Below are 55,328 nucleotides of genomic sequence, written 5' to 3' on the forward strand. Positions count from 1 at the left end.
TCGCCGCGCACCGCTGCGCCCACTCTTCGGGAGACCCCGCTGCGCCGGCCTTCATCGGCCGCTCCACATACAGGTCAGGGTTGGACGCGGCGAACTCGAGGATGTCGGCCAGCTGCTCCGCACGCCGGGCCGCCGCCCGATTCGTCTCGTACTGGTCAGCCTCCGCCGACGCGAACATCGTGCGCAGCACAAAGAGGTCATCGACCCGCTCAGCGGGCTCCTCGCCCGGGGTGCTGGTCGGTTCGTCCATACCCACCATACTACCGAACAAGTCTTCGAACCACAACCACGATTATCCCAATGACCAGGGATATTCGCGGGGGAGAACCCTACCCTCAACCTCCGACATCGACTCCCGAGAGCCACCTCGATCCAGCGCTCGCACGATCGCGTCGGCCAACGCGGACGGCTCCGACAGCTGCGGCCAGTGCCCGGTGTCGAGGTGGACGACCTCCACGTTGCGGATCCTCGCCAGCTCGTCCTCCCAGGGCCCCCAGCGCGCGAGTTCGGTGCGCAGCGACACCTCGTCCTGTCGCCCCGACAGGAGGGTCACCGGGATGTCGCGCCGGGCCGGGTTGCTCAGCTCGACCGCATCGGTGGGCACCCGCATCGGCACGGAGCCCAGGTTCACGGCATCCCGCGTCTCATCGTCGAGATCGGCGATGTCGGCGCCGTCGAAGTACTCCCAGCCGGGGAAGGGAACGACGCCGTCGCGCGCGGGGAAGTCGGAGACGCCGAATCCGGATGCCGGGGGCACGCTGTCCACGAAGAACACATGCGCGACGTGATCGGCGCGCGCGTCGGCCGCGGCCCACGCGGCGTTGGCGCCCGCGGCGTGCCCGATCACCGCCGCGGGCGCGTCGCATCGGTCGATCTCGGCGACCACGGTCGCGACCCAGTCGTCGAAGCCGATGTGCGCGGCCACGGAGGCGGGTTCGCCCACGCCCGGCATCGTCAGCGCGTGCGGCGTGTGACCGGCGCGCTCGAGTGCGGGGACCACACCGTCCCACGATGATGCGTCCAGCCAGAGTCCGGGGACCAGGATGACGTCCATGCCCGCACCGTAGCGCGCCGGCCTGGATGTGCGGGGGAGTGCGCCCGGCGTTCCGTCGTGACCCTACGGCAGCAGCGGCACGACCTGCGACAGATCCACCGGCCCGACGACGAGGTCGGCCTGCGCGCGCACGGCGGGCTTGGCGTTGAACGCGAGACCGAGCGCGGCGGCCGCCATCATCTGCAGATCGTTCGCCCCGTCCCCGATGGCCAGCGTGCGCGACAGGGGCACGCCGTGAGCCGTTGCCCACTCGCGGAGCGCGGCGGCCTTGCCCGCGGCATCCACGATCGTCCCGTCCACCCGGCCGGTCAGCACGCCGTCCGCGACCTCGAGGCGGTTGGCGCGCCAGACGTCCACGCCCAGGCGCGGCGCAAGTGTGTCGAGGATCTCGTGGAACCCGCCCGACACGACGCCCACGACCCCGCCGCGCTCGTGCACGGCATCGATCAGCGCGGTCACGCCCGGCGTCGGCTCGATGCGCGCGAGCACCCGCTCGAACGCCGCCACCGGAACACCCGCGAGCGCCTCGACCCGCGAGCGCAGGCTGGTGGCGAAATCGACCTCGCCGCGCATCGCGGCCTCGGTCGCTGCGGCGACCTCCGCGCCGCGGCCGACCTCATCGGCGATGAGCTCGATCACCTCGTTGCGGATGAGGGTGGAGTCGGCATCGAGGACGACGAGAAGACGCGCGGGCACCCGACCACAGTACCGGCCCGCGCAGCGCGGTCACGCTTCGATGCGCACGCCCTTGCCGACGACGGTGATGCCCGAATCGGTCACCGTGAAGCCGCGCGCGAGGTCGCGCTCGCGGTCCACGCCCACCGTCGCGCGGTCGGCGAGCACGACGTTCTTGTCGAGGATCGCCCGGTGCACCCGGGCGCCCTGACCGACCTGCACGTGGTCGAAGAGGACCGAATCGGTGATCGTCGACCCGCCGGCGGCGAGGTTCCACGGTCCCACGACGCTGCGTTCGAGGTGCGTGCCCGACAGCACCGAGCCCAGCGACACGATCGAGTCGATCGCGTTGCCGATGCGCCCGACCGAGTCCCGCACGAACTTCGCGGGCGGCGAGTTCACGGTCTGCGAGTGGATCGGCCAGGCCATGTTGTACAGGTTGAAGACCGGCAGTGTGGAGATGAGGTCCATGTGGGCGTCGAAGAACGAGTCGATCGTCCCCACGTCGCGCCAGTACGCGCGGTCGCGGTCGTTCGACCCCGGCACGTCGTTGCTCTTCATGTCGTAGACGCCCGCCTCGCCCTTCTCGACGAAGTACGGCACGATGTCGCCGCCCATGTCGTGGTTGCTCGTGGCGTCCTCGCCGTCGCCGGTGACCGCCTCGATGAGCGCATCGGCGTCGAAGATGTAGTTGCCCATCGACGCGAGCACCTCGTGCGGCGCGTCAGGAAGGCCCTCGGGGCTCTGCGGCTTCTCGAGGAACTGCCGGATGCGCCCGTTCTCGTCGGCGTCGATGACGCCGAACTGGTTCGCGAGCGAGATCGGCTGTCGGATGCCGGCTACGGTGGCCCTCGCACCCGAGGAGATGTGCGCGTCGAGCATCTGCCGGAAGTCCATCCGGTACACGTGATCCGCACCGATGACGATGACGATGTCGGGCTGCTCGTCGTTGATGAGATTCAGGCTCTGCAGGATCGCGTCCGCCGAGCCTGAGAACCACCGCTTGCCGAGGCGCTGCTGCGCCGGGACCGAAGCCACATACGAGTCGAGGAGCGCCGACATGCGCCACGTCTGCGACACGTGCCGGTCGAGGCTGTGCGACTTGTACTGCGTCAGGACGACGATCTGCCGCAGCCCCGAATTGATGAGGTTCGAGATCGCGAAGTCGATGAGCCGGTACTGCCCGCCGAACGGGACCGCCGGTTTCGCGCGGTCCGCCGTCAGGGGCATCAGTCGCTTGCCCTCACCGCCGGCGAGGATGATTCCGAAGACCTTTGGTGCGGCTGGCATGGCACCACACTAGGCCCAACCACCGCCCTGTACTAGCGTTCTGACATGCGCGTCGACATCGTGACGAAGGAATACCCGCCGGAGATCTATGGAGGCGCGGGAGTCCACGTCGCCGAGCTCGTGAAAGCGATGAGACAGGATGCCGCGGCAGCCCTCGACGTGAGGGTGCGCGCGTTCGGCGCAGAGCGCGACGAGCAGGGCACGAGCTCCTATGCGGTTCCCGCAGAGCTGGCCGGCGCGAACCCGGCGATCCAGACCCTCGGCACGGACCTGGCCATCGTGTCGGACGTGGCCGGAGCCGACGTGGTGCACTCGCACACCTGGTACGCGAACTTCGCCGGGCACGTGGCATCCCTCCTGCACGGCATCCCGCATGTCATCACCGCGCACAGCCTCGAACCGCTGCGCCCGTGGAAGGCCGAGCAGCTGGGCGGCGGCTACGCCGTCTCGAGCTTCATCGAGCGCACCGCATACGCATCCGCCGCCGCGATCGTGGCCGTGTCGGACGGCATGCGCTCCGACATCCTGCGCAGCTATCCCGAGCTGGACCCGCGCAAGGTGAGGGTCATCTACAACGGCATCGACGTGGACGAGTGGCATCCCGTCGACGATCCCGCCGTCCTCGCGAAGTACGGCATCGATCCTTCGCGCCCCTCGGTCGTGTTCGTCGGACGGATCACCCGCCAGAAGGGCCTGCCCTACTTCCTGCGCGCCGCCGAGCGGTTGCCCGCCGAGGTGCAGCTCGTGCTGTGCGCGGGCGCACCCGACACGCCGCAGATCATGGAAGAGGTCCAGGGGCTCGTCCGCGGGCTGCAGGCCGCCCGCGAAGGCGTCGTCTGGATCGAGGAGTTCCTGCCCCGCCACGAGCTGTGCGCGATCCTCGGGCAGGCGACGACGTTCGTGTGCCCGTCGATCTACGAGCCGCTGGGAATCGTCAACCTCGAGGCCATGGCGTGCGGCGCGGCGGTCGTCGCGACGGCGACCGGCGGCATCCCCGAGGTGGTCGTGGACGGCGTCACCGGGCGCCTCGTGCCCATCGACCAGGCCGATGACGGCACCGGCACTCCGCACGACCCGGAGCGCTACGTCGCCGACCTCGCCGCGGCGCTCACCGAGGTGGCCACCGATCCGGAGACCGCCGCCCGATACGGCCAGGCGGGGCGCGAGCGCGCCGCACGCGACTTCAGCTGGGCGACGATCGGTCAGCAGACCGCGGCACTGTACGCGGAGCTGGCGGCCGGTGACAAGTAGGCTTGACGGCATGCCTCAGGTCCTCGAGTTCTCCGACGTCGTCGTCCGCCGAAACACCCGGGACATCGTCGATCATGTCGACTGGACGGTCACCGACGACCAGCGCTGGGTCGTCCTCGGCGCGAACGGCGCGGGCAAGACGACGCTGCTGCAGCTGGCGTCCACCCTGCTGCATCCCACGAGCGGGTCGGTGACGATCCTCGACGAGCGGCTCGGTCAGACCGATGTGTTCGAGCTGCGGCCCCGTATCGGCTTCGCGTCGTCGGCGATGGCGCGTCGGGTGCCGCCGGAGGAGACGGTGCTCGACGTGGTCATGACCGCCGCGTACTCGGTGGTCGGACGCTGGAACGAGACGTACGAGGACATCGACGAGCGCCGTGCACTGCGGGTGCTCGCGGAGTGGAAGCTCGACCACCTCGCCGATCGGACCTTCGGCACCCTCTCCGAGGGGGAGCAGAAGCGCGTGCAGATCGCGCGCGCGGTCATGACCGACCCCGAGCTGCTCCTGCTCGACGAGCCGAGCGCGAGCCTCGACCTGGGCGCGCGTGAAGAGCTGCTGCAGCTGCTCGGCGGCTATGCGCAGGCGCCGACCACGCCGGCGATGGTCATGGTCACGCACCACGTCGAGGAGATCCCCGTCGGCTTCACCCATGTGCTCCTCCTGCGCGACGGTGCCGTCGTGGCGGCGGGAGCGCTGGAGGACACGCTGACCGCCGAGAACCTCAGCGCCACCTTCGGCATGCCGATCACCCTCACCTCCGTCGACGGGCGGCACGCCGCACGGGCCGCGTCGGCAGAGGCCGCCGACAACTGATAGAATCCATCCTTGGTGCTTCTGCGCCGTAGATTTCCCTTCCGTACTCGCAAGGAAACCCAATGAAGACTGACATCCACCCCGACTACCACGCCGTCGTTTTCCGCGACCTCGGCTCGGGCGAGACCTTCCTGACCCGCTCCACCGCCACCAGCGACAAGACCATCGAGCTGGACGGCGCGGAGTACCCCGTCATCGACGTCGAGATCTCGTCGGCGTCGCACCCGTTCTACACGGGCAAGCAGCGCATCCTCGACTCGGCCGGTCGCGTCGAGAAGTTCAACCAGCGCTTCAAGGGCTTCGGCGGCGCCAAGTAGGTCGCAGCCACGACGAAAGGCCCCGCCTCGGCGGGGCCTTTCGCATGCCCGCACGGGCGCGGGCTCAGCGGATCGGCCAGCTGCCGTCGAGCTTCTCGGCGGGATCGATCCGCCCGATGCGCACGAAGTACTCGGTGAGGCTCTCTGCCTGATCGCGCGCCCAGCCGATCTGCTGCGTGTGCAGTTCGGCGGCGGTCGCCGGCAGCGCATCGGGATACCGCTGCGCGAGCGCCAGGGCGACCCGGCCCGCAGCCACGGCGTCGGCGCAGGCCTCGTGCGCGTCATCGCCGAGCGACACCGCATAGTGCTCTGCCACGGCGGTCAGCGTGCGCTTGCCGCGACGGTAGCGGTCGCAGGCCTTGTCAATGACGAGCGGGTCGATGACCGGCGACGGCGTCGCGATCGGCTCGACACCGTAGCGGGTGGCCTCGTACGCGAGGAGTGAGAAGTCGAACGGGGCGTTGTAGGCGACGACCGGGATGCCGGCCTCGAACAGCGCGCGCAGCGCGGCAGTGACCTCGGCCACCACCTCGGCGGCCGGGCGGCCCTCGGCACGGGCGCGCGCCGTCGTGACGCCGTGGACGGCGGCCGCGGCATCCGGAATCTCCACGCCCGGATCGGCGATCCAGTCGTGCGCGTCGCACACGGATCCCGCGCCGTCGAGCAGGCCGACATGGGCCGTGACGATGCGATCACGGGTGACGTCGACGCCCGTGGTCTCGAGGTCGAACACCCCCACTCGTGTCGACCATTCCGGTGCGGTGAAGAGGGGCAGCTCGTCCATGCCGCCCACGGTATGCCAGACCTCCGACATCCGGTTCGAGGCATGCCGGGTCCGTAGACTTCCAGGGTGAGTGCATTCAGCCCGTACGCCCAGCAGCTCGCCGCGATCCCCGTCCGGCGCCGTGAGGCGGATGTGCTCGGCGGCACGACGGCGTACTGGGAGTACGGGCCCGAGGACGCGCCGGCAACGATCCTCGCGGTCCACGGCTTCCGCGGCGAGCACCACGGGCTCGAGCCGATCGTCGCGCAGCTGCCCGGCATCCGGTTCATCTCGCCCGATCTGCCCGGCTTCGGCGAGACCGCGCCGCTGCCCGGACGTTCGCACGACCTCGACGCCTATGTCGATTGGCTGACCGCGTTCGCGGCGGCGGCCGCACCCGGCGCCGTCGTGCTCGGCCACAGTTTCGGCTCGATCGTCGCTTCGGCCGCAGTCGCCCGTGGCCTGCCGGCGCCCCGCCTGATCCTGGTGAACCCGATCGGGGCGCCGGCGCTGTCGGGGCCGCGCGGAGTGTTCACCCGGCTCGCCGTCTTCTATTACTGGGCGGGCGCGAAGCTCCCGTCACGGCTGGGCGAGGCGCTGCTGCGCAATCGCGTGATCGTGCGGGTGATGAGCCTGGCGATGGTGAAGACGAAGGATGCCGCGCTGCGGCGCTTCGTGCACGATCAGCACGACACCTACTTCTCGCGGTTCGCCGACCGCGACGTGCTGCACGACGCGTTCGTGACGAGCGTGTCGCACGATGTGCGCGAGTCGGCGGCGCGGATCACCCAGCCCACGCTGCTGATCGCGGCGCAGCGCGACGACATCACGCCGATCGAGAAGGAGCGCGAACTCGCGACGCTGTTCCCGGACGCCGAGCTCGTCGAGATCCCCGAGGTCGGGCACCTCATCCACTACGAGACGCCGCAGGCCGCGGCAGAGGCGATCAGGCGGTTTCTCGCGCCAGCTCCATGAGCGGGCGCACGCGGTAGTCGATGACCTCGCCCATCACGAGCGAGGTCTCCGTGCGCTCGACGCCCTCGATCGCGAGGATGCGGGCGTCGGTGTCGAAGAGGTGCTGGGTGTCGCGGCAGGCGACGCGCACGAGCAGGTCGACCTCGCCCGACAGCCCGTGCGCCTGCAGCACCTCGGGCACCCGGTGCAGCTCGGCGGTGATCTGCGGCAGCTCGGCCTGACGCACGGTCACGGAGATGAACGCCTCGATGGGGAAGCCCATGGCGCTCGGTGACAGCGAACGCTCGAACGAGAGGAAGACACCGGAGCGCTCGAGACGTGCCATGCGCGCCTGGACGGTGTTGCGGCTCAGGGCCAGCGCGTCGGCCAGCGCGACGACGGTGGCGCGCGGTTCGCGCGAGAGAGTCGCCAGAAGCTCCAGGTCGACGCTGTCCAGTTGGGCCATAGTGCGAAAGACTAGCACGGTAGCCAGGGGTGTTTCTGTGCAACATGCTCAGCGGCTGCGCGGATGCTTGAGCTAGGTGCGAGATCGACGTAGCCTCACGGTATCCGGCGAAGACGCCGGCTCATCACGCGGTGCGCCTCACGAGGGACCCGCGAGAAGGAGGGATGACGATGGTGCACACCCTGACCCCGACAGCCGACCTCAAGACCGATGTCGACGACGTCGCCCGGCTGCTGACCGCCGAGGGCGAACGGATCGCCGATCGCGATCTGGATCCGTGGATCGCCGACCTCGACGCACAAGCCCTGCGCGGCCTCTACCGCGATATGGCGCTCCTGCGGCGCATCGACGCCGAGGGCATGGCCCTGCAGCGTCAAGGACAGGTGGGACTGTGGGCCCCCTGCAACGGCCAGGAGGCCACCCAGATCGGCACGGCGCGCGTCCTGCGGGCCGACGACTTCGCCTTCCCCAGCTACCGCGAGACCGGCGTCGTCTACGCCCGCGGTGCGCGCCCCGAGGGCTTCTTGCGCGCCTGGCGCGGCGAGGCGCACTCCAGCTACGACCCGAACGAGCTCGGCACCGCCGTGCAGCAGATCATCATCGGCGCGCAGACGCTGCATGCGGTCGGCTATGCGATGGGCATCCAGCGCGACGGCGTCGACCAGGTCGTCGCCACCTGGTTCGGCGACGGCGCGACCAGCCAGGGCGACGTCAACGAGGCCATGGTGTTCGCGGCCTCGTACGAGGCGCCCGTGGTGTTCGTCTGCACGAACAACCAGTACGCGATCAGCGAGCCGGTCGGCGTGCAGGCGAAGGCGCCGATCGCCGGGCGGGCGCCGGGCTTCGGCATCCCGAGCATGCGGGTCGACGGCAACGACATCCTCGCGGTGACCGCCGCGATGCGCTGGGCCACCGACCATGCGCGCAGCGGCAAGGGACCGGCGTTCATCGAGGCGGTGACCTATCGGATGGGCCCGCACACCACCAGCGACGACCCGACGCGCTACCGCGACAAGGACGAGCTCGAGGCCTGGAAGCGGCGCGACCCGCTCACCCGCGTCGAGGCCTACCTCCGCTCGATCGAGGAGTTCGACGACGCGTTCGCCGCACAGGTGCAGCAGGACGCCGATGAACTGGGCGCCGCGGTGCGCAGCACATGCCTGGCCATGACGACGGCCCCGGCCCTCAGCATCCTGGACAACGTCTACGCCGAACCGCACACGGGTCTCGACGAGGAGAAGACGTGGTTCGCCGCCTACCTCGACGGCTTCGCCGAGGAGGCGCAGCGATGACCCAGCTGACGATGGCGAAGGCCCTCAACGAGGGTCTGCGCCGTGCCATGGCCGACGACGACAAGGTGCTGGTCATGGGCGAGGACATCGGCCGCCTCGGCGGCGTGTTCCGCATCACCGACGGGCTGCAGGCCGAGTTCGGCGCGCAGCGCATCGTCGACACGCCCCTGGCGGAGTCGGGCATCATGGGCACGGCCGTCGGGCTCGCGTACCGCGGGTACCGGCCCGTCGTCGAGATCCAATTCGACGGCTTCGTGTATCCCGCGTTCGACCAGATCGTCTCGAACGTCGCCAAGCTGCACTATCGCTCACAGGGCGCGGTGAAGATGCCCATCACGATCCGCATCCCGTGGGCCGGCGGCGTGGGCGCGGCCGAGCACCACTCCGAGTCGCCCGAGGCGTATTTCGTGCACACCTCCGGGCTGCGGGTGGTGGCGGTGTCGAACCCGCAGGACGCCTACACGGTCCTGCGCCAGGCGATCGCCTGCGACGACCCGGTGGTGTTCTTCGAGCCCAAGCGGCTCTACCACACTAAGGGCGAGGTCGACCTCGACACCGATCTGGCCGATGCGGCGCCGATGGGCCTGGCGCGCGTGGCGCGTCCGGGCAAGGACGTGACGCTCATCACCTACGGCGCGCAGGTGTCGACGGCGATGGATGCCGCGACCGCCGCCGAGGACGAGGGCATCGACATCGAGGTCGTCGACCTGCGCTCGCTGTCGCCCATCGACTACAAGGCGGTCACCGCCTCGGTGCGCAAGACCGGCCGTGTCGTGGTGACCCACGAGGCCGCGCGCGAGGCGGGGCTGGGCGCAGAGATCATCGCGAGCGTCACCGAGCGCTGCTTCTACCACCTGGAGACGCCGCCGGTGCGGGTGACCGGGTGGGACATCCCGTATCCGCCCGCGAAGCTCGAGAAGCACCACGTGCCCGACCTGGACCGCATCCTCGATGCGGTCGACCGGGTGCTCGACCGGCCCAACAGCATGTCGGAGGTGGAACTGTAATGCAGGACTTCCGACTTCCCGACCTCGGCGAGGGTCTTCCCGAGGCCGAGCTCGTGCAGTGGCTCGTCGCCGAGGGCGACACCGTCAACCTGAACCAGAACATCGCCGAGGTCGAGACGGCCAAGGCCGTCGTCGAGCTGCCCTCGCCCTACGCCGGCACGGTGCAGAAGCTGCACCACGCCGCCGGCGACACCATCGACGTCGGCGATGTGATCGTGACCTTCGCGCTGGAGGGGGAGGCGGTGGATGCCGCACCCGCGGTCCCCGCGGCGGCCGCCGAACCCGAGGAAGAGGAGAAGGCCACGCCGAACCTCGTGGGGTACGGCGCAGCCCCGCGCAAGAATGCCCGTCCGCAGCGGCGCGCACGCGCGGCCCGGGCCGGCTCTCCCGTCTCGGCCGACACGGCCGTGCTCGAGGCCGCGCCGCACGACGCCATCGTCGAGCAGCCCATGGAGCGCCCGGTGGAGCGTCCCCGCTCCACGCCGCCTGTGCGCAAGTTCGCGCGCGATCTCGGGGTGGATCTGGCCCTGGTCGAACCCACCGGCGAGAACGGCCTGATCACCCGCGGCGACGTCGAAGCCTATGCGGGTCGGACGGGGATGGCCGATGCGCAGGCGCAGGCCGCGGCATCCGCCCCCTCCGTCACGACGACGGACGAGCGGGTCACCCGCCGGCCGATCCGCGGGGTACGCAAGGCGACCGCCGAGGCCATGGTGCGCAGCGCCTTCAGCGCTCCGCACGTCACGACCTTCCAGACGATCGACGTCACGGCGACCATGGAGCTCGTGGCGTCGCTGAAGGGCGACCGATCGCTGGAGGGCCACCGCATCGGCGTGATGGCGGTCGCGGCCAAGGCCGTCTGCCTGGCGCTGGGCCGCAATCCGAGCCTGAACGCGAAGTGGGACGAGCAGGCCGGCGAGATCGTCGAGCACCACTACGTCAATCTCGGTGTCGCCGCGGCGACCGAGCGTGGGCTGATCGTGCCGGTGATCCCGGACGCCGACGCCATGACGCTCGTCGAACTGGCGGACGCGATCGGCGAGCTCGCCGCCACCGCACGCTCGGGCAAGACGCCGCCGGCAGCGATGACCGGCGGCACGTTCTCGATCACGAACTTCGGCGTCTTCGGGGTCGAGGCGGGAACGCCGATCCTCAACCCGGGCGAGGCAGGGATCCTGGGCCTGGGCACCGTGGCCAAGCGGCCGTGGGAACACGAGGGCCAGATCGCGCTGCGCGACGTCATGACGCTGAGCCTGTCGTTCGACCACCGGCTCGTCGACGGTGCTGAGGGATCGCGGTTCCTCGTCGACGTCGCGGGCGTGCTGGAGCAGCCGGGGAGGGCGATGCTGCTGCGGTGAGGGCGTCGGGTGCCGCGCGATGCGACGTGGGCGCGCGACCGCCGGACGCTTCGCGCGTACCCTGGGAGCCCGCTCGATTGTGATGTAGTAGAATTACATCATGCCTCTGACGCGCACCCAGATCTCCCTGAGCGAGGATGACCGGAGAATCCTCGACGTGGCCGCCCGGCGGACCGGGTTGTCGATGAGCGCGCTCATCCGTGATGCGATCCATTCGACCTACGGCGCGTCGAGCCCCGCCGACGCCGTGCGCACCGCGATCGACATGTCATTCGGCGTCGTGGCAGTCGAGTATGACGGAGAACGCGCAGTGGAGCGGCTGCGCAGCGGGCGGAGACTGGCAGATCTCGCATGACTGCGTGGTTCATCGACACGTCGGTGCTGATCGATCACACCCGAGGGATGGCCGCGGCCCGCGATACGCTCCTTCGTGCGGCGGAGAGCGGGGAGCTGCATTCGAGTGAAGTGGTGCGAGCGGAGTTGCTGGTGCTGATCCGGCCTGCCGAACGCGAAGCCGTCGCTCCGCTTCTGAAGGTCATCACCTGGCATCCTGTCGACGAGCCGGTAGCTGAGCGCGCCGGTGAGCTCGGGCGGCGCTGGCTTCCGTCGCACAACGGTATCGATGTGGCGGACTTCCTCATCGCTGCGACCGCGAAGCTGATCGGAGCGGAGCTTCTGACGAAGAACGTGAAGCACTTCCCGATGTTCGCAGGGCTCGTGGCGCCATACTAGGGACCTCTACGCTGGGCGGGTGGCACTTCTCGCACTCTGCGAACGGTTCGTGGCTTCGCACTTTCCCGGCGCCGCGATCGCCGTCGTCGGCGGCAGTTCCGCGCGGGGTACCCGCACGGCCACCAGCGACGTCGACCTGCTGGTCCTCGGCGATGACCTGTTCGACGGTGACTCCACGAGCATCGCGGCGAGCTACGCGTTCGAGGGGGAGGTATTCGAAGTCTTCGGATATACCCCGCAGGCGTTCGCGGCATGGGCGCAGCGCGGCATCGAGCAGCGCCGGCCGGTCATTGTCCAGCTGCTCGTCGAAGGTCTGGAGGTGCGCGGCGGGCAGGAGCTGAGTGCGCTGCGCGACGAATGGGCGCCGGTGCTCACCGCGGGACCCGTGGCGGACCCTCACGAACTCGATCTGCGACGCTACGCGATCACCGATCTGCTCGACGACCTGCGCGATTCGACCGACGACCTCGAACAGTATGTGCTGGCATGGGGCCTTTTCGAGCGGACGGCGGAGCTGATGCTGCTCGACGAGCGTCGTTGGCTCGGTGCCGGCAAGTACCTTCCCCGTCGGCTGCGAGAGCTCAGCCGGGAACGCGCCGACGAGCTCACCCGTCCGCTGCTGCGCGGTGATCTTGCGGCATTCGCCGACCGGGCCGAGATCGAGCTGGACAGAGCGGGCGGGCGGGTCCAGGCGGGGTTCGTGCGCTGAGGGGCGCGGACTGCTCTCACAGACTCCGGATGATCGCACGTACCTCGGATGATTCTGCGGGAATCGTCCGACGTATGTCGTCTTCTCCGAAGTCTGTGTGGCCCGTCTGTGTGGCCGTAGCGCGCCGCAGCCGGCCTCACGCCCGCAGGGCGGCGCCGGCCAGCTGCTCGAGCGTCGCACGTACCTCGTCTTCGCCGGGGGCGGCGCGCAGGCCCCGCACGCTGTGCGGGGTCGAGTTGATGAGCCCGAAGACGGCATGCGCGCGCACGCGCAGATCGGCATCGGAGCGGGAGGGGTGGATGCCGCGCAGCACGCCCACCCACGCTTCGACGTACTCGCGCTGCAGCCGTCGCACGCGATGCCGGTCGGCCTCGGCGAGCGCGGCGAGGTCACGGTCCTGCACGCGGATGACGTCGGCGTCATCGAGGGCGAAGGCCACATGGAACCGGATGAGGTCGTCCAGCGCGCTCGCCGCGTCGGGCGCGGCATCCACCACTCCCACGCCGCCGTCGCGCAGCCGCACACTCACCTCGACGAGGATCGCGCCCAGCAGGGCCTGCTTGCTCGCGAAGTGCCGGTAGACGGCCGGTCCGCTCACGCCGCACGCCGCGCCGATGTCTTCGAGCGTCACCGAGGCGAACCCGCGCTCGGCGAACAGCCGCGACGCCTCGCGCAGCAGCGTCGACCGCCGGTCCGACTTCGCTCGCTCCCGCTGCGTCGTTGCCATCTGAGTTAATCCTCGCTAACATCGGATTCAGTTAATGAAGACTAACACCGTCGGAGCGGACATGACCGAACCCGTCACCCAGCGTGACCTCGCAGGCGAGCTGCGCGAGCGCGTCGCCGTCGCCGCCGAAGGCGGGTCCGCGGCATCCCGCGACCGCCACGTCAAGCGCGGCAAGCTGCTGCCGCGCGACCGGGTGCGGCGGCTGCTCGACGAGGGCAGCCCGTTCCTCGAGGTCGCACCGCTCGCCGCCGACGGCCTGTACGACGGGCAGGCGCCGGCGGCCGGTGTCATCGCCGGCATCGGCCTCGTGCACGGCCGGCACGTCATGGTCGTGTGCAACGATGCCACCGTCAAGGGCGGCACCTACTATCCGATGACGGTCAAGAAGCACCTGCGCGCGCAGGAGATCGCCCTCGAGAACCGGCTGCCCTGCGTGTACCTCGTCGACTCGGGCGGGGCGTTCCTGCCGATGCAGGACGAGGTCTTCCCCGACCGCGACCACTTCGGGCGCATCTTCTTCAACCAGGCGCGGCTGTCGGCCGAGGGCATCCCGCAGATCGCCGCCGTGCTCGGGTCGTGCACCGCCGGCGGCGCGTACGTGCCGGCCATGAGCGACGAGACCGTGATCGTGCGGAATCAGGGCACGATCTTCCTCGGCGGACCGCCGCTCGTGAAGGCGGCGATCGGCGAGGTCGTCACCGCCGAGGAGCTCGGTGGGGGAGAACTGCACGCCCGCCGCTCGGGCGTCGTCGACCACCTCGCCGACGACGACGAGCATGCGCTCGAGATCGTGCGCGACATCGTCGCGACGCTGCCGCCGCCCGCCGAGCCTGCCTGGGAGGTCGTCGAGACACGCCCCGCGAAGGGCGAGACAGAAGAGCTCTACGACGTGGTGCCGGTCGACGTGAACCAGCCGTACGACGTGCGTGAGGTCATCGCCCGCCTGGTCGACGGCGGCGCGCTGCACGAGTTCAAGAAGGAGTACGGCACGACCCTCGTCACCGGCTTCGCGCGCCTCCACGGACACCCCGTCGGCATCGTCGCCAACAACGGCGTGCTGTTCAGCGAGTCGGCGCTGAAGGGCGCCCACTTCATCGAGCTGTGCGATCAGCGCGGCATCCCGCTGCTGTTCCTGCAGAACATCTCGGGATTCATGGTGGGGCGGGATGCCGAAGCCGGCGGCATCGCGAAGGACGGCGCCAAGATGGTCACGGCCGTCGCGACGACCCGCGTGCCCAAGCTCACGGTCGTGATCGGCGGCTCGTTCGGCGCCGGCAACTACTCGATGTGCGGGCGGGCGTACTCGCCGCGCTTCCTGTGGACCTGGCCCGCGAGCCGCATCTCGGTGATGGGCGGCGCGCAGGCCGCATCGGTGCTCTCCACCGTCAAGCGGGATCAGCTCGAGGCGCGCGGCGAGCAGTGGCCGGCCGACGAACAGACCGCGTTCGAGGCGCCCATCCGTGCGCAGTATGAGGAACAGGGCAGCCCCTACTACGCGACCGCGCGGCTGTGGGACGACGGCATCGTCGACCCCGCCGACACCCGCGACCTGCTCGGCCTCGCGCTCGACGTCGTCGCCCGTACGCCCCTGCCCGAACCGCGCTTCGGCGTCTTCCGGATGTGAGAGACATGTACTTCGACACCGTCCTGGTCGCCAACCGCGGCGAGATCGCCCGGCGCGTCATCCGGACCCTGCGGCGGCTGGGCATCCGCTCCGTCGCGGTCTACAGCGACGCGGACGCCACCGCGCCCCATGTCGCCGAGGCCGACGAGGCCGTGCGGATCGGCGAGGCCGCGGCATCCCGTTCCTACCTCGACATCGACGCGATCATCGGCGCCGCGCAGACGACCGGTGCCCAGGCGATCCACCCAGGGTACGGCTTCCTCTCCGAGAACCCGGCGCTCGGCCGCGCCTGTGCCGACGCCGGCATCGTGTTCATCGGGCCCGGCGCCCAGGCGCTCGACGTCATGGCCGACAAGATCCGCGCGCGTGACCATGTCGCCGCCTCCGGCGTGCCCATCGTGCCCGGGTTCAGCGCCGCCGGCATGGGCGACGACGAGATCGTCGCGGCGGCCGACCGTGCCGGCTACCCGCTGCTGATCAAGCCCTCCGCCGGCGGCGGAGGCAAGGGCATGCAGGAGGTGTACGGGCCGGAGGAGATCCGGGATGCCGTGGCCACCGCCCGCCGGGTGGCGACAGCGGCGTTCGGCGATGACACCCTGCTGTTCGAGCGGCTCATCCAGCGGCCCCGGCACATCGAGGTGCAGGTGCTCGGCGACACGCACGGGCGCGTGATGCAGCTGGGGGAGCGCGAGTGCACGCTGCAGCGCCGGCACCAGAAGGTCATCGAAGAGGCGCCCTCACCGCTCATCGACGCCGACACGCGGGCGCGGCTGGGTGAGGCCGCGTGTGCCGCCGCGGCATCCGTCGCCTACACGGGTGCCGGGACGGTGGAGTTCATCGTCTCGGCCGACCGGCCCGACGAGTTCTTCTTCATGGAGATGAACACGCGCCTGCAGGTCGAGCACCCGGTCACCGAGCTCGTCACCGGCGTCGACCTCGTCGAGCAGCAGCTGCGCATCGCGGCGGGCGAACCGCTAGAGCTCGGCGAGATCGCGTTCGACGGACACGCGATCGAGGCGCGCGTGTACGCGGAGAGCCCGGCGCGCGGATTCCTGCCGGCGACCGGCGACGTGCTGCTCTGGCGGCCGGCGGAGGGCGTGCGGACGGATGCCGCGGTCGAGACCGGCAGCGCCGTCACCGCCGACTACGACCCCATGATCGCGAAGGTGATAGCGCACGGCACCGCCCGCGCACAGGCAGTGGAGCGGCTGGATGCCGCGCTCGCCGACACCGTGCTGTTCGGGGTCGAGAGCAACATCGACTTCCTCCGGACGCTGCTCGCCGATCCCGTCGTGCAGGCGGGCGACATGGACACCGGGCTGATCGACCGGATGCCGGCGTTCGAGGACCCCGCGCCGGGCGAGGCGGCGCTGGCCGCGGCGGCGGCCGCCGCGCCCGCGGAGGACGAGCGCGGGCATGCATCTTCGCTGTGGCTCGCGGGATCGGGGTGGCGCGCGGGAGCGGCGCCGGTGCCAGGGCGGGTGTGGTTCGAGACGGCGAGCGGTGGGATCGTGGACGGCGAGCGGGGATCTGCCCTTGGTCTCGCTGCCGTCGCTCAGGGAGCCGATGAGGTCTGGGTCCACGCGGACGGCGTGACCAGTGCGCTCACGCCACTGACGCGCCGCCAGGCGATGGAACGACGACTCGCGCAGCGCGAACGCGCGGAAGGGGCCGCCGCCCCCGAGCTGCGCGCGCCCATGCCCGGTGCGGTGGTCGCGGTGCACGCCGAAGGCGGCGCGCGCGTGGCAGCGGGACAGAAGATCGTCTCGATCGAGGCGATGAAGATGGAGCACCCGGTGACGGCGCCGCATGACGGCATCCTCACCCTCCTGGTCGCCCTCGGCGACCAGGTGCGTCGCGATCAGATCATCGCGCGCGTCGACCCCGGCGAATGAAGGACAGGCATGGACACCTACAGCACCTATGACGTCAGCGACGACGAGCGCGAGCTCGCCGGCCTCGTCCGCGGCTTCGCCGACGAGGTCATCGCGCCGATCGCCTACGAGGCCGACCGCACGCACACGTTGCCGCTGGACGTCGTCGCACAGATGGGGGAGATGGGTCTGTTCGGCCTGCCCTTCCCCGAAGAGTACGGCGGGCAGGGCGGCGACTACTTCGCGCTGAGCCTGGCGATCGAGGCCATCGGGCGCGTCGACCAGTCGCTCGCGATCACCCTCGAGGCGGGCGTCAGCCTCGGGGCGATGCCCGTCTTCCGCTTCGGCACCGAAGAGCAGAAGCGTGCGTTGCTGCCCGATCTGCTGGCCGGCCGTGCGCTCGCCGGTTTCGGTCTGACCGAACCGGACGCCGGATCGGACGCCGGCGCCACGCGCACCACGGCACGGCTCGACGGCGGCGAGTGGGTGATCAACGGCGCGAAGCAGTTCATCACGAATTCGGGCACCGATATCACCCGGTTCGTGACGGTGACCGCCGTCACCGGCGAGAACGACGGCCGCAAGGAGATCTCGACGATCATCGTGCCCAACGGCACACCCGGGTTCACCGTCGAGCCTGCCTACGACAAGGTGGGCTGGCATGCCTCCGACACGCATCCGCTGACCTTCGCCGACGCGCGCGTGCCCGAGGCGAACCTGCTCGGCGAGCGGGGCCGTGGGTTCGCGGGCTTCCTGCACATCCTCGACGAGGGCCGCATCGCGATCGCGGCGCTCGCCACCGGCGCCGCGGAGGGGTGCGTGGACGCCGCCGTCGACTACGCGCACTCGCGCACCGTCTTCGGCCAGCCGCTGGCCACCAAGCAGGCCATGCAGTTCAAGATCGCGCGCATGCAGGCGCGCGTGCACACCGCGCGCCTCGCGTGGCACCACGCCGCGCGCCTGCGCGACGCCGGCAAGCCGTTCAAGACCGAGGCCGCGATCGCCAAGCTGGTGGCGGGGGATGCCGCCATGGACAACGCCCGCGACGCGACACAGGTGTTCGGCGGCAACGGGTTCATGAACGAGTATCCGGTGGCCCGGCACTACCGCGACTCCAAGATCCTCGAGGTCGGCGAGGGCACCACCGAGGTGCAGCTGCTGGTGATCGCCCGCGCACTGGGCCTTGCCTGAAGGCGCTAGCGTGAAACGCATGACCGAGATCGTCCAGCGCGGGCTCTACTACGAGGAGTGCGAGCTCGGGGCGCGGTACCTGCACCGTCCCGGCCGCACCGTCACCGAGGCCGACAACATGCTGTTCTCGGCATTGACCATGAACACGCAGGCGCTGCACCTCGATGCGGCGTATTCGGCCACGCAGCCGTTCGGCAAGCCGCTCATGAACTCGATGTGGACCCTGTCGACGCTGGTCGGCATGTCGGTGGCGCAGATCACGCAGGGCACGCTGGTGGCCCAGCTCGGCCTCTCGGACATCGCCTTCCCCCACCCGGTGTTCGCCGGTGACACCCTGTACGGCGACACCGAGATCGTCGCCAAGCGGCTGTCGCAGTCGCGACCGGGCCAGGGGCTGGTGACGATGACGCACACCGGCCGCAATCAGGACGACGAGATCGTCGCCACCGTCACGCGCGTCGCGCTGATGTGGTGCCTGCCGAAGGAGGACGCATGAGCTTCGAGATGGGCCCCGCACTGCTGTTCTGCCCCGCCGACCGTCCCGAGCGCTTCGCCAAGGCGGCGGAGCGCGCCGATGCGGTCATCCTCGACCTCGAAGACGCCGTCGCCGCGGCCGACAAGCCCGCGGCACGCGGCAACATCATCGAGAGCGACCTGGACCCGGCCCGGACCATCGTGCGCATCAATCCGCTCGACGCGGAGCACGCGGCATCCGATCTGTCCACCCTGTCGCAGACCGACTACCGCACGATCATGATCGCCAAGAGCGAGTCGGCGAAGGCGCTGGGGCGGTTCGATCCGCGGTTCCGCCTGATCGCGCTGTGCGAGACGGCGCGCGGGATCGTGAACGCCGAGAAGATCGCCGCCCTCGAGAACGTCGTGGCGCTGATGTGGGGCGCGGAAGACCTCGTCGCCTCGCTCGGCGGCACCTCCAGCCGCAGGAAGAACGGTCGATACCGCGACGTGGCGCGCCACGCGCGCTCGCGCGTGCTGCTGGCCGCGGGCGCGCGGGGCAAGGCCGCGATCGACGCGGTGCACCTGGACATCGCCGACGCCAAGGGGCAATCGCGGGAGGCGAAGGATGCCGCGGCCTGCGGGTTCGCAGCGACCGCCTGCATCCACCCGTCGCAGGTCGAGCTCGTGCGCGACGCGTACCGCCCCGACGCCGAGACCGTCGCGTGGGCGCGGGCGGTGCTGGCGGCGGCCGCCGGACAGCACGGGGTGTTCTCGTTCGACGGTCGCATGGTCGACGAGCCGGTGCTGCGGCACGCCCGGGCGGTGCTCACGCGGGCGTGAGCGCTAGTGCGCGACGGTGTCGACCAGACGCAGACGCTCGCGCTCGATGAGGATGGTGTAGCCGCCGCCGTTGGGCAGCCGCGTGCCGGGATCGGGCAGATCGCCGTGCGTGATGTGGCGCACGAGCTCGCGGATGAGCGCGCCGTGGGAGACGACGATGACCGAGGCGCCGCCGGGGGCGGTGAGGTTGCGCACATCCCGCGCCACCTTGCGCACGCCGCGCACCGCGCGCTTGCGCACCTGCGGCCACGGCTCGGCGCCCGGCACGTCGGAGGCGTGTCGGGTGCCCCAGCGCGCCTCGATGTCGTCGCCGGTCATGCCCTCGGCCTCGCCGTAGGCCCGCTCGCGCAGCTCGGGGTAGAGGTACGGGGCGGGCAGCCCGAGCTCTTCGGCGATGATCTCGGCGGTCTCGCGGGCGCGCTTCAGGTCGCTGGCGGCGACGGCGACCGGCAGTGAGGGGTCCATGCGGTCCAGGAGGATCGCCGCGGTGTCGCGCGCCTGCTGACGGCCGGTCTCGTTGAGCGGGATGTCGCTCGTGCCCTGGATGCGGCCGTTCCGGTTCCAGTCCGTCTCGCCGTGGCGGATGAGGGTCAGAGTCGTCACGCCTCGAGCTTATCGGCGAGAGCTGTGAGCACCTCGCTCGTGCCGGCGTCGAGCTTCACGGTCGCGCGAGCGTCGGCGCGCGTCTGCCCGCGATTGACGATCACGATCGGGATGCCGCGCCGCTGCGCCCGCTGGATGAACCGCATCCCGGAGTTGACCACGAGCGACGAGCCCGCCACGAGCAGCGCGTCGGCCGCCGTCAGCAGCTGCTCGGCGCCGGCGAACCGTGCCACGGGGATCGTCTCGCCGAAGAAGACCACCTCGGGCTTCAGCATCCCGCCGCACACGCTGCACGCAGGGACGACGAATCCGTCGACCGAGTCGGGGCGCACATCGCCGTCGGGGAGCAGCACGGCGTCTTCGCTCGTGACCAGCCATGGGTTCTCGGCCTCGATGCGCACGGCGAGGTCGCGGCGATCGAAGACCTGACCGCAGTGCAGGCACAGCACGCGGCGCAGTGTGCCGTGCAGCTCGACCACGCGTTCCGAGCCGGCCTCGAGGTGCAGGCCGTCGACGTTCTGCGTCATGACGCCGCCCACCACGCCGCGGCGCTCGAGATCGGCGAGCGCGCGGTGCCCGGCGTTGGGGCGGGCCGCGCCGAAGCGCTTCCAGCCGAGATGACTGCCGATCCAATAGCGCCGGCGTGCGGCGTCCGTCGCCAGGAACTGCTGCACGGTCATCGGCTGTCGCACGGGAGCATGCTCGCCGCGGTAGTCGGGAATGCCCGAGTCGGTCGAGATGCCGGCACCCGTCAGCACGGCCACGCGTCGACCGGTCAGAGCGGCGACGGCGTCTTCGAGCACCTGCCCAGGTTACGCGTTCGGGCAGACTTGAGGGGTGAGTGTGATCCGCATCGAAGACCCCGACGACCCTCGACTGGCGGACTACCGCGACCTCACCGACGTGAGCCTTCGGCGGGTACTGGAGCCGGCCGGCGGCCTGTACATGGCCGAATCCGCGAAAGTGCTCGTGCGGGCGCTGGACGCTGGTCATCAGCCGCGCTCGGTGCTCGTGCAGGAGAAGTGGCTCGACGACGTCGCGGCGCTGCTCGGTGAGCGCGACGATGTGCCGGTGTACGTCGTCCCGGCCGCGGTCGCCGAGACGCTCACCGGGTACGCCGTGCATCGCGGTCTGCTCGCGGCCATGCATCGGCCCGAGCTGCCCTCTGTCGCGGCGGTGCTGGCGGGGGCACGGCGCGTGCTGGTCCTCGACGACATCGTGGACCACACGAACGTGGGGGCGATGTTCCGCGGTGCGGCCGGGCTCGGCGCAGATGCTGTGCTCGTGGGGCCGCGCTGCGCCGACCCGCTGTATCGGCGCAGCGTGCGCGTGAGCATGGGGACGGTCTTCCAGGTGCCGTGGACGCGGCTGCCGGAGTGGCCCGAGGCGGGCGACGTGCTGCGTGCCGAGGGCTTCCGTCTGGCGGCCCTGGCGCTCGCCGACGACGCCGTGTCGCTCGATGACTTCGCCGCGGATCCGCCCGATCGCGTCGCGCTCATGCTGGGTGCGGAGGGAGACGGGCTGGGGCGCAGGGCGCTGGCGGCCGCCGACACGATCGTGACGATCCCGATGGCCGGGGGAGTGGACTCGCTCAACGTCGCCGCCGCCGCCGCGGTGGCGATGTGGGCGCTGCGCGTTCATTCGTGATCGTCTTGTTATTTTGTTCCCTCACTATTTTGTCGCAAAACCAAGTACAGTCGCTGACGTAGCCAATCACTCAACGAAGAGGAAGCATGATGTCTCGACACCACTGGGGCCGCGCAGGGGTCATCACCGCTGCCGTGGGCTCTCTGACCCTCGCACTGGCCGGCTGCTCGGGAGGTGACGGTGGCGGGGGCGACGCCGCCGTCGACCTGTCCAGCCCGGCACCGACCGGCGTGACCATCACGCTGTGGCACGCCTCGAACGACCCCGACGCCCTCCTGAACCTGTACAAGGCGTACGAGAAGGAATCGGGCAACACCATCAAGCTCGTCGACATCCCGAGCGACACGGCGCCCACGGTCGTCCAGACCAAGTGGGCGACCGGCGAGCGACCCGATCTGCTGGAGTACAACCCGAGCCCGCAGGACATGGCGCAGCTGAACATGTCGGAGAACATGCTCGACCTCAGCTCGCTGGAGTTCGTCGGCGACAGCGCCCTCTCGGGCGTGGCCGGCACCATCGACGGCAAGACCTATGGCGCGATCCTCGGCCCCGTCTCGGTCTACGGCATGTACTACAACAAGGATGTGCTCGCGAAGGCCGGCGTCGACGCCCCCACCAACGAGGAGACGCTCAAGGCCGCGTGCACGGCGATCAAGGGCACGGGAGTGACGCCGATCTCGATGGCGGGCGGGTCGGAGTGGCCGGCCATGATGCTGCCGGGATTCACCTACATGGGCGACTTCAACGCCGAGAACGCCTACGGCGAGGGCGTCGCGTCCGGCGACATCACGGTGAACGACGCGAGCGGACCGCTGGTGGCGGGCCTGCAGATGGTCACCGACCTGAAGGACGCGGGCTGCTTCAACAAGGATGCCGCGACGCAGACGTTCGAGCAGGCCGAGAAGGCCGTGTCCGACGGAACGGCCGCGTTCACGTTCCTTCCGTCGGATCAGATCCCCGACTTCTACAAGAACGGCGCGAGCACCGACGCCGTCGACGCCAGCATCGGCTTCGGGGCGTTCTCGGCGGTGAAGGGAGTGCCCAGCTACGGACCGAACGCCCAGGGATCGTTCTTCGTGCCGAAGACCGGTGACACCGACAAGGAGCGCGTGGCGGCCGACTTCATCGACTGGGCGACCACCGACGGCTACCAGCAGTTCGTCGACGACGCGCAGATCGTGCCGACGCTGAACACCGCCGACGCATCGAGCCTGTCGGGGCTGTACGCCGACGCGGCGAAGCTGCTGCAGTCGGATGACGCGGTCATCGGCTTCAACTCGTCGATCCCCGGCTTCGGCAACTTCGGCGGACTCGCCGTGAAGGTCCTCGTGGGTCAGTCGACCGCCCAGGATGCGGCGGACTCGTTCCAGACCTTCGTCGACCAGGCCATCGACGCCCAGAAGAAGTAGCAGGGAGCGCTGTACCCGCATGGTCACCGTCACGTCACCGACGCGGCACCGCGCCGCCACCGAGGGAGCATCGACTCCTCCGGTGGCGGGCGGGCGCCGCGGCGGCACCGCCCGCCGCTGGTGGTGGTTCGCGATCCCCGCGGTCGCACTCACCATCGTCTTCTTCGCCCTGCCGTTCCTTGCCAACGCCGTGCTGTCGTTCACGCGCTGGACGGGCTTCAGCAACACGATCAGCTTCAACGGACTCGACAACTTCATCTCGCTGTTCAGGCTGGGCATCCTCGGGCACGCCACCGTCGTGACGGTGATCTATGCGGTGATCTCGATGATCGCCCAGAACGTGGTCGCGCTGTCGCTGGCCAAGGCGTTGCAGAACACCAACCGGATCAACAGCGTCTTCCGCTCGATCTACTTCATCCCCGTGCTGTTCTCGCCGCTGGCCGCCGGGTACATCTGGGCCGCGCTCCTGGACCCGGCGGGACCCATCAACCAGGCGATCGGCTTCGTCATCCCCGGCTTCGACTTCCCGTGGCTCGGCAACGAGGTGTCGGCCCTGATCATGGTCGGGCTCATCGACGGCTGGAAGATGAGCGGACTCGTCACCCTGGTGTACATCGCCGGGCTGAACAGCATCAATCGCTCGGTCGTCGAGGCGTCCGTGCTCGACGGCGCCGGCGGGTGGCGCCGGTTCCGCTCCATCGAGGTGCCGCTGCTGGCCCCTGCCTTCACGTTCAACATCGTGGTGACCCTGATCGGCGCGTTCAGTGCGCTCGACATCATCTTCGCCACCACCAAGGGCGGGCCGGGCGATGCCACCAAGGTGCTCAACGTCGCCGTGTACAGCCAGTACGGGCAGGGGCTGTACGGCACGTCCAGCGCCCTGAGCTTCATGATCGCGCTGCTCGTCATCGTGATCGCCATCCCGCTGATCTGGTGGCTGCGCCGCCGGGAGGTGCACGCATGAGCACGGCGACCTGGGTGACCCACCGCAAGCGCGGTTCCGGAGCCCTCAAGTACACGATCCTCGCGATCATCGCCCTTCCGTGGACGGTGATGCCGGTGTGGATGCTGGTGGTGAACTCCTTCAAGACGGAGTCCGACTCGTCCGTCCCGTCGCTCGCGCTGCCGACGACGTGGAACGTCGTGGAGAACTACGCGACGGTGTTCACCGAGGGCAATTACCTCACGGGGCTCCGCAACAGCCTGGTGGTGGCGGTGCCGACGATCCTCGTCGTGCTGCTGCTCGGCTCGATGGCGGCGTGGGCCTTCGCGCGTTCGACGCGCATGACACTGCGCGGCGCCTACTACCTCATGGCGATGTCGATCATCCTGCCGCCCGCGATCGTGCCGACCGTGTTCCTCGTGACGCACCTGGGGCTCACCGGCGGCGTCGCCGGGTACATGCTGGCACTCATCGGCACGCGGCTCGGGGTGGTGGCCTTCCTGGCCACCGGCTACATCCGGGGCCTGCCGATCGACTTCGAAGAGGCGGCCGAGATCGACGGTGCCGGACGCTGGCAGATCTACTGGCACGTCATCCTGCCGCTGCTGCGGCCCATTCTGTTCACCGTCGCCGTGATGACCATGATCAACGTGTGGAACGACTTCTTCTTCGCGCTGTACATGCTCAAGGGCACCGACAACGCGACCCTGCCGCTCTCGCTCTACAACTTCGCGAACTCCGGCCAGTACGGCGTGCGGCGCAATCTCGTCTTCGCGCATGTGCTGCTGACGAGTCTGCCGCTGCTGATCGCCTACATCTTCCTGCAGAAGAGAGTGCTCTCCGGGCTGACCGAGGGCGGCGTGACCGGATGAGCTGCGCGAGACTGACCACAATGCACACCATGACGGAGGCTGGGCAATGAGCGATATCGACCCGACGCAGAGCGGCATCCCCGTGCCCGAGGACGGCATCGAGCCGATCCCCGGACCGGACGTCGACCCGGTCGAGCAGCTCGCGCACCTGGTGCCGGCGCTGTGGCGCACGATCAAGCGCGCCGCGGGCTCGGCCGACCGGCTGCCGGCCAACGAGTCGCAGGTCACGATCCTGCGCATGCTCATGCTGCACGGCGACCTGACACCGGCGCGCCTGGCCGAGCTGCTCTATGTGGCGCGCCCGACGGTGAGCAATCTCCTCAAGGACCTCGTCGCCGCCGGCCTGGTCGAGCGGCGCGCCGCTGAGCACGACGCACGCTCGGTCGTCGTGTCGGCGACCGATGCGGGGCGCGGCGTGCTCGCCGAGTTCCGCAGCGACCGCGTGCGGGTTCTCCGCGAGGCGATCGAGGTGCTGCCGGCCGACCGCGCGAAGACGCTGCGCGACGGCATCCCGTCCCTTCGTCTGCTGCTGCGCGAGCTCGAGGTCATCGCCGCCTCCGAAGACGAGTCGGCGGAGACCGCATGAGCGGCGGGATGCTGCGGGCCGGTGCCGCCCAGGCCGACATCACCCCTGCCGATCTCACCGGGCTGAATGCCATGGGCCCCGACTTCGTCGGACTGCACGACCGCACCTTCGCGCGTGCCGTCGTCATCGAGAACGGAGTGGATGCCGTCGCCGTGGTGTCGGCGGATGTGCTCGAACTCGGCGTGACGGTCGACCTGCGCGCGCGGATCGCCGCGGCCACGGGCATTCCGGCGGGCGCGATCCTGCTCGCTCCCACGCACACGCACAACGCCCCGCGCGGCGGGCTCACGCCGGCCGGCGGGCTCTCCCGCGCCGCCAGCGCCGAGTCGCTCGCGTACACCGACGCACTGTTCGACGCCATCCTCGATGCCGTGGTGCGCGCGCAGAACGCGGCCGTTCCCGCCCGGATCGGCGTCGGCACCGGTCGGGTCGACGTGAACATCAACCGCGACGTGCCCCGCGACGGCACGTGGCGGCTCGGACAGAACCCGGACGGGCCGAGCGACAAGACGCTGACCGTCGTCGCCGTGCACGATGCGGACGACCGGCCGATCGCGACGCTCCTCGGCTATGCCGTGCACCCGACCGCGGCGCTCGGCACCCGGATGCTGAGTGCGGACGTCGCCGGCGCCGCGGCATCCGCCGTCAGCGAAGCACTCGACGCTCCGACCCTCTGGCTGCCGGGCTCGCTCGGAGACCAGGCGGTGCGCGGCAGCCTCGAGGCGGCGCGCACGGGGGGCGACGACCTCACGGTCGACGAGGTGTTCGCGCTCGTCGACACGCAGGGCCGCACCATCGCCGACGAGGCGCTGCGGGTCGCCGCCGCGATCGACGAATGGCGGGATGCCGCAGACCTGTCGGGCCGCGAAGCGGCGCTGGGCTGGCCCTCGAAGCCGGGGACGGACCTGCCGCCCGACATGCACCAGGAAGAGCTCGACCTCGTCGCGCTGCGGCTGACCGCACTGCGCATCGGCGACGTCGTGCTGCTCGGAGTGGGCGGAGAGGTGACGACGGCTGCCGCCGCCGAGATCATGGCCGCGGCCGTCGCACCGCACCCGGTGCTGGTGTCGATGGCCAACGAGCGGCTCGGGTACCTCGCCGACGACGACGCGTTCGCGCTCGGGACCTTCGCAGCGCGCGGATGCCCGATCCAGCCGGGCTGGGTTCCGGCCGCCGCCGACGTGCTTGCGCGCCTCGCCGCAGAACGGACGACAGCGTGACCGGGTTGCGAGCGGGCGCCGGACGCGCCGAGATCGCGCCGGGCTCGCTGCCGCTGGACGGCTTCACCCGCGTTCGCGACGCGCTCGCCGTGCGGGTGCTGCTCGTGGACGACCGCGCGGCCCGGATCGCGTGGGTGGTCGCGGACCAGACAGCGCTGCGTCCTCCCGTGCTCGAGGCCGTGCGCGCCCGCGTGTGCGACGCGGCCGGTGTGGCGGCACGCGACTGTCTGGTGTCGGTCAGCCACACCTTCTCGGCGCCGCACATCCCCGAGGACGATGCTCCCGCCTCGATCGCGTGGCGTGCCGCGCTGTGCGATGCCGCGGGCGACGCCGCTCGGCAGGCCGCGGCATCCCTCCGCCCCGCAGCGGTCGCCGTCGGGCGCGTCACGTGCGCGCTGGCCGTCAACCGCGACGTCGAGGTCGCCGAGGGGTGGACGCTCGGGCCCGACGGCACCGGGTTCTCGGACACGACCGTGCACGTCGTGCGGGTGACCGACGCCGACGAGACGCCGATCGCGCTGCTCGTCGGCACCGCGGTGCAGCCCTCGGCGATGGACCTGAGCGGTGAACGCGTCGTCTCGGGCGACCTGGCCGGTGCCGCCATGACCCGGATCGAGCAGGCGCTGCCGGGCGCCGTCGCGCTCTCGCTCATCGGCTGCGCGGGTGACCAGGCGCCGCTCGGGTCGGGGCCGGCCGCCGTCGATGCGCTGGGCGAGCGACTCGCCGCCGTGGTGCTCGCCGCCGACGTCGCGCCCGCGGGCGCAGGCGCACCGCTGTCGCTGACCGCGCACGAGCTCACCGTGCCCGGACAGGTGCCCACCGATCGGGCCGACATCCGCCCGGTGCGCGGTCACACCTTCACCACCGCCGCGGATCGACCGCTGCCGTTCTGGATCCTGCGTGCCGGCGCGATCACCGCCGTGGGCGTGCAGCCCGAGTTGAACGCGTGCACCGGACGTGAGCTGCGCGCACGCGTCGGCGACCCCGACCTCGTGATCGCGACGATGTGCAACGGTGGGGCGAAGTACCTGCCCGACGCCGAGTCGTTCGACCGCGCGACCTACGAGGCGCAGTCGTCCCGCTTCGCGCGGGGCGGCGCCGAGCTGCTGGTGGATGCCGTCGCCGCGGAGCTGAACGCATGATCGTCACGACCGAGGGCGGCGCGCTGAGCGGTGTCGGCAGCGGCGTCGACGGGGTCACGGTGTTCCGCGGCATCCCGTACGCGGCCGACACCGCGGGCGAGAACCGCTGGCGCGCGCCGCAGCCGCCGCCGGCCTGGAGCGGCGTGCGCGTCGCCGACCGCTTCGGCGAAGCGTGCCTGCAGCCTGCGCGCGGCGGGCTGAGCCAGCCGATGAGCGAGGACTGCCTGTCGCTGAACGTCTGGACGCCGGCGACGGCGGCCGACGCCGCGCTGCCGGTGCTGGTGTGGATCTACGGCGGGCGCTTCGTGTTCGGCGCGGGCAGCGAGCCGATGTATGACGGGTCGGCGCTGGCGGCGCGAGGCCTGGTCGTCGTCACGGTGAACTACCGGCTCGGGGTGTTCGGATTCCTGGCGACGCGTGAGCTCAGCGCCGAATCGGGGCATGGCGCGTCGGGCGACTACGGGCTGCTCGATCAGCGCGCGGCTCTGCAGTGGGTGCAGCGCAACATCGCCGCCTTCGGGGGAGACCCGGCCAGGGTCACGATCGCCGGCCAGTCCGCCGGCGCGGCCAGCGTCCTCGATCACGTGTACAGCCCGTTGTCGGCGGGATTGTTCCGCGGCGCGATCGCGCAGAGCGGTGCTCTCCACCCCGGAGACGCGAACCTCGGCCACCTCGCCGGCTCATACCGGGCCCTGGCCGATGCCGAACGCGACGGCGAGCAGTACCTGATTGAGCACGGCGTCGAGAAGATCGCCGATGCGCGCCGCCTGGATGCGCACGAGCTGCTGCGCGGCGCCGACGCCGACCAGCCAGGCCCGGGCCGGCCGCGTCCGCCGCTGTTCCGGCCCGCGCAGGACGGATGGATGCTGCCGCACACCTACGCGCAGACGCTCGCACGCGGCGCGCAGAACGATGTGCCGATCCTCACCGGCACGAACCTCGACGAAGACGGGGCTTCCCCGCACCCGCAGATCACGCTCGCGCAGTTCCGCGAGCGTGCGCAGGCGGTGTACGGCGACCGCGCCGACGAGTTCCTCGCGCTGTATCCCGCGCGCGATGACGAGACCGCGGCAGCAGCGGCGAACCAGGCGGCCCGCGATCACTCACGCGTCTCGACCCACCTCTGGGCGCAGGAGTGGGCTCGCCACGCGTCGAGCCTCGTGCACACGTACTTCTGGACGCACCCCGCACCCGGTCCCGACGCCGACGCCCGCGGGGCGTTCCACGGCAGCGAGATCCCGTACTTCCTGCACAGCCTCGACCACGTCGATCGCCCCTGGACCGACGTCGACCGTACGATCGCCGACGCCATGGCCGGGTACATCAGCCGCTTCGTCGCGACCGGCGACCCGAACGGCGATGACGCGGAGAGGTGGGATGCCGCGGATCGACGCCCGCTCACGATGGAGCTCGGCGCCCGGTGCGGCCCGATCCCCGTCGCCGAGCCGGAGCGGCACGCCTTCCACCGCAGCGTGCTCGACGGCAACACGGAACCGAAATGACCGATCTGACAGCTGGAGACCCTCGATGAGCGACACCACCCCGTTCCCCCTGATCGACGCCGAGACCGAACGGCTGCTGTTCGCGCTCGCCCGCCGTGAGCGCCTCGCGCGTGACACGAACGACTGGGATGGTCTGCAAGCCGCCTACTGGCCCGGTTCGCGCGTGCGGGTGACCTGGTTCGACGGGACGATCGAGCAGTTCGTGGACGGGTCGCGCGCTTCCGTGAAGCCCGGCAAGGTGCACGGGTTCCACAGCATCGACCCCGTGCGCGCCGAGCAGAGCGGCGATCGTGCGCTCGTCGAGAGCCGCGGGCAGGTGCTGCTGCGCCCTGTCGTGGAGGGGGTCGAGTGCGACCTGGTGTCGTGGTGCCGGTTCGTCTCGGGCTTCGAACGGCGCGACGGCGAGTGGCGCATGGCGTTCTTCGACAACATCTACGTCAAGGACACGGTCATCCCCACGCTCGGCGCGTTTCCCGAGATCGACCGTGAGCTTCTCGACGGTTCGCGCGTCGCCTATCGCTGGCTCAGCTACACCAACGCGCGGCGGGGCATCCCGGTGTCGCAGGATCTGCCCGGTGACGACCGCGAAGACCTCGTGGCGGCGTTCTGGTCCGATTGCCGGGCCTGGATGCAGGGCTGAACGCCCGCGCGTGGGCCCGGCCGGCGAGGCGCGGGGCCACGCGCCGTGCGTCAGCCGTTCTTCTCGGGCGCGGCTGTGGCGCTCGGCGCGGCTGTGGCGCTCGGCGTCGCGCTCGCCGACGGTGTCGAGGCGGCCGTGGAGCCCGAGCTGATCTGCGTGCGGATGGCGCTGACCTCGTCGTCGATCGTGGACTGCGAGAGCCCCTCCGTCGCCGGGATCAGTTTCGCGATGCGGGTGACGGTGGCATCCGCCGTACCGCTGGTGATGAGGTCCGTACGCAGCTTCTTCGTGGCGGCATCGATCTTGTCCGCGAAGACGCTCTCGAACGTCGTCACGAGGGCGTTGTCGACCTGCATCCCACCGCCGGCACCGCCTGCTGCACCGCCGGCACCGCCTGCTGCGCCGCCGGTCGTTTGACCGTTGCCCGGCATCTGTCCGCCGCCGGGCATCTGTCCGTCTCCGGGTGCGCTCTGCCCGTCGCCGCCCGGCATCTGACCGCCGTCGGGCATGGTGGGCATCTGCCCGTCCCCGCCCGGGAAGCCGCCCGCGCCGCCGGCGCCGCCGGCGCCCATGCCGCCTCCCATGCCGCCGAAGGCGAGGTTGAGGTCCCACGAGACGATGCTGATCCGCCCGGTGTCGAGGTCGTAGTACAGGTACGCGTTGCGCCCGGGCCCGTTGATCGTGTCGAAGTTATCGAGCACATCCTGAGTGGCCAGGTACGTCGCGAACGAGTCGACGTCGATCCAGTCGCCCGCATCCTGCTCGAACTCCTCGTCGGAGGCCCCATCGAGCCACTTCAGGAACGAGATGATCGGCTGCAGGTCACGGGTGCCGACGAGGTTGATCTGCGTGAAATCGTCGGTGTAGTCCGTCTGATCACTGCCCTGATAGGTGAACGAGCTCGTGGAGAGCAGCTTGTAGAGCACGCCGTCGTCGGGCAGATCGGCGGCATACTGCGCATCCGGGTTCTCGATGATCAGGCGGGTGGTGGTCGGGCGGTCGTTGACGGTGAACGTCGAGTACGCGTACCGCTGTGAGATCTGACCCGACTGCGCGGTGAGATCCAGGGCGACCGCCTCGTTGATCGCCGAGGTGTACGACTGCGAGGCCGGTCGCACCGAGATCTCGGTGTGCCCCTGATAGGCGCGGCCCTCCTGGTACTCGTTGAAGCTGATGAGGATCGGCAGGTCCTCCGGCTTCGAGGTGGAGAGCGCGATTCCGGTGCCCACGCCGCCGCCTTGGGCGTTCTGCCCGCCCTGAGCGTCGCCTGGTGCCTGCATGCCGTCTGGTGCCTGCATGCCGTCTGGTGCCTGCATCCCGTCGGGTGCCTGTCCGCCGCCACCACCACCCGAACCGCCGGCCGTCTGCCCCTCGGTGCGCGAGCCCTTCCGATCATCGGTCAGGGCTGAGAGCGTCGAGTTGCCCTTCAGACGCACGGCGACGTTCGCGATGGTCGTCCCGTCGATCGTGATGTCGGCCGGCATCCAATCCTTGTCGCCGGAGGTGAAGTATGCGTCCAGCATCTCGTTGTAGTCGGCCTCCGCATACGTGAGCGTCACGGTGTGCGCGGTGTCCTCGTCGAAGAGGTCGACGGTCCCGGCGATGTCGTCGGTGATGCGCTCCTCGTCCGTCACGGCGGCGGCGCTGGTCGAGTAGGGCCTGATCACCACGTTGCCGAAGAAGGTCAGCCCGAGCGCGACCACGGCGATCCCGCCGACGAGCGGGATCCAGTTCTGCCGGATCCGGACCGGGATGCGGCGTCTGATCCTGCGCAGCATCCTCACATGTCCGACTGGTCGTATCCGGTCAGCACCGAGACCTTCTGACCGCTGTTGACCGCGCTGAGCGCTTCGATGACCTGCGAGGTCTCGACGCCCTTCTTCAGGCGCACCGAGTAGAACAGCTCGGTGAGCGCCCCGCCGCGCATGGTCTCGACGCTGACCAGTTCGAACTCCAGCGTGAGGCCCACCAGCGCGTCGGTGATGTCGGACTGGTAGTCGCCCTCCGGGGGCACCTGCACCTTGACGACCTGACGCTGAATGTCGAGGTGGAACCAGTTGAAGCGCTGCATGAGGAACGTGATCAGCAGGATGAAGACCGTCGCCACCGCCGCGAGCACGTAGAAACGGGTGCCGACGGCCATGCCGACGGCCATCACCAGGAAGATGAAGCCGACGTCGCGCGTCTCCTTGATCGCGTTGCGGAAGCGGACGACCGACAGCGCGCCCACGAGCGCGAAGGCACGCGCGATGTTCGAGCCGACGACGAGCATGATGACGGCGACGACCATGCCGATGATGACGAGCGTCTGCACATACGACTGGCTGTACGAGACGTTCTTGTGGGTGCGCTTGTACACCCAGCCGATCGCGAACGAGAGCACGAACGACAGCGCCAGTGTCATGGCGACGTCGAAGACGGAGAAGGTTCCGCTGAGGTCTTGGAGGTTCATCGGGGGGAGGTCACTTCCTGGGGTCGGGTGCCGTGCGGCACAGGGTGGTCGTCGTCATCGCCGTCGTCGAGGAGCTCGTCGAGCTCGTCGGCGGCGTGCATGATCGAGCGCGGCGCCAGACCGAACGCCTGGACGCTCTGGCAGTACTTGGAGATGCGGATGACGTCGAGGTTCAGCCGCGCCGTCATGTCGGTCACCCATGACGGGACGCGCTCGTCAGCCTTGATCTCGAGGACCGACAGGCGCGGGGGCAGGATGAGGCGGTTCTGACTGTCGGCGGCGAGGTGGAAGTCGCGGTCACGGCCCCGCAGATGGTGGTCCAGGGTGACGCGCAGGCCGAGGTCGGCGTCGCGTCCGATCCACGCCTCGCGCTGGTACGCCGTGGTCACGACGGGGCGCAGGTCGAGCTCGCCGACGAGCGTCTCCACCTCGGCGAGGAAGCCCTGCTCACGCGTCCCGAGTCCCTGCGGCGAGCGGTAGTCCGTGCCCGAACACAGGGCCACGGCATCCCGATACGGCAGCACCATCCGGCGCTTCTGGGTGACCCGGTTCACGCGTTGCTTGATCTCGACGAACACGTCGGAGTCTGCCGTGAGCGCGTCGGCGTCGCCGTAGTGCCGCACGCGCAGCTTGCGGCGGAACTTCAGGCCGTCGATCTTCTCCCAATAGAACTTCAGCTCGGGGGTGTCGTAGTAGACGCTCGTGATCGGGTAGCCGTGCGTTCCCGCGTGCGCATCGCGCTCGGTGTGCCGCGCCAGTTCGTCGCGCAGACGCTCGGCCTGGGTGTCGGGCACGAGGTATTTGACCTCGAAGCGGTTGAAGGCGTGCAGTCTGCTGGCCGTGGCGGTGCGATCGCCTGACGTGGGGGCGACATCGGCCTGCTCGGGGGAGGCTGCGCGCTCGCGACCGCGTCGGAAGAAGGGACGCATGCGCGGGCTCCTCTCGGATGAACGGTGGGTGAACGCGGGGAGAACACCGCGTGACAACGCCGTCCAGCGTGCCGGAGCAGATTATGCGTGCGCTATGGAGTCTGAGAGTTTGCTGAGAATTCGGGTCAGGCGTCGTCGCCGCGGTGGGCCGCGGCATCCTTTCCCGGGGCCAGCGTCGTGACCGGCAGCGGCTCCGGGCGCTTCGCCGAGACGTTGTCGCCCGACGACTGATGGCGCAGGCGCCGCAGCACCCACGGGACCAGGTGCGTGCGCGCCCAGACGAGGTCTTCGGCACGGGCTTCGCGCCACGTGCGCTGGGGCAGCGGGTCGGGCTCCATCGGCGTGAGGTCGTTGGGCACGTTCAGCGCCCGCAGCACCATGCGTGCGACCTCGTGGTGTCCGAGCGGGTTCAGGTGCAGCCGATCGTCGGTGAAGAACCGGGGGTCCTGTACGGTCTTCAGCGCCCACTGGTCGGCGACGATGCAGTCGTATTCCTCGGCGACCGCGCGCACGTTCTCGTTGTAGATCGCGACCTTGCCGCGGATGGCGCGGAACACGGGGGTGAACTCGGTGTCGATCCCTGTGAAGACCACGAGCGTCGCGCCGGTGCTCGACAGGCGTGCGACGGCGTCGCAGAACAGCTCGCCGATCTCGTCGGGGTCGGTGCCCGGGCGGATCACGTCGTTGCCGCCCGCGCACAGCGTGACCAGATCGGGCTTCAGCGCCAGCGCGGGCTCGATCTGATCGGCGATCACCTGGCGGATGAGCTTGCCGCGCACCGCCAGGTTCGCGTACGCGAAGTCGTCGACCTGGCTGGAGAGCACCTCGGCGACCCGGTCGGCCCATCCGCGGAACACGCCGGGCTGATCGGAGGGGTCACCCACGCCCTCGGTGAACGAGTCGCCGAGGGCGACGAAGCGCCGCCACGGGTGCGGTTCGGTGTTCTCGACGAACGGGCTGCGGTGATCCTCCGACATCGCGATCCTCCTCCGGACAGACACTCAGACTAATCGTCGGGCGATGTCCACGGGTTCGCCTAAGGTGGAATGTCGTCGCGCCGTCCGGCGACGGGGGAAGGAGTTCGGGTTGGAGGAGCACGCCTCACTGGGAAGCTTCGCCGCCGAACATCTCTCACCGACCTACCCGCAACGCGCCCCCTGGGGCACCGCTCAGCGCCTGCGCGCGTGGCAGGCCGAAGCGCTCGATCTGTACTTCGGTCTGGACGGACCCGACGGGGTCGGCCAGGGGCCGCGTGACTTCCTGGCCGCGGCCACCCCCGGCGCCGGCAAGACCACATTCGCGCTGCGTCTGGCCTCCGAGCTGCTCCGGCGCCGCGTCGTCGATCGCATCATCGTGGTGGCACCCACCGAGCACCTGAAGACGCAGTGGGCGGATGCCGCGGCCCGCGTCGGCATCCGGATCGACCCTGCCTTCAGCAACCGTCATTCGGCGCCGGCGCGTGAGTACCACGGCGTCGCCGTCACCTATGCGCAGGTCGCGGTCAAGTCCTCGGTGCACGAGCGGCTCGTCCTCGACAAGCGCAGCCTTGTGATCCTCGACGAGGTGCACCACGGCGGCGATGCGCTGAGCTGGGGCGACGCGCTGCGCGACGCCTACCGGCGTGCGACCCGACGGCTGCTGCTCTCCGGCACGCCCTTCCGCAGCGACACCGCCCCCATCCCGTTCGTCGAGTACCACCCCGACCAGCACGGCATCCGCGTCTCGCGCACCGACTACAGCTACGGCTACCGGCGCGCGCTCGAGGACGGGGTCGTGCGCCCGGTGATCTTCATGGTCTACGCGGGCAACATGCGGTGGCGCACGAAGACCGGCGATGAGATGGAGGCCCAGCTCGGGCAGGACAACACCAAGGACATCACCGCGCAGGCCTGGCGCACCGCGCTCGACCCGGAGGGCGACTGGATCCCGGCCGTGCTGCGCAGCGCCGACCGCCGGCTGACCGAGGTCCGGGAGCAGGTGCCGGATGCCGGGGGCCTGGTGATCGCCACGGATCAGACCGCCGCGCGCGCCTATGCCGACATCCTCCAGCAGATCAGCGGCGAGCCTGTCACGGTCGTGCTGTCGGACGAGGCGGAGGCCTCGGGGCGCATCGAGACGTTCTCGCAGGGCACGAGCCGGTGGATGGTCGCCGTGCGCATGGTGTCGGAGGGGGTCGACGTGCCGCGCCTCTCGGTGGGCGTGTACGCGACGAGCGCCTCCACGCCGCTGTTCTTCGCGCAGGCGATCGGCCGCTTCGTGCGTGCCCGGCGCCGCGGCGAGACGGCGAGCGTGTTCCTGCCGAACGTGCCGCAACTGCTGGCGCTCGCGAACGAGCTCGAGCGGCAGCGCGATCATGCGCTCGACCGCGACGGCGGCGACGATGACGAGTGGTCGCCCGAAGAAGACGCGATGGATGCCGCGCAGCGCGACGAGAAGGCGTCCGACTCGCTGATGGAGGAGTTCAGCTACCAGGCGCTCGGCTCGTACGCGAATTTCGACCGCGTGCTGTTCGACGGCAAGGAGTTCGGGCAGCTCGCCACGCCGGGCACGCCCGAAGAGGAGGAGTTCCTGGGGCTGCCGGGCCTGCTCGAGCCCGAGCACGTGCATGAGCTGCTCATGCAACGGCAGGCCCGGCAGAGCCGGCACCGGGTCGCGCGCGAGGCGCAGGAATCGGCATCCGGCCACGAACCCGACCCGCCGCAGGCGCTGCACCGCACGCTCAAGGAGCAGCGGCAGCTGCTGAACAGCCTCGTCGGACTTTACTCGCGGCAGTCGGGGGAGGCACATGCGATGGTGCACGCCGAGCTGCGGCGCACCTGCGGCGGTCCGGCGGTCGGCCAGGCCACGGTGGCGCAGCTGCAGAAGCGCATCGAGGTGCTGCGCCGGCGCGTGCACTCATAGCGCCGTTCGGAGCCCCGAAATGCTGGCAATCACGCGGTTCGGGCGGGTGCAGCATCCCTCGCCCGATAGCCTCGATCAACGTGACTGAACCGACTGCCCGTGACCGTCGCCGCTGGGCGCAGTACCTCGTGAACGAGCGTGCCGAGGCTCGTGTCTACCGCGAGCTCGCTGGTCGCAAGACCGGTCAGGAGCGCGAGATCCTGCTGCAGCTCGCCGACGCCGAGGGGCGCCATGAGGCGCACTGGCTGACGCTGCTGGGCGGCGAGCCCGCGTCGCTGCCGCGTGCGTCGAAGCGCACCCGGATGCTCGGGTGGATGGCGCGCCATTTCGGCCCGATCTTCGTCCTCGCGCTCGCGCAGAACGCCGAGGGGCGCTCGCCGTATGATGACGACCCGCACGCGACGCCCGCGATGGCGGCGGATGAGAAGGTGCACCAGGAGGTCGTGCGCGGGCTGGCCGCCCGCGGCCGCCGACAGCTGTCGGGCGGGTTCCGTGCCGCGGTGTTCGGAGCCAACGACGGCCTGGTGTCGAACCTCGCCCTGGTGATGGGCATCGGGGCGGCCGGGGCCTCCGCGCAGTTCGTGCTGTTCAGCGGTGTCGCCGGCCTCCTGGCGGGCGCGCTGTCGATGGGCGCGGGGGAGTACGTGTCGGTCCGCTCGCAGCGCGAGATGCTCGAGGCCACCCAGCCGGGGGAGTTCGCCGACGGCGTCCTGCCCGACCTCGACCTCGACGCGAACGAGCTCGCCCTGGTCTATCGCACGCGCGGGATGTCGGCGGACGATGCGCTGGCCCGCGCCGAGCGCACCCTGGCGCGCGCGCGCCGTCCCGATGCGGTCGCCGCGCACACCGGCCCGGTGGGCGTGCCCGACGATCGTGATGTCGTCGGCAGTGCGTGGCGGGCGGCGTTCTTCAGCTTCCTCTGCTTCGCGTCCGGTGCGATCATCCCGGTGCTGCCGTGGATCTTCGGCATGGCCGGGCTGCCCGCCGTCGTCCTCGCGCTCGTGCTCGTCGGCCTCGCGCTGCTGGGCACCGGCGCGATCGTCGGCCTGCTCTCGGGCGCCGCGCCGCTGCGCCGCGCACTGCGTCAGCTGCTCATCGGCTACGGCGCCGCTGCGGTCACCTACCTGCTCGGCCTGCTCTTCGGCGTGAGCCTGGGCTGATCCCCTCGGGACGGGGTGGTGGATGCCGCATCCCGAACCTTCAGCTATACTGAAGCATGCATCAGTAGTACTGAAGGTAAGAGGAGGCGGTATGACCGCCATCAGCGAGACCATCACCACGGCGCCCACCCGGCGCGACTGGCTGGGCCTCGGCGCCCTCGCCGCGGGCCTGGGCATGATCGTGCTCGACGGCACGATCGTGGGCGTCGCGCTGCCCGCCATGGTCGCCGACCTGCCCCTGACCCTGAGCGATGCGCAGTGGGTCGGCAGTCTCTACGCGGCGGTCCTGGCGGCGCTGCTGCTGTCGGCGGGACGTCTGGCCGACCGGTGGGGGCGCAAGCGCCTGTTCCTCGTGGGGATCGTCGTCTTCATGCTGGGGAGCCTGTGGGCGGCGACCGCGAGCGGGGCGGGGTCGCTCATCGCGGCACGCGCGGGCCAGGCCATCGGCGCGGCGATGATCATGCCCTCGACGCTGTCGACGGTGAACGCGACGTTCCGGGGCAAGTACCGGGCCGCCGCCTTCGGCGTCTGGGGCGCCGTGATCTCGGGCGCCGCTGCCGTCGGCCCGCTCGCCGGCGGGGCGCTGACGCAGTACGCATCATGGCCGTGGATCTTCCTGGTGAACCTGCCGCTGGGCACCCTCGTTTTCGTCGCCGCGATCTTTACCGTGCGCGAGACGAAGGATCCGCTCGTCGGGGGCCGCGGCGGTGATGTTCTCGGCGCCGTGTTCAGCGCGATCGGCTTCGCGGCGCTCGTCTTCGTCGTCATCGAAGGCCCCGACCTCGGCTGGTGGCGGCCGCACGAGGATTTCGAGGTCTTCGGGCTCATCTGGCCGACGACCGCGCCGGTGTCGCTCGTCGTGCCGCTTGCCGTCGTCGCCGCATTCGGCATCGCGGGCTTCCTCGTCTGGGAGCGGCGGCGTGCCCGGCGCGGTCGCCCCGTGCTGCTGGACCTCACGCTGTTCCGGCTGCCGACCTTCCGCTGGGGCAATCTCACCGCCGGCACGATCGCGGTCGGCGAGTTCGCCATCGTGTTCGTGCTTCCGCTGTGCCTCGTCAACGCGCTGGGGTTCGACGCCATGGGGGCGGGCCTCGTCCTCGCGGCGATGGCCCTGGGCGCCTTCGTCTCCGGGGCGCTCGCTCGTCACCTCGCGCAGCGGCTGGGCGCGCCCGGCGTCGTGATCGCGGGGCTCGCGCTCGAGATCGTCGGCATCGCATGGCTGGTGACCGTCGTCGGTCCGGGCAGCGGCGGGTGGACCCTGGCGATCCCGCTCATCGTCTACGGGCTCGGACTGGGTCTCGCCTCCGCACAGCTCACCGGCACGGTGCTGCGCGACGTGCCGGTCGCCCAGTCCGGTCAGGGCTCCGCCACCCAGAGCACGGTGCGCCAGGTGGGCAGCGCGCTCGGCACCGCGCTGGCGGGCGCGGCGCTCTCGATCACGCTCGCGGTGACGCTCCCGGCGGCCGTCTCCGATGCCGGACTGTCGGGTGCGCGCGTCGACAGCGCGGTCGCGGCGACGCGCTCCAGCGCCGGGGCGACGATCAGCGCGCTGCGCGCACAGCACGGCGGCGCCATCGTCGATGCCCTGTCGGCGGGCTTCACCGATGCGACGCGCGTCGCGCTGCTCGTGGCCGGTGTCTTCCTCGTTCTGGGGCTGATCGGTGCGCTGCGCGTGCGGGCCGTGGCGCGGCATCCCGCCCTCTCGCACCCGTGACGTGCGAGAGTGGATCGGTGACGGTCTACCTGGATCACGCGGCGACCACGCCGCTGCGAGACGAGGCACGCGACGCGTGGCTGGATGCCGCGGCCCGCGTCGGCAACGCCTCGTCGATCCATCGCGCGGGTCAGGATGCCCGCCGACTCCTTGAGGAGTCGCGCGAGCGCCTGGCGGCGACCCTCGGCTGCGACCCCATCGAGGTCGTGCTGACCTCCGGCGGCACCGAGTCGATCAACACCGCGCTGAAGGGCTTCTGGTGGGCCCGCGCCGAGGGCGCCGACGCGATCGTGCTGCCCGACGGCGAGCATCACGCGACCCTCGACACGGTGCAGTGGCTGCACGAGCACGAGGGGGCGACCGTACGGGCGGTGGGGGTGGATGCCGCGGCCCGCATCCCCGTAGACGGCTTCGCCGCGGCACTGCCCGGCGCCGCGGTCGCGACCGCCCTCGTGGCGAACAACGAGGTCGGCACGATCAACGACGCCGCAGGTCTGTCGGAGGCCGCGCAGGAGGCGGGCGTGCCCCTGCACCTGGACGCGGTGTCGGCCTTCGGACACATTCCCGTGTCGTTCCGCGACTGGCGCGGCGAGGCGACCGGGGAGACCGGGCTGTGCGCGCTGAGCGTCTCGGCGCACAAGATCGGGGGACCCGGGGGCGTCGGTGCGCTCGTCGTGTCGCGCCACGCGAACCCGACCGCGCTGCTGCAGGGCGGTGGTCAGCAGCGCGCGCTGCGCAGCGGCACACAAGACGTGGCGGGGGCAGCCGCGTTCGCCGTCGCCGCCGAGCTCGCACTCGCCGAGCGGCACGCCGAAGCCGCGCGGCTGAGCGCGCTGCGCGACCGGCTTGTGCGCGGCATCCACTCTTCGATGTCTGATGCCGAACTGCTCGGCGACCCGATCGACCGCCTCCCCGGCAACGCGCACGTACTGTTCCCGGGTGCGCTCGGTGAGACCCTGCTGTTTCTTCTCGACCGCGCCGACGTGTGCGCGTCAACCGGGTCGGCGTGCCAGGCCGGCATTCCCGAGCCGTCGCATGTGGTCCGGGCGATGGGCCGCACCGACGCCGAGGCGCGCCAGGTTCTGCGCTTCACGCTCGGACGCACCACGACCGAGGCCGACATCGATGCGGTGCTGGCGGCGCTTCCGGCGGCGGTGGAGCGCGCGCGGGCGTCCGGTGCCCGTCACTGAGTTCGACTGCACGCGTGCGGCCCCAGGGCAACCCTGACGTGGCGTGCAGCGCTGTCGGCGTCTCCTGTGACGGCGAGGGGAAGGCAGGCGGTGGCACGCCCGTACAGGAGGAACCCGCCGACCCACCAGGAACCGACGCCATCGCCGGCAGGACAACCCGTATAGGCAACAGCGAGTGACGGGGGACCTGCTTCGACGACGATGCGCGCGTACTCGTCGGCCGGAGACTCGATTCGGATCGTGGCGGATGCCGACGGCGGCAGCTGTGCTCCCGACTTGTAGAACGCCGTGCCGTCGGGCTGCAGCGTCGCGGCCGGTGCGGCGGCCAGACCGCCGAAGCTGAGCTCGCCCATGACGACGTCATCGCCCGTGGGGAAAGGGGTGTCGATGGGTCGTGACTGCGCGCATCCGTCGACGAACGGCACGGCGGATGCTCGGGGTGGCGCGGTCGTCGGACCCGATGGCGTGTGCACAGACGGTCCCGTGGGGGTGCAGGCGGCCAGGAGCGCAGCGGCCGCGACGGTCAGGACCGCGGCGAGACAGTGCATGGCGCCACCATACGCCGGACGGCGCCCGTGCAGGCGGGCGCTCGTAGACTGGAACCCATGCGGATTCTTGCGGCCATGAGCGGTGGTGTCGATTCCGCCGTCGCGGCCGCACGGGCCGTCGAGGCGGGGCACGAGGTCATCGGCGTGCACCTCGCGCTCTCGCGCGCCGGCGGCACGCTGCGCACGGGCAGCCGGGGCTGCTGCACGATCGAAGACGCGATGGATGCACGCCGCGTCGCCGACGTGCTGGGGATCCCGTTCTACGTCTGGGACTTCTCCGAGCGCTTCCGGCAGGACGTGGTCGACGACTTCATCGCCGAATACCAGGCCGGTCGCACCCCGAACCCCTGTATGCGCTGCAACCAGCACATCAAGTTCGCCGCCCTCCTCGAGCGCGGTCTCGAGCTCGGCTACGACGCGGTGTGCACCGGGCACTACGCGAAGCTCGTCGACGGGCCGCAGGGCCGCGAGCTGCACCGCGCGTCGGAGGCCGCGAAGGACCAGTCGTACGTGCTCGGCGTGCTCACCGCCGAGCAGCTCGCGCACACCTACTTTCCGCTGGGCGACACGCCCTCGAAAGACCTGGTGCGCGCCGAGGCGGAGCGCCGCGGACTGGCCGTGGCCAAGAAGCCCGACAGCTATGACATCTGCTTCATCCCCGACGGTGACACGCGCGGCTGGCTCGCCGACAGGGTCGGCGAAGCCGACGGCGAGATCGTCGACCGCTCGGGCGCCGTCGTCGGAACCCACCACGGCGCCCACTCGTACACGGTCGGGCAGCGTCGCGGGCTGCAGTTGGGTGTGCCGGCGCCCGATGGCAAGCCGCGCTTCGTGCTCGAGGTGCAGCCGGTGACCAACAGGGTCGTCGTGGGTCCCAAAGAGGCGCTGGCGACCGCCGAGATCGCGGGGGAGCGCTTCAGCTGGGCGGGACGTGCCCAGGCCGAGGGCGCCTTCGACTGCGAGGTGCAGATCCGCGCGCACGCCGACCCGGTTCCCGCGCAAGCATGGTTCGCCGACGGAGTCGTCACGGTGCGCCCGGAGCGGCCGTTCGACGGTGTCGCACCCGGCCAGACGGCGGTGCTCTACGACGGCACGCGCGTGATCGGGCAGTTCACGATCGACCGCACGGTCTCGGCCGTGCCCGTTCCCGAGAGTGTCGGCGCCCGCTCCTAGACTGAACGGGTGGCAGACGAGCAGCTGACCCTCGACCAGGCGCATGCGGAGGCGGACGACCTCACCGAGCGGATCCTGACCGCGCGCGACGATTACTACGGGCGCAACGCCGAGGTGGTCGACGACGCGACGTACGACGGGTGGATGCGGCGGCTTGAGCAGATCGAGCGGTGGTATCCCGAGCTGCAGGGGCAGGATTCGCCGACCCTCACCGTCGGCGCCGCCGAGAACACCCCCTTCGCGCCCGTCCAGCACGCCGAGCGCATGCTGAGCCTCGACAACGTCTTCTCGCCGGACGAGCTGCGCGACTGGTGTGTGAAGACCGAGGGTGCCGCCGGCCGAGCGGTGCGGTGGCTGACCGAGCTGAAGATCGACGGGCTCGCGATCAGCCTGCGCTACGAGTACGGGCGGCTCACGTCGGCGGCCACGCGCGGTGACGGCCGGGTCGGCGAAGACATCACGATGAACGCCGTGCGCGTGCACGGCATCCCCGACAGACTCGCAGGCTCGGGGCATCCCGCCCTCGTCGAGGTGCGCGGCGAGGTCTTCATCCCCGTCGCGGCGTTCGAAGAACTCAACGAGTTCCAGGCCGAGCTGCGCGAGCGCGTCGTCGCGGAGGCGCGCGAGAAGCCGCGGTTCGACGAGGAGAAGGCGCGCACGAGCGCGCAACGGCGCTTCCCGGCCTTCGCGAACCCCCGTAATGCGGCCAGCGGCGGGCTGCGCCAGCAGCTCGACAAGAAGGACGGGCTCGAGCTCGAGTCGGGGCGACGACGGCTCGACTCGCTGCGTCTGCTGGTGCACGGCATCGGGGCGTGGCCCGATCCGCCGGTGGCGTCGCAGAGCGAGGTGTACGGGCTGCTGGCCGAGTGGGGGCTGCCCACGAGCCCGTACTTCCGCACGCCCGAGACGATCGACGGGGTGCTCGAGTACGTCGCGTACTACGGCGAGCACCGGCACGATGTCGAGCACGAGCTCGACGGCATCGTGGTCAAGGTCGACGAACTCGCGCTGCACGACGAGCTGGGCGCCACCAGCCGCGCGCCGCGCTGGGCGATCGCGTACAAGTACCCGCCCGAGCAGGTGAACACGAAGTTGCTGGACATCGTCGTGTCGGTCGGGCGGACGGGGCGCGCGACGCCGTATGCCGTGATGGAGCCCGCACGGGTAGCCGGTTCCGTGGTGCGCTCGGCGACGCTGCACAACCAGGACGTCGTGAAGGCCAAGGGTGTGCTCATCGGCGACACGGTCGTGCTGCGCAAGGCGGGCGATGTGATCCCCGAGGTGCTCGGGCCCGTCGTCGAGCTGCGCGACGGCAGCGAGCACGCCTTCGTCATGCCGGAGTTCTGCCCCGAGTGCGGGTCGCCGCTGCGCCCCGCGAAGGAGGGCGACATCGACCTGCGCTGCCCCAACGCGCGCTCGTGCCCGGCCCAGGTGCGCGGGCGTGTCGAGCACATCGGCTCGCGGGGGGCGCTCGACATCGAGGTGCTCGGCGAGGTGACCGCCGCCGCTCTCACACAGGCCGAGCCGCCGGCGAGGGCGCCGCTCGACACCGAGGCGGGGCTGTTCGACCTCACGCTCGACGAGCTCGTGCCGATCTCGGTGATCGTGCGCGACTCCGAGACGGGCGAGCCCAAGACCGACGCCGAGACCGGCGAGGTCATCCGCCGCAGTCCGTTCCAGAAGCTCGGCCCGGCGAAGTACCCGCCCGGGATGGAGGAGATGGATGCCGCGGCCCGCCGCCGCGCCGGCATCCGCAAGGACTATCACGAGGTGCTTCCCTCCGAGGCGGCCACGAAGCTGCTCGCAGAGCTCGAGAAGGCCAAGACCAAGGACCTCTGGCGGTTGCTGGTGGCCTTGAACATCCGGCACGTGGGGCCCGTGGCGGCACGCGCGCTCGCGCAGTGGTTCGGGTCGTTGGATGCGATCCGGAATGCCTCGCGTGAAGACCTCGCGGCGGTCGAGGGTGTCGGCGGCATCATCGCCGACTCGCTCATCGACTGGTTCGAGGTCGACTGGCACCGCGAGATCGTCGCGCGGTGGATGGATGCCGGCGTGCAGTGGGCGATCCCGGGGCATGCGGGGCCGGGTGCCGTGTCGGCCGGGGGAGTGCTCGAGGGCCTGACCGTCGTGGCGACCGGGTCGCTCGAGGGCTACACGCGCGAGGGCGCGCAGGAGGCCATCATCGCCGCGGGCGGGAAGGCCGCGTCATCCGTCTCCAAGAAGACCGACTTCGTGGCGGCGGGCCCAGGGGCGGGCTCGAAGCTCGCGAAGGCCGAGGAACTCGGCGTGCGCATCCTCGACGCCGCCCAGTTCAAGGTGTTGGTGGAGCAGGGGCCGGGCGCGCTGGGCTGAGCGCCGGGGCGTTCAGCCCTTGTGGCGCGGCTTGCGCGGAGGGCGGTCGTCGCGGTCACGGTCACGGTACGACGGACGGTCGTCGCGACGGGGCCGGTCATCGAAGCCATCGCGCGGGTGACGTCGGTTCGGCGCACCGCGGTCGGGCTTCATCTGGATGAGCTTGCCCGAGATGCGCGTACCGCTCAGCTTGTCGAGCACGGCCGGGTCGAGGTTCGTCGGCAGCTCCACGATCGAGAAGTCGGGCTTGATCGTGATCGCGCCGAAGTCATCGCGGCGCAGCCCGCCCTCGTTCGCGAGCGCCCCGACGATCTGACGGGGCTCGACGTGCTGGCGACGGCCGACCTCGACGCGGTACGGGGCGTAGTCACCCCGGCCGCGGCGCGGCCCGCGATCACCGCGATCGCCGCGATCCGGGCGATCCCCACGCGCGGGCCGGTCGCGCTGCGGCCGGTTCACGGCATCGACGGACGCGGCGAGCGGATCGTTCTCGGGGTCGAGCAGCAGGGGAGTCTCGCCCTGGGCGACGATCGCGAGGGCGGCCGCGACATCCTGTTCCGGCACATCGTGGTGGCGCACATAGTGGTCGATGATGTCGCGGAACGCCTCGATGCGGCTCGTCGCCTCGAGTGCGGCCGTGATGGCGTCGTCGAAGCGCGTGAGGCGGGTCGTGTTGACGTCTTCGGTGGTCGGCAGCTGCATCTGGGCGGGCTGCTGTCGGGTCGCCTTCTCGATGTGCTTGAGCAGGTAGCGCTCGCGCGGCGTGATGAAGCTGATCGCATCGCCCGAGCGCCCGGCGCGGCCGGTGCGGCCGATGCGGTGCACGTACGACTCGGTGTCGGTGGGGATGTCGAAGTTGATGACGTGGCTGATCCGCTCGACGTCGAGTCCGCGGGCCGCGACATCGGTCGCCACCAGGATGTCGAGCTTGCCGTCCTTGAGCTGGTTCACCGAGCGCTCGCGCTGCGCCTGCGGGACGTCGCCGTTGATCGCGGCCGCGGAGTATCCGCGGGCGCGCAGCTTCTCGGCCAGGGTCTCGGTCTCATTCTTCGTGCGGACGAAGACGATGACCCCGTCGAAGTTCTCCACCTCGAGGATGCGGGTGAGGGCATCCACCTTCTGCTGGTAGGAGACGACGAGGTACCGCTGCGTGATGTTCTGGTTCGTCGTGGTCTTGGTCTTGATCGCGATCTCTTCGGGCTCGCGCAGGTACTGCTGTGCAAGGCGACGGATCGCGGCGGGCATGGTCGCGGAGAAGAGGGCGACCTGCTTGTCTTCGGGCGTCTGCGCGAGGATCTGCTCGACGTCCTCGGCGAAGCCCATCTTGAGCATCTCATCGGCCTCGTCGAGCACGAGGTACTTCAGCTCGGTGAGATCGAGAGTGCCCTTCGCCTGGTGGTCCATGATGCGACCGGGCGTGCCGACGACGATGTGTACGCCGCGGCGCAGCGCCGACAGCTGCTGGCCGTAGCCCTGCCCGCCGTAGACGGGCAGAACGTGCACGCCCTTCAGATGGCTCGCGTACGACTCGAACGCCTCACAGACCTGCAGTGCGAGCTCGCGGGTGGGCGCGAGCACAAGCGCCTGCGGCGTCTTCTGCGACAGGTCGAGCCGCTCGAGGATCGGCAGCGCGAAGGCCGCGGTCTTGCCCGTTCCGGTCTGGGCGGTGCCGAGCACGTCGCGGCCCTCGAGCAGCAGCGGGATCGTCGCCGCCTGGATCGCCGACGGCGTCTCGTAACCGAGGTCGCGGATCGCGGCGAGCACGCGCCCGGTGACCCCGAGCTCTTCGAAGCCGGGGCCCTGCGGCTCAGCGGCGGTCGCCGCGTCTTCCGTCGTGCCGTCGGCTGCGGCATCCATCGTCTCGGTCATTGTCCGGCTCCCGTCAGGTCGAGCAGTTTCTCGCGCACCTGGCGGCGCAACACCTTGCCGATCAGCGACTTCGGCAGTTCGTCGACGACGAAGATCCGTCGCGGCACTTTGTAGGGGGTGAGGATGCCGCGCGCGAACGCGCGGATCGCCTCGACGTCGGGCTCGTCGACGTTCGGCGCCAGCACGATCGCTGCCACGACCTCTTCGCCGGAGTGCTCGCTGGGCAGCCCCACGACGGCGACGTCTTCGACATCGGGATGCTGGCGCAGCGCGTTCTCGACCTCGGTCGGGGCGACGTTGAAGCCGCCCGTGATGATGAGCTCTTTGATGCGATCGACGATGCGCACGAAGCCGGCCTCGTCGATCGTGACGATGTCGCCGGTGCGGAACCAGCCGTCCACGAACACCGCTTCGGTCGCCTCGGGCTTGCCGTAGTAGCCGCCGAACACCTGCGGTCCGCGCACGAGCAGCTCGCCGGCCGCGCCGGGTGCGACATCCTTGGTCGGCTCGTCGGGGTCGACGACGCGGCACTCGGTGCCGGGCAGCGGCAGGCCGACCGTGCCGGGAACGCGATTGTCGGCGGCGGGATTCGCCATGAGCACGGGGGAGCACTCGCTCAGCCCGTAGCCCTCGACGAGGTAGCCTCCGGTGGCCTTCTCGAACGGCACGACGAGCTCGTGCGGCAGGGCCATCGCGCCCGAGATCGCGATCTCGGTGCCTGCGAGCGACACGCCCTTCTCGTTCGCAGCCTTCAGCAGCCGTTCGGCGATCGGGGGCACCAGCGGCAGGAACGTCGCCGGGTGCTTCTTCGTGACGTCGAGCACCATGTCGGGCTCGAACTTCGGGAAGAGCACGAGACGCGCGCCCATCGACATCGCGAAAGTCAGGCACAGTGTGAGGCCGTACGCGTGGAACATCGGCAGCACCGCGTAGACGACACAGCCCTTGCCGCGCACGATCTGCGGCACCCACGCCTGCGCCTGCGCGGCGTTGGCGAGCAGATTGCGGTGCGTGAGCGACGCGCCCTTCGGGGTGCCGGTCGTGCCGCTCGTGTACTGGATGATCGCGAGATCGTCGGTCGCCGGCTTCGGGTGGCTGGCGGGCAGCGGCTCGGACTCGACGATCTGCTTCCAGTCGATCGTGCCGCTCACGCGGCTGTAGAGGGCCTCGCGTGACTCGCGGGCCTTCGCGATCGGCAGTCTGAGTGCCATGCGCATGCCGAACGGCATGGCCTGCACGACATCGACGGAGATGAGGTTGGTGACGGCGAGATCGGCGGGGAAGTCCTGGATGCTGCCGACCACCTTCGTCCAGACGATCGCCGTTTTCGCACCGTGGTCTTCGAACTGCTTGCGCAGCTCGCGCGGGGTGTACAGCGGGTTGTGCTCGATCGCGATGGCGCCCAGGCGCAGGATCGCGTAGAACGCGACGATGTGCTGTGGGCAGTTCGGCAGCACGATGGCCACGGTGTCGCCGGCGCCGACGCCGAGGCGCTTCAGGCCGGCTGCGGCACGGTCGATCTGGTCCTGCAGCTCGCGGTACGTGGCCTCACGGCCGAAGAACTGCAGCGCGGGCGCGTCGGGATAGTCGCGAGCGGATGCCGCGACGATGTCGACGAGCGAGCCGCTGACGGGGTCGAGATCCTCGGGTACGCCGGCGGCGTAGCTGGCGGTCCACGGGCGCGGCGGATCGTACGACGTCATCCACCCAGCCTACGCGTCGGGGGTGCTCCGCACGGGCTCAGGCCGCGCCGATCGACAGCGCGACCGTGCCGACGACCGAGACGAGACCGCGCAGATGGTTCGATGCGGCCCACGGGCGGTCGAATCGCGGCCACGCTTCGGGCGCCGTCGCCTCGGATGCCGCCGCCAGCGCGTTGTTCAGCGGCACGTTGACGCCCGCCGTGACGAAGAACGCCGCAAGTGCGCCGATCGCTCCGCCGATGAACCACCAGATTCCCTCGGGTCGGAGGACGAGCGCGGCGACGATCACGGCGGCACTGCCCAGCGCTGAGCCGATGAACGGCACCATGAAGGCGTTGCGCGGAGCCTTCTCGTTGATGCGCTGCATCGCGCGCACAGCGTCTGCGGCAGACAGCGTGCGCAGCCCGGGGAGGACGAACGTCGAGAACGCGAGGTAGATGCCCGCGTTGATCATCGTCAGTGCCGCCGTGGCCCAGACCAGGATCGTGAACCAGATCGGTGCGGTCATGGTGTGCTCCCCGGGAGGGTCTCGGATGCCACGACCACTGCGGTTTCGTCGTTGACCTGGGCGACCACGATGCACCTCACGATCGCGTGGTCGCCCTCTGAGAAGGCGATATGCGGTCCGAGCGTGACGTGGGGACGGTAGCCGTCGAACCAGTAGTCGGGCTCATCGGCGCTCACTCCGCCGAGTGCTTGCAGCTCATCCGCGATGCGGTGATGGAGGTGGACGGGATCATCGGAGATCACGAGCCGGACGGGGATGTCGCTCCTGGCGCCGAACTGCGCGAGGTTGCCGAAGACGATCTGCAATGGCTCTTCGCACGCGTGTGCGCGCTCGACCGCTGCCATGATCTCCGCGGGCCGTCCGCCGGTGACGAAGTTCCCGACCAGCGTCACGTGAGCAGGCCACTGCTTGCGGTCGATGTGTACGCCGGTCTCGATAGGTTCGAGCATCGCTGCGATGGCGTATCGACGTGGCGCGTCGTCTCCACCGGCATCCGCCGGTTGTTCCGCGGGTTGACTCGTCATGGGCCCATGAAACCACAGAGCGATCAGTCGCTCACGCTGTAGAGAATCACATCCGCGCACGCGATTCGCAGGCGCGAACGTCGAGAAGTACAGCGCAAGCGAAAGCGGGTGCGCGGATCCCGGGCGCAAACGCGGAAGAAGACAGCGCACGCAGAACACGGCAGCGCGAACCGAGAACGCCAGCGCCGACGCAGACCCCGCGGGCGCGGCATCCACTCGCCCGTAGACTGGGGTGGTGTCAGAAATCACCCCCGATCTCGTGCGCCATCTCGGTGTGCTCGCGCGCATCCGACTGAGTGACGAAGAGGTCGAGCGCCTTACCGGCCAGCTCGACGTCATCGTCGACAACATCGCGAAGGTGTCCCGGGTGGCCACGCCCGACGTGGCGGCCACGAGTCACCCCATCGCCCTGCAGAACGTGTTCCGGCCCGATGAGGTCGGGCAGACCCTGACCCATGAGCAGGCGCTGCAGAACGCACCGGATGCCGCCGACGGCCGCTTCCGCGTCACGGCGATCCTGGGGGAGGAACAGTGAGCGACATCATCCGTCTGACCGCCGCCGAGCTCGCCGACAAGCTCGCCGCCGGCGAGGTCTCGTCGGTCGAGGCCACCCAGGCCCACCTGGACCGCATCGCCGCCGTCGACGGCGACGTGCACGCGTTCCTGCATGTGAACGAGAAGGCGTTGGATGCCGCGGCCGACAGCGATCGGCGACGCGCAGCCGGCGAGCAGCTCGGGCCGATCGCCGGTGTGCCCCTGGCGGTCAAGGACGTGCTCGTCACGACCGACATGCCCTCCACGAGCGGATCGAAGATCCTCGAGGGCTACATGTCGCCGTTCGATGCGACCGTCGTCGCGCGCTCGCGCGCTGCGGGCCTCATCCCGCTCGGCAAGACCAACATGGACGAGTTCGCGATGGGCTCGTCGACCGAGCACTCCGCCTACGGCCCCACGCACAACCCGTGGGATCTCGAGCGCATCCCCGGCGGCTCGGGTGGCGGCTCGGCCGCGGCGGTGGCTGCCTTCGAGGCACCGCTGGCGCTGGGCTCTGACACCGGCGGCTCGATCCGCCAGCCCGCGCACGTGACCGGCACGGTCGGCATCAAGCCGACCTACGGCGGGGTGAGCCGCTACGGCGCCATCGCCCTGGCCTCGTCGCTCGACCAGGTCGGCCCGGTGACCCGCACCGTGCTCGACGCCGGTCTGCTGCACGACGTCATCGGCGGGCACGACCCGCACGACTCGACCTCGCTGACCGACGCCTGGCCGTCGTTCGCCGACGCCGCCCGTGAGGGCGCGCGCGGTGACGTGCTCAAGGGCCTGAAGGTCGGCGTCGTCAAGGAACTGCCCGACAGCGGCTTCCAGGCCGGAGTCGCCGAGTCGTTCCGCGCGTCGCTCGACGTCCTCCAGGCGCACGGCGCCGAGATCGTCGAGATCAGCGCCCCGCACTTCGAGTACGGGGTCGCCGCGTACTACCTGATCCTGCCGGCCGAGGCATCCAGCAACCTCGCGAAGTTCGACTCGGTGCGGTTCGGTATGCGCGTCGACCTGAACGGCGGCACGGTCGAAGACGTCATGGCCGCCACCCGCGACGCCGGGTTCGGCGACGAGGTCAAGCGCCGCATCATCCTCGGCACCTACGCCCTGTCGGCGGGGTATTACGACGCCTACTACGGCTCGGCCCAGAAGGTGCGCACGCTCATCCAGCAGGACTTCACCGCCGCCTTCGGCCAGGTCGACGTCATCGCGACGCCGTCTGCGCCGACCACGGCGTTCAAGCTGGGCGAGAAGATCGGCGACCCGCTGCAGATGTACCTGAACGACCTGACGACGATCCCGGCGAACCTCGCGGGGGTCCCCGGCATCTCGGTCCCGTCGGGTCTGGCATCCGACGACGGCCTGCCCGTCGGCATCCAATTCCTCGCACCGGCGCGTGAAGACGCCCGGCTGTACCGTGTGGGCGCCGCTCTCGAGGCCGCGCTCGTCGACTCGTGGGGCGGTCCGCTGCTGGATCGCGCCCCCGTTCTGGGAGGGGCGCGCTGATGGCCGCGAAGATCATGGACTTCGACAAGGCCCTCGAACTGTTCGAGCCCGTGCTCGGCTTCGAGGTGCACGTCGAGCTGAACACGAAGACCAAGATGTTCTCCGACGCGCCGAACTCGTTCGGACGCGAGCCGAACACAGACCTCGCGCCGGTCGACCTCGGCCTGCCGGGGTCGATGCCGGTCGTGAACGCCCAGGCCGTGCGGTATTCGATCAGCCTGGGCCTGGCGCTCGGCTGCTCGATCGCCGCGTCGAGCCGCTTCGCGCGCAAGAACTACTTCTATCCGGATCTCGGCAAGAACTACCAGATCTCGCAGTACGACGAGCCCATCGCGTACGAGGGACAGGTCGAGGTCGAGCTCGAAGACGGCACGCTGGTCGAGGTGCCGATCGAGCGGGCGCACATGGAAGAGGATGCCGGAAAGCTGACCCACGTCGGAGGAGCGGCCGGCCGCATCCAGGGGGCGGAGTACTCCCTCGTCGACTACAACCGTGCGGGCGTGCCGCTGGTCGAGATCGTCACCAAACCGATCTTCGGGGCCGAGCACAACGCGCCCGAGCTGGGTGCCGCGTACGTGCGCACGATCCGTGACATCGTGCGGGCGCTGAACATCTCCGACGCGCGCATGGAGCGCGGCAACATCCGCTGCGACGCCAACGTCTCGCTGCGCCCGCGCGGGCAGGAGAAGCTCGGCACCCGCACCGAGACCAAGAACGTCAACTCGATGCGCTCGGTCGAGCGTGCGGTGCGCTACGAGATCCAGCGGCAGGCGGCGATCCTCGCCGACGGCGGCACGATCACGCAGGAGACCCGGCACTGGCACGAAGACACCGGCGTGACCTCGCCGGGTCGCCCGAAGTCCGACGCCGACGACTACCGCTACTTCCCCGAGCCCGACCTGCTGCCGGTGGTGCCCTCTCTCGAACTGATCGAAGAGCTGCGCGCCGCACTGCCCGAGCCGCCGGCGGCCCGCCGTCGCCGGCTGAAGGCAGAGTGGGGCTTCACCGACCTCGAGTTCCAGGATGTCGCCAACGGCGGCGTGCTCGTCGAGGTCGAGCAGACCATCGCCGCAGGGACCACGCCCGCCGCCGCCCGCAAGTGGTGGACGGGCGAGATCGCACGGCTGGCCAACGAGGCCGGGCGCGAGACGAGCGACCTGGTCGAGCCCGCGGCGGTCGCCGAGCTGCAGAAGCTCGTCGACGCGGGCACGCTCACCGACAAGCTCGCCCGCCAGGTGCTGGAGGGAATGGTCGCCGGCGAGGGCACCCCGCAGGAGATCGTGGATGCCCGGGGCCTGGCTGTCGTCTCCGACGACGGCGCGCTCATCGCGGCCATCGACGAGGCGCTGCAGGCACAGCCCGACGTGCTCGCCAAGATCAAGGACGGCAAGGTGCAGGCCGCCGGCGCCATCATCGGCGCCGTCATGAAGGCCATGCGCGGACAGGCCGATGCGGCCCGCGTGCGTGAGCTCATTCTGGAGCGCGCCGCGCAGTAGCGGCATCCCCTCGCGGAGGCCGTCGATGTCGGCGGTCTCCGCGAGAATGGACGCATGGGACGCGGTGACGGATCGGGCAGGCGGGTCTCGCCCGACGGCGCCGACGACACCGGCGCCGGCATCCTGCATGTCGACATGGACGCCTTCTACGCCTCGGTGGAGGTGCTCGACGATCCGTCCCTGCGCGGCAAGCCCGTCATCGTAGGCGGAGTGGAGGGACGCGGCGTCGTCTCCAGTGCCACCTACGAGGCGCGTCGCTACGGCGTGCGCTCGGCCATGCCTGTCGGGCAGGCGATGCGCCTGTGCCCGTCGGCGGTGGTGGTGCCCCCGCATTTCGAGCGGTATCTCGCGCTCTCGGGCCGGGTCATGGACCTGTTCCATGAGATCACGCCGCTGGTCGAACCGCTCTCCATCGACGAGGCCTTCCTCGACGTGCGCGGCGCGCGGCGCCTCTGGGGCCCGCCGGGGCGGATCGCGAGGATGCTGCGCACCCGTGTCCGTGACCAGACCGGGCTGACCTGCAGCGTGGGAGCCGCGGCGACCAAGCATGTCGCGAAGATCGCGTCCACGATGAGCAAGCCCGACGGGTTGCTGATCGTGGCGGAGGCCGACACCGAGGACTTCCTGGCGCCGCTGAGCGTGCGTGCGCTGTGGGGGGTGGGACCGAAGTCGTCCGAGGCGCTCGAGTCCCGCGGCATCCGCACTGTGAACGACATCCGCGAGACCCCGCGCCCCGTGCTCGAACGCATCCTGGGCGCGGCGATGGGCGATCGTGTCTGGCACCTGTCGCGCGGGCTCGACGCGCGCGAGGTCGAGACCGACCGCATCGAGAAGAGCGTCGGGCACGAAGAGACCTTCCGCACCGACATCGCCGACGAGCGGGTTCTGCGGGCCGAGCTGCGGCGCCTTGCCGATCGAGTCGGCGCGCGCCTGCGCGAGGCGCAGTGGGAGGCCGCGACGGTCTCCATCAAGGTGCGCTTCGCCGACTTCACCACCTACACGCGCGCGCAGACCATGCCCGAGCCCACGAACGTCGGTCAGCGCATCGGCGCTGCCGCACTCGACCTGTTCGACCGTCTCGAGCGACCGTTGCCCATTCGTCTGATCGGTGTGCGCGCCGAGAAGCTGCGCGCCACGGGCGCCGGCGGGCTCGCACTCTGGGACGACGACGCCGAATGGCGGCAGGTCGAGGGGGCGCTCGATGATGCGACCGCGCGCTTCGGCGCCGGCGTGGTCACCCGAGCGGCCCTGTTGGGCGAGCGGCGCGACGTGCGGGGCGTGACGCACCATCCGCCCGTTCGTCGACGTGACTGAGCGTCGTCGCGATCAAGGGTGGGAATGCGGCCCGCGGGCGGCTACCGTGGGAGCATGCCCAACATCGCACTCGAGCTCGGCAAGCAGGCTGCCGCCTTCGGCGTCAACGGCGCCTACGGCAAGCAGGAGGATGTCGACGGCATCCGTGTCATCCCGGTCGCCATCAGCTGGACGGGTTTCGGCGGCGGATCGGACGAAGCCGGCAACGGCGGCGGGGGAGGCGGGGGATACGCCGTTCCGATCGGTGCGTACGTGCGCCGCGGCGACGACCTCCGCTTCGAGCCGAACGTCGTCTCGTTCCTCGCCGTGGCGATCCCGTTCGTGTGGGTCGCAGGCCGCGCGCTGGCACGTGTCATCAAAGCCCTCAAGAAGTGACTCCGCTGCGGTCGGCGCGGCGCTGCAGACGGCGCGCGACCGCGTTCTGATCGCCGTGCGGGCCGCGCCCGCCGCCGCTCCGGTCGTGCTCATCGACGGGCGTAGCGGCGCCGGCAAGTCGACGCTGGCACGACTGCTCGTTCAGGCGTGGGGCGGGCCGGTGCAGCTCGTCGCGCTCGACGCGCTGTATCCCGGATGGGATGGGCTGGATGCCGGAACCGCACTCGCCCGGCGGTGCATCCTCGAGGCGCACCACCGCGGTGAGCCCGGCGTCTGGCGGCGCTGGGACTGGGACGCCGACGCTGCCGCCGAGGAGCACACGGTCGACCCGAGCGGCCCGCTGATCGTCGAAGGGTCGGGAGCCCTCACCGCCGTAACGGCTCCGCTGGCCGATGTGACCGTGTGGATGGACGGACCCGAGTCGTCGCGTCGCGGGCGTGCCCTCGACCGCGATGGCGACGCCTACCGTCCGCATTGGGAACGCTGGGCGCGGCAGGAGGCACGGCACGTCGCGCGCGATCGGCCCGGCGAGCTCGCGCAGGTCGTCGTCGAGGTCCCCTAAGCCTGCTGGACCAGCATCTCGAGCCGGTATCCCAGCCAGTCGTACACGCCGAAGCGGGGGTCGTCCTCGTCGTGGTCGTCTTCGGCGGACACGCCCAGCCGCGAGGCGAGGACGAGACGCAGCGCCGCCAATGACCGGAGCCAGGCCTCGAACTGCTCGGGGGAGAGCGTGACGGTCAGCTCTTCGAGCGACTCGGTCTCGGTGCGCGGCATCTCGAACGGTACCCCGAGGCTCTCGATGACGGTCTGCGCGTCCTCCTTGCGGCGGGAGAGGAGATCGGATGACGTCAGCTCGCGGAACTGCTGGGAGGCCTCACGATCGTCGGGATAGGCGTCGGGAGTGAGGCGCTGCACCGCGGGGTCGGTCTGGTCCGCGGCATCCATCACCTCCCGGAACTGGCGCAGCAGCTCGGCCAGGTTCGCGGCTTCGATGCGGGTGATCTGCAGAACGGTCATCGCGGCGCCTTCCGGATCGTGGCCCACAGGCCGTAGTCGTGCATGGCCTGCGCGTGCAGCTCCATCTGCTCGCGCGGCCCCTCGGCGACGACGGCGTGGCCC

At 70.4% G+C, this 55,328-nt stretch carries 56 protein-coding genes (1 of these 56 running past the window's edge); 36 read left to right on the plus strand and 20 right to left on the minus strand.

From position 1 onward, the window contains the following. The 4 genes from ABMQ42_RS11680 to glgC form a co-directional block, all read right to left on the minus strand. On the minus strand, positions 1-250 hold a 250-nt coding region (locus tag ABMQ42_RS11680; RefSeq protein ID WP_349723176.1), incomplete at its 3' end, for a hypothetical protein. Between the two features lie 42 nt (positions 251-292). Further along, the gene (locus ABMQ42_RS11685; RefSeq protein ID WP_349723177.1) at positions 293-1,054 is read right to left on the minus strand and encodes an alpha/beta fold hydrolase; all 762 of its coding nucleotides are present in this window, start codon (positions 1,052-1,054) and stop codon (positions 293-295) included. Between the two features lie 63 nt (positions 1,055-1,117). Then, on the minus strand, positions 1,118-1,750 hold the full coding sequence (serB, locus tag ABMQ42_RS11690; protein ID WP_349723178.1) for a phosphoserine phosphatase SerB: 633 nt from the start codon (positions 1,748-1,750) through the stop codon (positions 1,118-1,120). Between the two features lie 30 nt (positions 1,751-1,780). After that, positions 1,781-3,019, minus strand: a complete 1,239-nt coding sequence (gene glgC, locus ABMQ42_RS11695; protein ID WP_349723179.1) for a glucose-1-phosphate adenylyltransferase — start codon at positions 3,017-3,019, stop codon at positions 1,781-1,783. A 45-nt stretch (positions 3,020-3,064) separates the two neighbouring features. On the opposite strand from glgC, the gene glgA reads away from it, so the two are divergent. The 3 genes from glgA (at position 3,065) to ABMQ42_RS11710 (ending at position 5,401) form a co-directional block, all read left to right on the plus strand. After that, positions 3,065-4,270: a glycogen synthase gene (gene glgA / locus ABMQ42_RS11700; protein ID WP_349723180.1), complete on the plus strand. Its 1,206-nt coding sequence runs from the start codon at positions 3,065-3,067 to the stop codon at positions 4,268-4,270. Positions 4,271-4,280: 10 nt separating this feature from the next. Continuing rightward, on the plus strand, positions 4,281-5,084 hold the full coding sequence (locus tag ABMQ42_RS11705; RefSeq protein ID WP_349723181.1) for an ABC transporter ATP-binding protein: 804 nt from the start codon (positions 4,281-4,283) through the stop codon (positions 5,082-5,084). Positions 5,085-5,146: 62 nt separating this feature from the next. Further along, a complete protein-coding gene (locus ABMQ42_RS11710) occupies positions 5,147-5,401 on the plus strand; it encodes a type B 50S ribosomal protein L31 (RefSeq protein ID WP_275279592.1) in 255 nt (84 codons plus the stop codon). Positions 5,402-5,465: 64 nt separating this feature from the next. Here ABMQ42_RS11710 and ABMQ42_RS11715 read toward each other — a convergent pair whose 3' ends face one another. After that, entirely contained in the window at positions 5,466-6,185 is a 720-nt protein-coding gene (locus ABMQ42_RS11715; protein WP_349723182.1) for a 3'-5' exonuclease, read from the minus strand. 66 nt (positions 6,186-6,251) lie between these two features. Between ABMQ42_RS11715 and ABMQ42_RS11720 the strand changes: the two genes are divergently transcribed. Then, complete coding sequence (locus ABMQ42_RS11720; protein ID WP_349723183.1) at positions 6,252-7,139, plus strand: alpha/beta fold hydrolase; 888 nt, start codon at positions 6,252-6,254, stop codon at positions 7,137-7,139. On the opposite strand, the gene ABMQ42_RS11725 is transcribed toward ABMQ42_RS11720, so the two are convergent. After that, a complete protein-coding gene (locus tag ABMQ42_RS11725) occupies positions 7,111-7,584 on the minus strand; it encodes an Lrp/AsnC family transcriptional regulator (RefSeq protein ID WP_349723184.1) in 474 nt (157 codons plus the stop codon). The two genes, ABMQ42_RS11720 and ABMQ42_RS11725, sit on opposite strands and share 29 nt — an antisense overlap. A gap of 170 nt (positions 7,585-7,754) precedes the next feature. Between ABMQ42_RS11725 and pdhA the strand changes: the two genes are divergently transcribed. The 6 genes from pdhA to ABMQ42_RS11755 all read left to right on the plus strand — a co-directional run bounded on the left by pdhA (position 7,755) and on the right by ABMQ42_RS11755 (position 12,682). Continuing rightward, a complete protein-coding gene (gene pdhA, locus ABMQ42_RS11730; protein ID WP_502884686.1) occupies positions 7,755-8,876 on the plus strand; it encodes a pyruvate dehydrogenase (acetyl-transferring) E1 component subunit alpha in 1,122 nt (373 codons plus the stop codon). After that, a complete protein-coding gene (locus tag ABMQ42_RS11735; RefSeq protein ID WP_349723186.1) occupies positions 8,873-9,883 on the plus strand; it encodes an alpha-ketoacid dehydrogenase subunit beta in 1,011 nt (336 codons plus the stop codon). Before pdhA ends, ABMQ42_RS11735 begins: the two co-directional genes overlap by 4 nt. After that, positions 9,883-11,241, plus strand: coding sequence for a dihydrolipoamide acetyltransferase family protein (locus ABMQ42_RS11740; protein ID WP_349723187.1), 1,359 nt, complete (start codon positions 9,883-9,885; stop codon positions 11,239-11,241). The genes ABMQ42_RS11735 and ABMQ42_RS11740 overlap by 1 nt, the downstream gene beginning before the upstream one ends. 100 nt (positions 11,242-11,341) lie before the next feature. Beyond that, a complete protein-coding gene (locus tag ABMQ42_RS11745) occupies positions 11,342-11,596 on the plus strand; it encodes a ribbon-helix-helix domain-containing protein (protein ID WP_349723188.1) in 255 nt (84 codons plus the stop codon). Continuing rightward, positions 11,593-11,973, plus strand: a complete 381-nt coding sequence (locus tag ABMQ42_RS11750) for a type II toxin-antitoxin system VapC family toxin (RefSeq protein ID WP_349723189.1) — start codon at positions 11,593-11,595, stop codon at positions 11,971-11,973. The genes ABMQ42_RS11745 and ABMQ42_RS11750 overlap by 4 nt, the downstream gene beginning before the upstream one ends. Positions 11,974-11,992: 19 nt before the next feature. Continuing rightward, positions 11,993-12,682 (plus strand): nucleotidyltransferase domain-containing protein, encoded by a 690-nt coding sequence (locus tag ABMQ42_RS11755; RefSeq protein WP_349723190.1) that lies wholly within the window; start codon positions 11,993-11,995, stop codon positions 12,680-12,682. A gap of 136 nt (positions 12,683-12,818) precedes the next feature. Here the strand turns inward: ABMQ42_RS11755 and ABMQ42_RS11760 are convergent, their stop codons facing one another. Further along, positions 12,819-13,409, minus strand: a complete 591-nt coding sequence (locus tag ABMQ42_RS11760) for an SACE_7040 family transcriptional regulator (protein WP_349723191.1) — start codon at positions 13,407-13,409, stop codon at positions 12,819-12,821. Positions 13,410-13,470: 61 nt separating this feature from the next. Between ABMQ42_RS11760 and ABMQ42_RS11765 the strand changes: the two genes are divergently transcribed. Genes ABMQ42_RS11765 through ABMQ42_RS11785 form a run of 5 tightly spaced genes read left to right on the plus strand, consistent with a single transcriptional unit; the run spans position 13,471 to position 19,394 of the window. Next, positions 13,471-15,033 (plus strand): carboxyl transferase domain-containing protein, encoded by a 1,563-nt coding sequence (locus ABMQ42_RS11765; protein WP_349723192.1) that lies wholly within the window; start codon positions 13,471-13,473, stop codon positions 15,031-15,033. Positions 15,034-15,038: 5 nt separating this feature from the next. Next, entirely contained in the window at positions 15,039-16,928 is a 1,890-nt protein-coding gene (locus ABMQ42_RS11770; protein WP_349723193.1) for an acetyl/propionyl/methylcrotonyl-CoA carboxylase subunit alpha, read from the plus strand. A gap of 9 nt (positions 16,929-16,937) precedes the next feature. Continuing rightward, positions 16,938-18,098: an acyl-CoA dehydrogenase family protein gene (locus tag ABMQ42_RS11775; RefSeq protein ID WP_349723194.1), complete on the plus strand. Its 1,161-nt coding sequence runs from the start codon at positions 16,938-16,940 to the stop codon at positions 18,096-18,098. Between the two features lie 19 nt (positions 18,099-18,117). After that, positions 18,118-18,594 (plus strand): MaoC family dehydratase, encoded by a 477-nt coding sequence (locus ABMQ42_RS11780; RefSeq protein ID WP_349723195.1) that lies wholly within the window; start codon positions 18,118-18,120, stop codon positions 18,592-18,594. Beyond that, entirely contained in the window at positions 18,591-19,394 is an 804-nt protein-coding gene (locus tag ABMQ42_RS11785) for an HpcH/HpaI aldolase/citrate lyase family protein (RefSeq protein ID WP_349723196.1), read from the plus strand. Before ABMQ42_RS11780 ends, ABMQ42_RS11785 begins: the two co-directional genes overlap by 4 nt. A 3-nt stretch (positions 19,395-19,397) precedes the next feature. On the opposite strand, the gene ABMQ42_RS11790 is transcribed toward ABMQ42_RS11785, so the two are convergent. Both ABMQ42_RS11790 and ABMQ42_RS11795 read right to left on the minus strand, forming a co-directional pair. After that, positions 19,398-19,997: a histidine phosphatase family protein gene (locus tag ABMQ42_RS11790; RefSeq protein ID WP_349723197.1), complete on the minus strand. Its 600-nt coding sequence runs from the start codon at positions 19,995-19,997 to the stop codon at positions 19,398-19,400. Beyond that, on the minus strand, positions 19,994-20,800 hold the full coding sequence (locus ABMQ42_RS11795) for an NAD-dependent protein deacetylase (protein ID WP_349723198.1): 807 nt from the start codon (positions 20,798-20,800) through the stop codon (positions 19,994-19,996). The genes ABMQ42_RS11790 and ABMQ42_RS11795 overlap by 4 nt, the downstream gene beginning before the upstream one ends. Positions 20,801-20,834: 34 nt before the next feature. Between ABMQ42_RS11795 and ABMQ42_RS11800 the strand changes: the two genes are divergently transcribed. From ABMQ42_RS11800 to ABMQ42_RS11840, 9 genes are all read left to right on the plus strand, one after another. After that, complete coding sequence (locus tag ABMQ42_RS11800) at positions 20,835-21,644, plus strand: TrmH family RNA methyltransferase (RefSeq protein WP_349723199.1); 810 nt, start codon at positions 20,835-20,837, stop codon at positions 21,642-21,644. An 86-nt stretch (positions 21,645-21,730) separates the two neighbouring features. After that, entirely contained in the window at positions 21,731-23,053 is a 1,323-nt protein-coding gene (locus ABMQ42_RS11805; RefSeq protein WP_349723200.1) for an ABC transporter substrate-binding protein, read from the plus strand. Positions 23,054-23,072: 19 nt separating this feature from the next. Continuing rightward, on the plus strand, positions 23,073-24,017 hold the full coding sequence (locus tag ABMQ42_RS11810) for a carbohydrate ABC transporter permease (RefSeq protein ID WP_349723201.1): 945 nt from the start codon (positions 23,073-23,075) through the stop codon (positions 24,015-24,017). Continuing rightward, positions 24,014-24,868: a carbohydrate ABC transporter permease gene (locus tag ABMQ42_RS11815; protein WP_349723202.1), complete on the plus strand. Its 855-nt coding sequence runs from the start codon at positions 24,014-24,016 to the stop codon at positions 24,866-24,868. The genes ABMQ42_RS11810 and ABMQ42_RS11815 overlap by 4 nt, the downstream gene beginning before the upstream one ends. A gap of 46 nt (positions 24,869-24,914) precedes the next feature. Then, entirely contained in the window at positions 24,915-25,454 is a 540-nt protein-coding gene (locus tag ABMQ42_RS11820) for a MarR family winged helix-turn-helix transcriptional regulator (RefSeq protein ID WP_349723203.1), read from the plus strand. After that, positions 25,451-26,674: a neutral/alkaline non-lysosomal ceramidase N-terminal domain-containing protein gene (locus ABMQ42_RS11825; protein WP_349723204.1), complete on the plus strand. Its 1,224-nt coding sequence runs from the start codon at positions 25,451-25,453 to the stop codon at positions 26,672-26,674. The genes ABMQ42_RS11820 and ABMQ42_RS11825 overlap by 4 nt, the downstream gene beginning before the upstream one ends. Continuing rightward, positions 26,671-27,816: a hypothetical protein gene (locus ABMQ42_RS11830; protein WP_349723205.1), complete on the plus strand. Its 1,146-nt coding sequence runs from the start codon at positions 26,671-26,673 to the stop codon at positions 27,814-27,816. Before ABMQ42_RS11825 ends, ABMQ42_RS11830 begins: the two co-directional genes overlap by 4 nt. Continuing rightward, complete coding sequence (locus ABMQ42_RS11835) at positions 27,813-29,318, plus strand: carboxylesterase/lipase family protein (RefSeq protein ID WP_349723206.1); 1,506 nt, start codon at positions 27,813-27,815, stop codon at positions 29,316-29,318. Before ABMQ42_RS11830 ends, ABMQ42_RS11835 begins: the two co-directional genes overlap by 4 nt. 25 nt (positions 29,319-29,343) lie before the next feature. Then, positions 29,344-29,958 carry a nuclear transport factor 2 family protein gene (locus ABMQ42_RS11840; protein WP_349723207.1) on the plus strand — a complete coding sequence of 205 codons (615 nt, stop codon included), beginning with the start codon at positions 29,344-29,346 and terminating at the stop codon, positions 29,956-29,958. Between the two features lie 50 nt (positions 29,959-30,008). Here the strand turns inward: ABMQ42_RS11840 and ABMQ42_RS11845 are convergent, their stop codons facing one another. From ABMQ42_RS11845 to ABMQ42_RS11860, 4 genes are all read right to left on the minus strand, one after another. After that, positions 30,009-31,736, minus strand: coding sequence for a CotH kinase family protein (locus tag ABMQ42_RS11845; protein ID WP_349723208.1), 1,728 nt, complete (start codon positions 31,734-31,736; stop codon positions 30,009-30,011). A gap of 2 nt (positions 31,737-31,738) precedes the next feature. Further along, complete coding sequence (locus ABMQ42_RS11850) at positions 31,739-32,410, minus strand: DUF4956 domain-containing protein (protein WP_349723209.1); 672 nt, start codon at positions 32,408-32,410, stop codon at positions 31,739-31,741. After that, a complete protein-coding gene (locus ABMQ42_RS11855) occupies positions 32,407-33,339 on the minus strand; it encodes a polyphosphate polymerase domain-containing protein (RefSeq protein WP_349723210.1) in 933 nt (310 codons plus the stop codon). The genes ABMQ42_RS11850 and ABMQ42_RS11855 overlap by 4 nt, the downstream gene beginning before the upstream one ends. A gap of 125 nt (positions 33,340-33,464) precedes the next feature. Further along, positions 33,465-34,316, minus strand: a complete 852-nt coding sequence (locus ABMQ42_RS11860; RefSeq protein WP_349723211.1) for an SGNH/GDSL hydrolase family protein — start codon at positions 34,314-34,316, stop codon at positions 33,465-33,467. Between the two features lie 43 nt (positions 34,317-34,359). Here ABMQ42_RS11860 and ABMQ42_RS11865 point away from each other — a divergent pair, with 43 nt between their 5' ends. The 4 genes from ABMQ42_RS11865 to ABMQ42_RS11880 all read left to right on the plus strand — a co-directional run bounded on the left by ABMQ42_RS11865 (position 34,360) and on the right by ABMQ42_RS11880 (position 40,304). Beyond that, positions 34,360-36,240, plus strand: a complete 1,881-nt coding sequence (locus tag ABMQ42_RS11865) for a DEAD/DEAH box helicase (protein ID WP_502884687.1) — start codon at positions 34,360-34,362, stop codon at positions 36,238-36,240. 80 nt (positions 36,241-36,320) lie between these two features. Beyond that, positions 36,321-37,400: a VIT1/CCC1 transporter family protein gene (locus tag ABMQ42_RS11870; RefSeq protein WP_502884688.1), complete on the plus strand. Its 1,080-nt coding sequence runs from the start codon at positions 36,321-36,323 to the stop codon at positions 37,398-37,400. A 91-nt stretch (positions 37,401-37,491) separates the two neighbouring features. Beyond that, complete coding sequence (locus tag ABMQ42_RS11875) at positions 37,492-39,114, plus strand: MFS transporter (RefSeq protein ID WP_349723213.1); 1,623 nt, start codon at positions 37,492-37,494, stop codon at positions 39,112-39,114. Positions 39,115-39,131: 17 nt separating this feature from the next. Further along, positions 39,132-40,304, plus strand: a complete 1,173-nt coding sequence (locus ABMQ42_RS11880) for a cysteine desulfurase family protein (RefSeq protein ID WP_349723214.1) — start codon at positions 39,132-39,134, stop codon at positions 40,302-40,304. Here the strand turns inward: ABMQ42_RS11880 and ABMQ42_RS11885 are convergent. After that, positions 40,298-40,852, minus strand: a complete 555-nt coding sequence (locus ABMQ42_RS11885; protein WP_349723215.1) for a hypothetical protein — start codon at positions 40,850-40,852, stop codon at positions 40,298-40,300. The genes ABMQ42_RS11880 and ABMQ42_RS11885 overlap by 7 nt on opposite strands. 57 nt (positions 40,853-40,909) lie before the next feature. Here ABMQ42_RS11885 and mnmA point away from each other — a divergent pair, with 57 nt between their 5' ends. Then, positions 40,910-42,025: a tRNA 2-thiouridine(34) synthase MnmA gene (gene mnmA / locus ABMQ42_RS11890; protein WP_349723216.1), complete on the plus strand. Its 1,116-nt coding sequence runs from the start codon at positions 40,910-40,912 to the stop codon at positions 42,023-42,025. 9 nt (positions 42,026-42,034) lie between these two features. Beyond that, complete coding sequence (gene ligA, locus ABMQ42_RS11895; protein ID WP_349723217.1) at positions 42,035-44,377, plus strand: NAD-dependent DNA ligase LigA; 2,343 nt, start codon at positions 42,035-42,037, stop codon at positions 44,375-44,377. A 12-nt stretch (positions 44,378-44,389) separates the two neighbouring features. Here the strand turns inward: ligA and ABMQ42_RS11900 are convergent, their stop codons facing one another. Genes ABMQ42_RS11900 through ABMQ42_RS11915 form a run of 4 tightly spaced genes read right to left on the minus strand, consistent with a single transcriptional unit; the run spans position 44,390 to position 48,981 of the window. Continuing rightward, the gene (locus ABMQ42_RS11900; RefSeq protein ID WP_349723642.1) at positions 44,390-46,234 is read right to left on the minus strand and encodes a DEAD/DEAH box helicase; all 1,845 of its coding nucleotides are present in this window, start codon (positions 46,232-46,234) and stop codon (positions 44,390-44,392) included. An 8-nt stretch (positions 46,235-46,242) separates the two neighbouring features. After that, positions 46,243-47,949, minus strand: a complete 1,707-nt coding sequence (locus ABMQ42_RS11905; RefSeq protein ID WP_349723218.1) for a long-chain-fatty-acid--CoA ligase — start codon at positions 47,947-47,949, stop codon at positions 46,243-46,245. A 37-nt stretch (positions 47,950-47,986) separates the two neighbouring features. Next, positions 47,987-48,457, minus strand: coding sequence for an anthrone oxygenase family protein (locus tag ABMQ42_RS11910; protein ID WP_349723219.1), 471 nt, complete (start codon positions 48,455-48,457; stop codon positions 47,987-47,989). After that, positions 48,454-48,981: a 2'-5' RNA ligase family protein gene (locus ABMQ42_RS11915; protein WP_349723220.1), complete on the minus strand. Its 528-nt coding sequence runs from the start codon at positions 48,979-48,981 to the stop codon at positions 48,454-48,456. Before ABMQ42_RS11915 ends, ABMQ42_RS11910 begins: the two co-directional genes overlap by 4 nt. Positions 48,982-49,216: 235 nt before the next feature. On the opposite strand from ABMQ42_RS11915, the gene gatC reads away from it, so the two are divergent. From gatC to ABMQ42_RS11945, 6 genes are read left to right on the plus strand one after another with little or no spacing between them, the layout of a single operon-like run. Next, the gene (gene gatC / locus ABMQ42_RS11920) at positions 49,217-49,516 is read left to right on the plus strand and encodes an Asp-tRNA(Asn)/Glu-tRNA(Gln) amidotransferase subunit GatC (protein ID WP_349723221.1); all 300 of its coding nucleotides are present in this window, start codon (positions 49,217-49,219) and stop codon (positions 49,514-49,516) included. Then, positions 49,513-51,024: an Asp-tRNA(Asn)/Glu-tRNA(Gln) amidotransferase subunit GatA gene (gatA, locus tag ABMQ42_RS11925; RefSeq protein ID WP_349723222.1), complete on the plus strand. Its 1,512-nt coding sequence runs from the start codon at positions 49,513-49,515 to the stop codon at positions 51,022-51,024. The genes gatC and gatA overlap by 4 nt, the downstream gene beginning before the upstream one ends. Continuing rightward, a complete protein-coding gene (gatB, locus tag ABMQ42_RS11930) occupies positions 51,024-52,520 on the plus strand; it encodes an Asp-tRNA(Asn)/Glu-tRNA(Gln) amidotransferase subunit GatB (RefSeq protein ID WP_502884690.1) in 1,497 nt (498 codons plus the stop codon). The genes gatA and gatB overlap by 1 nt, the downstream gene beginning before the upstream one ends. Before the next feature lie 54 nt (positions 52,521-52,574). After that, positions 52,575-53,834 (plus strand): DNA polymerase IV, encoded by a 1,260-nt coding sequence (locus tag ABMQ42_RS11935; protein WP_349723223.1) that lies wholly within the window; start codon positions 52,575-52,577, stop codon positions 53,832-53,834. Positions 53,835-53,888: 54 nt separating this feature from the next. Next, on the plus strand, positions 53,889-54,209 hold the full coding sequence (locus tag ABMQ42_RS11940) for a hypothetical protein (protein WP_349723224.1): 321 nt from the start codon (positions 53,889-53,891) through the stop codon (positions 54,207-54,209). Then, positions 54,184-54,771 carry a nucleoside/nucleotide kinase family protein gene (locus ABMQ42_RS11945; protein WP_349723225.1) on the plus strand — a complete coding sequence of 196 codons (588 nt, stop codon included), beginning with the start codon at positions 54,184-54,186 and terminating at the stop codon, positions 54,769-54,771. The genes ABMQ42_RS11940 and ABMQ42_RS11945 overlap by 26 nt, the downstream gene beginning before the upstream one ends. Here the strand turns inward: ABMQ42_RS11945 and ABMQ42_RS11950 are convergent. Both ABMQ42_RS11950 and clpS read right to left on the minus strand, forming a co-directional pair. Further along, the gene (locus ABMQ42_RS11950; RefSeq protein WP_349723226.1) at positions 54,768-55,226 is read right to left on the minus strand and encodes a DUF2017 family protein; all 459 of its coding nucleotides are present in this window, start codon (positions 55,224-55,226) and stop codon (positions 54,768-54,770) included. The two genes, ABMQ42_RS11945 and ABMQ42_RS11950, sit on opposite strands and share 4 nt — an antisense overlap. Beyond that, a protein-coding gene (gene clpS, locus ABMQ42_RS11955; RefSeq protein ID WP_349723227.1) for an ATP-dependent Clp protease adapter ClpS crosses the window boundary here: on the minus strand, positions 55,223-55,328 show its end. The gene runs 200 nt beyond the window's last position; only the last 106 of its 306 coding nucleotides appear in the window; its start codon lies beyond the right edge, outside the window; the stop codon is at positions 55,223-55,225. Before clpS ends, ABMQ42_RS11950 begins: the two co-directional genes overlap by 4 nt.

The sequence above is a fragment of the Microbacterium sp. KR10-403 genome (assembly GCF_040196215.1).
GTDB lineage: Bacteria > Actinomycetota > Actinomycetes > Actinomycetales > Microbacteriaceae > Microbacterium.

Excerpts from the sequence above, each read along its gene's own strand:
- ABMQ42_RS11940 (WP_349723224.1), top strand. The coding sequence starts at position 53,889 with ATGCCCAACATCGCACTCGAGCTCGGCAAGCAGGCTGCCGCCTTCGGC.
- ABMQ42_RS11935 (WP_349723223.1), top strand. The coding sequence starts at position 52,575 with ATGGGACGCGGTGACGGATCGGGCAGGCGGGTCTCGCCCGACGGCGCC.
- ABMQ42_RS11845 (WP_349723208.1), bottom strand. The coding sequence starts at position 31,736 with ATGCTGCGCAGGATCAGACGCCGCATCCCGGTCCGGATCCGGCAGAAC.
- ABMQ42_RS11875 (WP_349723213.1), top strand. The coding sequence starts at position 37,492 with ATGACCGCCATCAGCGAGACCATCACCACGGCGCCCACCCGGCGCGAC.
- ABMQ42_RS11900 (WP_349723642.1), bottom strand. The coding sequence starts at position 46,234 with ATGGATGCCGCAGCCGACGGCACGACGGAAGACGCGGCGACCGCCGCT.
- ABMQ42_RS11950 (WP_349723226.1), bottom strand. The coding sequence starts at position 55,226 with ATGACCGTTCTGCAGATCACCCGCATCGAAGCCGCGAACCTGGCCGAG.
- ABMQ42_RS11820 (WP_349723203.1), top strand. The coding sequence starts at position 24,915 with ATGAGCGATATCGACCCGACGCAGAGCGGCATCCCCGTGCCCGAGGAC.
- mnmA (WP_349723216.1), top strand. The coding sequence starts at position 40,910 with ATGCGGATTCTTGCGGCCATGAGCGGTGGTGTCGATTCCGCCGTCGCG.
- ABMQ42_RS11740 (WP_349723187.1), top strand. The coding sequence starts at position 9,883 with ATGCAGGACTTCCGACTTCCCGACCTCGGCGAGGGTCTTCCCGAGGCC.
- glgA (WP_349723180.1), top strand. The coding sequence starts at position 3,065 with ATGCGCGTCGACATCGTGACGAAGGAATACCCGCCGGAGATCTATGGA.
- pdhA (WP_502884686.1), top strand. The coding sequence starts at position 7,755 with ATGGTGCACACCCTGACCCCGACAGCCGACCTCAAGACCGATGTCGAC.
- ABMQ42_RS11735 (WP_349723186.1), top strand. The coding sequence starts at position 8,873 with ATGACCCAGCTGACGATGGCGAAGGCCCTCAACGAGGGTCTGCGCCGT.
- ABMQ42_RS11715 (WP_349723182.1), bottom strand. The coding sequence starts at position 6,185 with ATGGACGAGCTGCCCCTCTTCACCGCACCGGAATGGTCGACACGAGTG.
- ABMQ42_RS11865 (WP_502884687.1), top strand. The coding sequence starts at position 34,360 with ATGTCCACGGGTTCGCCTAAGGTGGAATGTCGTCGCGCCGTCCGGCGA.
- ABMQ42_RS11910 (WP_349723219.1), bottom strand. The coding sequence starts at position 48,457 with ATGACCGCACCGATCTGGTTCACGATCCTGGTCTGGGCCACGGCGGCA.
- ABMQ42_RS11745 (WP_349723188.1), top strand. The coding sequence starts at position 11,342 with ATGCCTCTGACGCGCACCCAGATCTCCCTGAGCGAGGATGACCGGAGA.
- ABMQ42_RS11705 (WP_349723181.1), top strand. The coding sequence starts at position 4,281 with ATGCCTCAGGTCCTCGAGTTCTCCGACGTCGTCGTCCGCCGAAACACC.
- ABMQ42_RS11860 (WP_349723211.1), bottom strand. The coding sequence starts at position 34,316 with ATGTCGGAGGATCACCGCAGCCCGTTCGTCGAGAACACCGAACCGCAC.
- ABMQ42_RS11850 (WP_349723209.1), bottom strand. The coding sequence starts at position 32,410 with ATGAACCTCCAAGACCTCAGCGGAACCTTCTCCGTCTTCGACGTCGCC.
- ABMQ42_RS11855 (WP_349723210.1), bottom strand. The coding sequence starts at position 33,339 with ATGCGTCCCTTCTTCCGACGCGGTCGCGAGCGCGCAGCCTCCCCCGAG.
- ABMQ42_RS11825 (WP_349723204.1), top strand. The coding sequence starts at position 25,451 with ATGAGCGGCGGGATGCTGCGGGCCGGTGCCGCCCAGGCCGACATCACC.
- ABMQ42_RS11760 (WP_349723191.1), bottom strand. The coding sequence starts at position 13,409 with ATGGCAACGACGCAGCGGGAGCGAGCGAAGTCGGACCGGCGGTCGACG.
- ABMQ42_RS11915 (WP_349723220.1), bottom strand. The coding sequence starts at position 48,981 with ATGACGAGTCAACCCGCGGAACAACCGGCGGATGCCGGTGGAGACGAC.
- ABMQ42_RS11765 (WP_349723192.1), top strand. The coding sequence starts at position 13,471 with ATGACCGAACCCGTCACCCAGCGTGACCTCGCAGGCGAGCTGCGCGAG.
- ABMQ42_RS11840 (WP_349723207.1), top strand. The coding sequence starts at position 29,344 with ATGAGCGACACCACCCCGTTCCCCCTGATCGACGCCGAGACCGAACGG.
- ABMQ42_RS11725 (WP_349723184.1), bottom strand. The coding sequence starts at position 7,584 with ATGGCCCAACTGGACAGCGTCGACCTGGAGCTTCTGGCGACTCTCTCG.
- ABMQ42_RS11780 (WP_349723195.1), top strand. The coding sequence starts at position 18,118 with ATGACCGAGATCGTCCAGCGCGGGCTCTACTACGAGGAGTGCGAGCTC.
- ABMQ42_RS11775 (WP_349723194.1), top strand. The coding sequence starts at position 16,938 with ATGGACACCTACAGCACCTATGACGTCAGCGACGACGAGCGCGAGCTC.
- ABMQ42_RS11785 (WP_349723196.1), top strand. The coding sequence starts at position 18,591 with ATGAGCTTCGAGATGGGCCCCGCACTGCTGTTCTGCCCCGCCGACCGT.
- ABMQ42_RS11710 (WP_275279592.1), top strand. The coding sequence starts at position 5,147 with ATGAAGACTGACATCCACCCCGACTACCACGCCGTCGTTTTCCGCGAC.
- ABMQ42_RS11885 (WP_349723215.1), bottom strand. The coding sequence starts at position 40,852 with ATGCACTGTCTCGCCGCGGTCCTGACCGTCGCGGCCGCTGCGCTCCTG.
- ABMQ42_RS11770 (WP_349723193.1), top strand. The coding sequence starts at position 15,039 with ATGTACTTCGACACCGTCCTGGTCGCCAACCGCGGCGAGATCGCCCGG.
- ABMQ42_RS11805 (WP_349723200.1), top strand. The coding sequence starts at position 21,731 with ATGATGTCTCGACACCACTGGGGCCGCGCAGGGGTCATCACCGCTGCC.
- ABMQ42_RS11750 (WP_349723189.1), top strand. The coding sequence starts at position 11,593 with ATGACTGCGTGGTTCATCGACACGTCGGTGCTGATCGATCACACCCGA.
- ABMQ42_RS11685 (WP_349723177.1), bottom strand. The coding sequence starts at position 1,054 with ATGGACGTCATCCTGGTCCCCGGACTCTGGCTGGACGCATCATCGTGG.
- ABMQ42_RS11815 (WP_349723202.1), top strand. The coding sequence starts at position 24,014 with ATGAGCACGGCGACCTGGGTGACCCACCGCAAGCGCGGTTCCGGAGCC.
- glgC (WP_349723179.1), bottom strand. The coding sequence starts at position 3,019 with ATGCCAGCCGCACCAAAGGTCTTCGGAATCATCCTCGCCGGCGGTGAG.
- ABMQ42_RS11810 (WP_349723201.1), top strand. The coding sequence starts at position 23,073 with ATGGTCACCGTCACGTCACCGACGCGGCACCGCGCCGCCACCGAGGGA.
- ABMQ42_RS11835 (WP_349723206.1), top strand. The coding sequence starts at position 27,813 with ATGATCGTCACGACCGAGGGCGGCGCGCTGAGCGGTGTCGGCAGCGGC.
- gatB (WP_502884690.1), top strand. The coding sequence starts at position 51,024 with ATGGCCGCGAAGATCATGGACTTCGACAAGGCCCTCGAACTGTTCGAG.
- ABMQ42_RS11905 (WP_349723218.1), bottom strand. The coding sequence starts at position 47,949 with ATGACGTCGTACGATCCGCCGCGCCCGTGGACCGCCAGCTACGCCGCC.